Here is a 56,298-nt window from a genome sequence, read left to right on the forward strand (position 1 = left end):
GTGGCCAACTCCACGTGCAGCGCGTCCAGGCGGTGCCCACCCAGCATCCGCAACAGCAGATGTACGGCCATCCGCCCCATCTCCTCCAGCGGCTGCCGGACCGTGGTCAGCATCGGCCGGCACGCCTGCCCCAGCTCGATGTCGTCGAACCCGGCCACCGACAGATCCGCCGGCACCCGCAACCCGCGCTCGGCGGCCGCCCGCAGCGCCCCGATCGCCATCTTGTCGTTGAAGGCGAGCAGCGCCGTCGGGCGTTCCGGCAGGTCCAGCAGCTCGGCGGCGGCGTGGTGGCCCAGCTCGGTGGTGGGCTCGGCGACGAACCGGGTCAGCTCCGGGGTGGGCAGCACACCGGCGTCGGCCAGCGGCGAGAGATAGCCGGCGAACCGGTTCTCGCCGGCCAGCCAGTCGCGGGGCCCGCCGATGATCCCGATCCGCCGGTGGCCGAGCCCGACCAGGTGGGCGGCGAGTTGCCGGGCGCCGGAGAAGTGCGCGGCGGAGACCGCGGCGAGGTTCCGGGGCGGCGGGGTACGCGGATCGAGCACCACGAACGGGAAGCCGCGATCACGGAGCCGGGCCAGTTCGGCACCCGGCTCCGGCGGCAGGATGAGCACGGCGCCGGCCACGTCACGCCGGCCGGTCAGCGCGGTGAGCACGTGGTCGCGCTGGGCCGCCACACCCGCGTTCAGGATCACCTGGAGACCGTGCGGCTCCAGGGCCTCGGCCACCGCGGAGACGATCAGCCCGAAGTAGTCGGTGAGCACGTACGGGCAGCGGACATAGATCCCGGTGGCCCGCTCCCCGCGCCGCCGGGGTGCGCCGCGGCCCAGTTCGGCGATGGTCGCGAGCACCCGTTCCCGGGTGGCCGGGGCGACGTTGGCCCGCCCGTTCAGCACCCGCGAGACGGTGGCGATGGACAGGCCGGTGCGGGCGGCCACATCGCGGACGGTCGCTCTTGTTTCATCGCCCTGTTTCATGGCGGCGAGGATACGACCGCGCCACCGTTCCGTAGAGATACATGCCGGCGAGCACGCCCGCGCCGACGCGCAGGGCGAGCACACCGACCAGGCTCGGCCCACCCCAGTTACCGCTGTAGGTGGCCGGATCGGTCAGGTCGAGGACGAACGGCGTGGCGACCGCCTGCGCGACGAGCAGTGTCGCGGCGATCACGCCGAGCATCTTGAACAGCAACTTCATGCCTTCGACGGTAGGAACGCCGAACTCCGGGCCGCATCGGGATGATCCCCGATACGGCCCGTAAGCCCTACCATCGCGGCCATGTCGATCACGCGCTTCCGGCTGGCCATGCTCGGCGCCGCGCTCGGGTTCCTGGCCGTCGCGCTGGTGATCCGGGCGGTGGCGCCCCTGGGCAGCTGGGTCGAGCAGTCGTCCGGCACCGCCCTCTACGCCTCGATGACGTACGCCGGCGTGCTGTTCCTCGCGCCCCGGCTGTCCCCGTTCACGGTCGGCGGGATCGCTCTGGGCTGGTGCTGGGGCGCCGAACTCTTCCAGCTCACCGGCGTTCCGGCGGCCCTCTCCGAGGACAGCCTGCTGGCCCGGCTGGTCCTCGGTGCGGCTTTCGACCCGATCGACCTGATCTGGTATCCGATCGGCATCGTCCCGCTGGTGGCCGTACATCTGATGATCCGCAAGCGCACGATGAAATAGGAATATGTTGTTAAGGCTTGCGAATTGATCATGCCATTGGCCTCGATCCGCGCCTTGACTCAATTAGAAGCATTCCAAAAAGTCATCGAAGGTTCTTAATGTCCGCCCTATAGTCGCACTGCTGCGCGGGGCATAGACCAAAGACAATCGACCATCGCCGTGCACCCGGCAGCGATGCAGTCCGTCACTGCATCCGGACCGATTCCCGTGAAAGGGGAAAGATGCTACGGCGCCTTCGATCACTATTCGTTGCGATTCCACTCACCGGCGCACTTGCCGCAGCAGCCCTGTCGGCCCCCGCCCAGGCCGACCCGGCGGCGAATGCGGCTGTCGGCGTCGGCGTCGGCGTCCGCACCGCGGCAAGCTACTGGACCACCGAGCGCATGCTCAACGCGAAACCCGTGCCGGTGCCCGAACTGGACGCGGCCACCGACGCGAAGCTGTCCGAGCAGGCAGGGCCGCAAGGCCGCGCCGGCAAAGTCGACGGCGCGACCGGTTCGATGCGCGAGCAGGGACCGATCCGACAGCTCGCCGACCCGGGCGCCAGTGCTGCCACGTGGAGCTCGACGAGTTCGCCGCCCGGGGCGACGTCCGGCAAGGTCTTCTTCGTCGGGGCCGACGGCGGCAACTACGTCTGCTCCGGCAGCACCGTCAACAGCGGCGGCAAGAACCTCGTCTTCACCGCTGGACACTGCGTCTCCAACGGCTCGGGCACCTGGTACAACAGCGCGCCGTGGACCTTCGTGCCCGGCTACAACAACGGCAACGCGCCGTACGGGCGCTGGACGGCCCGCCAGCTCTGGACCCGCCCGGCATGGCACAACGGCGCGAACCGGGCCGAGGACATCGGCGCGGCGGTGATGTCCACCAATGCCAGTGGCTCCAGGATCGTCGACTGGGTCGGCGGGCAGGGGATCGAGTGGAACTACCCCCTGTCGCAGTACCAGTTCCAGTTCGGCTACCCGTCCAGGACACCGTTCAACGGACAGATCCTCAAGTACTGCACGGGACAGTCCTACAACGACGGTGGACACAACGGGATCAATTGCAGCATGACCGAGGGCGCCAGCGGCGGCCCGTGGCTGGATGACTTCGACGGCACTTTCGGCCGGCTCGACTCCGTCAACAGTTGGGTCTTCTGGAATTCCAGTGGTGTCCGATACAAGTGGAACGGACCCTATTTCGGAAACAACGCCCGCGATTTCTACAACGCGATCGCCAACCTGTAAGGACGTCTAAGGGTACCGGGCGAACAGCCCGGCACCCTTCGCGTGGAACCGGGCAATGCGCCACGACGTCCCATCCGTCGACGACGAATCAGGAGGGCCCATGAGCACTGCCCGAATCAATGTCGTGATCGCGATCGGGGCGCTGACCGTCTTGTTCGGTTGCGCGGCGCCGGCTACGGAATCGGATGACAGCCGGGCTTCCGCCATGAGCGGATCATCCGGCCCCGGCGATGTCCTCACCGTGCGGGAAGCGATCGACCTCGGTGCCGGACAGGTGCGGGTGCGGGGCTACGTCCTGATCACGCGGGACAAGGTGACACAGCTCTGCACCGGGCTCGCCGGCTCCTATCCCCCGCAGTGCGGCACCCCCGCGCTGGTCGTCCAAGGGCTGGCCGTCGACCTGATCCCGCACCGCGAATCGGCTCAGGGCATCGTGTGGGGTGGCGAGATCACCGTCCAGGGCAGCCTCTCCGCCGGCGTGCTGAGCGTGACCTGACCGGAGCCCGCGGAACAGCGGGGTTGACCATCGAGCGTCCAACCCCGCTGTGACCGGGCCGTCAGCGGGAGACGGCGAGCTCGCGCCTCGCGGCGGGGGTGGAGACGGTGGCCCGCGCCGACGCGATGACCCTCTCGGCGATCTCGCCACCGCGGACGGCGATGTTCGAGAGCAGTCCCGAGCCCAGCCCGTGCCCGGACTCGGTGGAGCCCAGGACGAAGACCGGCAGCGCCGACCCGTCGGCCCGGTGCAGGCGGTAGTCGCGGGCCAGCCAGACGCCGGAGGTGTCGCCGAAGGAGCCGCCGAGCAGTCTCCGGGGCAGCGGCGAGGTGAACCCGGTGGCGCAGACGACCGCGTCGTACGTCTCCCGCGCGGTCGACCCGGTCATCCGCCGGAGGACGTCCAGCGTGACCCGGCCACCGGACGCTCGGGCGCCGGTGACGCGGGCCGCCCGGTGGAAACGCAGCCGGTCCCCGCCGGCCACCTTCTCCTGGTACTCGAAGTCGTAGAGCCAGGTGAGCAGGTCCGGGTCGACGCAGCTGTAGTTGGTGGCCCGGTGCCGGTCGAGCAACTCGGCACGGACGTTGGCGTCGGCGAAGTAGAAGTCGTCCACCGCGGAGGGATCGAAGACCCGGTTGGCGAACGGGCTGGAGTCGGCGGGCGTCATCCCGTACCCGGACATGAAGCAGTCGACCGAGACGCCCGGGTAGGTGTCGAGGACGTGCCGTACCGACTCGGCGGCGCTCTGCCCCTGCCCGACGACGGCCACCCGCGCCCCTCTGCCGAGGCCCGCGGACCGCAGGCCGCCGATGAGCCCGGTGTTGTGGAGGACGCCCGGCAACGCCGCGGCCCAGTCCGGCATCCGGGGCGTCGAGCCGGCGCCGATCGCGACGTACCGGGTCGTGGTGGTGTGCCGGGTGCCGTCCAGGTCCCAGGACACGACACAGCCGCCGGTGTGTTCGTCCAGGTCGACGGAGACCACCTCGGCGCCCCAGCACACCGGCACCTGGAGCCGCTCCACGGCCCACCGCAGGTAGTCGGTGAACTCCAGCCGGCTGGGGAAGAACGACTTGCGGTTGATGAAGTCGCTCATCCGGCCGCGCTCGTGCAGGTAGTTCACGAAGGTGTAGGCGCTGCGCGGGTCCCGCTGGGTGGCGAGGTCCTTGAGGTAGCTGATCTGCATGACGGAGGAGGGCAGCAGCATCTCCGGATGCCAGTCGAACCCGGGACGGCGGTCGAGGAACTGCGCCCGGGCCGGAATCCCCGCCTCCTCCAGGGCGATGGCCAGACCCAGGTTCGCCGGGCCGAGGCCGACACCGACAAGATCGCGCTCAAACATGGTCCCCACCCTCGACGTCGTTGCTGTACAGGGTCTGCGCGACGTCGTTGTCGCTCGCCGTCATCCGGTCGGCGATCCGCTCGCCCAGCGCGGGCGCGATCTTGAAACCGCCCCCGGAAAGGCCGGTCACGTACCAGAGGCCGTCGGTGGCCGTCGGCGCCGGCACGTCGCCGTGGTGTCCCGGTGCCGCGTACATGTCGGACGCGACGACGCTGCTCAGGTACTCGACCCGGGACAGGGCCGGTATCCGCCGGGCCAGGGCCTCCGCCGCCCGCAGTCCGGTCCGCCGGTCGGCGACGTCCCGGCGGCCGGGCCGGCTCCAGGGCATCGGGTCGGCCCGGCCGACCAGGAGGACGCCGGGACCCTGCTCGGGCGCGGGGCGCATCCAGGTGTCGGGGACGGTGTCCACGAACGTGTGCGGCACCGCGCCGGGGTCGCCGAGGCGGACGAAGGAGTAGACGATCCGCCGTCGCTCCACCTCGGGGGCCGATCCGGGCGGCAGGAGCGCGGCGGTGCCCGGCCCGGCGGCCACGATCACCTGGCGGGCCCGTACCGCCGGGCCCGCGCCGGCCAGCGAGAAGCCGTCGCCGCGGGTGATCACCTGGCGGACCGGGCCGGTCAGCGTGATCCCGGCGTCGTCCCGGCACCGGTCCGCGAGCCAGCGCAGCGCCTCGCCCGCATGGACGAAACCGCCGTACGGCTCGACGACGGCGCAGTCGCCCCGCTCCAGCCGGACCGGATGCCGGGACGGCCCGCCGATCACCCGGTACGGCACTCCGGCGGCCGCCATCTCGGACAGCGCCGTCCGGTCCAGCCCGGCCCGCGGCACGACGTGCACCGAACCGGTCCGCCGGTAGGCCGGGCAGTTCAGCCACACCGAGGTCAGGCTGCGTGCCGCGAGCCGGGTCAGGAACGGATCGGCGGAGTAGGCGCGGACCAGTCCCCCGCTGAGGGCCGAGGCCGACGAGCCGGCGTCCTCCGGCGCCCCACCGCTGAGGACCACCCGCAGGCCACGGGCGGCCAGGGCGAGAGCGGTGAAGCGGCCGACGATGCCGTCCCCGACGACAGCACAGTCCACGATGGTCATGCCGGGGTCTCCCAGATCGGTACGTCGTACCGCTGCGCCCACAGGTCCACCAGTTGCGACCCGGTGAGGTGGCGTTCGACGGCCTCGAGCATGTGCCGGGCGCAGCGGTCGACGAGGACCGCCGGGTCGGGCCGGGAGGTGACGACCCGCGGCCGGTCGCCCGGCGGCAGCTCGTCCCAGTCCGGCGAGCCCACCCAGCTGTCGTCGGTGAGTGCCACGCGTACCTCCCGGCCGTTCTCGGCGACGGCCCGCATCGCCTCCTCGGCATCGGTCAGGGTGCCCAGCACCACCAGCGTGGTGGCGCCGGGCTGCTGGAGGACCTCCCGCACGCTGGGCCGGACCCGGCCGCCCATGAGCTCCCACGCGCCGGCGAGCCCGTCGGCCGAGGGCCCGGCCCACGCCTCCGCCGGCCGGTACGCCCGGAACAGCACGGCGGCCTGCGCCAGGTTGTCCGGCATGGGGGCGATCACCCCCGGGTCCGGGTCCAGGTGTTCGCGGGTGATCTCCGGCGCCGAGGAGAGCGGGAAGGCCACCGGGATGCCGGCCCACCGGTAGGCGGTCAGCGCGCCACCGGCCGCCTCGCTGGAGAAGTGCCCCACCACGGCCGAGTAGCCGGCCGATCCGGCGATGCGCCTGGCGATGGCGACGGAGCGCTCCGGATCCGCGGCGTCGTCGAAGACCTCCACCGCCGGATGCTCCAGCAGCGACGGGGGGAAGAGCCTCCCCCAGCGAGCCCGCGGGCCGGTGCGGGGCGCGACGACCGCGAGACGGCCTGCGGTGCTCATCCCACGCCCAGCCCGAAGTACCTGGCCGGGCGCTCGGTGCCGGAGCACGCCTGCCGGAGGTACGCGCTGCCGTCCGGCACGACCGGGGCGGCGGCCTCGGCGAACTCGGCGGTCCAGGCCCGCAGTGCGGCGGCCGCGGCCGTCCCCTCGGGCCCCATGGCGCGCACCTCGTCGAGCGCCGACCCGATCACCCGGGCGGCGGACATCAGCTGCTCGACCGCGGCCGGCGGGTCGAAGTCGTCGGGCCGGCAGAACCGGCGGGCCAGGTCCAGCTGCGCCCGTACGGCACGTCCGCTGCGCCGCAGGTCGGCCGGGAGAGCGGCCTCGTCCACGGTGGTCGCCGTGCCGTCCAGGGCGAACACCCCGCGGAAGGTGGCGTCCCAGACATCGAGCACCTTCTCGGTACGGCTGAGGTCGTCCAGGGTGAAGTCGGTCCGGCTGGTCGCCGGCCGCCGGAGCAGGCAGTGCAGGCGCAGCAGGTCCGCCCCGACGACCGGGAGCAGCTCGGACGCCCAGATGGCGTGCCGCCGGCTGGTGGAGAACTTGGAGCCGTTCAGCTGGAAGAACTCGTTGACGACGAACTTCTCCGGCAGCAGCTCCTCCCGGCCCAGCGCCAGGTTCACGGCCGGGAAGAGGACCGCGTGGAAGTAGCCGTTGTCGATGCCGAAGAACTGCACGAGCCGGTCGTGTCCGGCGGGCGGCGCCTCGGCGGCGTACCCCTCGGCCATCTCCAGCCACACGTAGGTGCGCAGCGCCGGGTCCGCCTCGGTGGGGATGCCCCAGTCCGACGGGTGCGAGACGAGGATGTCGGGCAGCCGTTCGGCCGCCATCGCCCGGCAGACGGCGCGCAGCCGCTCGGGCATGTCGCAGGACGCCCAGAACTCCACGAGCCGGTCCCGCAGCGGTTCCAGCGGCAGCACGTGCAGTTTGGTCTGCCGTACCTCCGGGGTCGCGCCGCAGCGGATGCAGAACGGGTCGACGACGTCGGCGCAGACGTTGGGGCGGCAGCAGTCCTCACAGGCGTTGCCGTTGGTGCCGGCCCCGCAGTGCGGGCACTTCCCGCCCAGGTAGGCCTCGTACAGCCAGAGGTCGCAGGGCTCGCAGAACGGCAGCGGCCGCTCCTCCGCCACCACGTGACCGCTTTCGATCAACAGCGAGAACAGATTTCGTACGCGGGACTCGTACTCGACGCCGTGCGGTCGCACGATCGCGTCGAACCGCACGCCGGCCGCGGCCCAGGTGTCGACGATCGAGCGGGTGTACCGCTCCGCCGTCTCCTCGGGCGTGCCGCCCTCCCCCCAGGAACGGCGCGGCACGTACGTCTGGTTGTCGTCGAGGCCGGTGGAGTACCAGGTCTCCTGCCCGTCCGCGGCCAGCGCCCGGGCCATCACGTCGCCGGCCAGGTAGGGCCCGGAGATGTGCCCCACGTGCAGGTGCCCGTTCGGCGTCGGGGGCGTCGCCGTGATCCAGGTGCTCATCGGGTCTCCTTCAGGGGCCAGTACACGGAGAACCAGGTGAGCTGCTCGCCGGTGCAGTGCACGACGTGCTCGTGGTTCTTCTCGATGAAGACGACGTCGCCGGCGCGCAGCGGGGTGGACTCGGCGCCCGAGACGAGGGTCCCGCGGCCGCCGGTGACGAACACCATCTCGCGCTGGTCGTGCTGGTCCGGCTCGGTCTGCCGGCCGGGCTCCAGCCAGCAGCCCATCGCGCCGAGCGTCTCGTCGTCGATGAGGCTCAGGGGGAAGACCCGCTGGCACCGGGTTCCGAACTCGCCGTCCGCCGATTCCTCGGACAGCGTGGCCATATGGCGCAGGGCGGTCATTTCCGTACCTTTCCGGTGGCCAGGACCACCACGACGAGGACACAGACGAAGAGCAGTCCCGCGACGCCCCGCGATCCGAGGATCACCAGGCTGCTGAGCAGGACGACGACGGCCTGGACGCTCCACCTCCGCTGCAACCGCGCGAGGGCGGCGCTGCACAGCGCGTAGACGGACATGAACAGCGCCGATGTCCAGGCGAGGAGGTCGGAGTGGGTGACGATCCCGGCCCCGAAGAGGGCCAGCGTGCCGGCGTACGCCAGGGCCAGCACGACCTTGGCGCGCGACTCGGAGGTCCGGCCCCGGACGGCGTGCACGTAGAGCCGGGTGGCGCCGAGCACCCACGCGTTGGTCGCCGCGATGATGGCGACGGCGGACGCGGCCAGCAGGACCAGGCGCAGGGGCGCCGGCAGGCCGGCGGTCAGGGCGGACACCAGGGCGGTGGGCCCGCCGGGCGGCAGCGCCGCGTAGGCGACGGTGGCGGCCAGGTAGGTCAGGGCGACCAGCGGTACGGCGCGCCGGATCGCCCTGGGGAAGGTCTGCCGCGGGTCCCGCACCGAGCCGCCCAGCAGGGAGACGTTCTCCCAGCCCAGGTAGGCGTAGAAGGCGACGCCCGCGGCGGTCAGCACACCGGCCACCGACGTGGAGCCCTGCCGGCCGAGGTTGGCCAGGTCCATGCTGGGCACCGCGAGGACGATGCCGACCCCCAGTGCGACCAGCGCGATCTTGATGCTGACGTCCTGGATCCGGGCGATGGCGCGGTCGCTGAGCCCGGCCAGCGCCAGGGACAGCAGCATCAGCGCCATGGCCGTGACCGGCACCGGGGGCAGCCGGTCCGTCAGCGCCTCCAGGTAGTGGGCGGTGGCGATGGCCATGGCCGGGTTCCCGACCGCGTAGACCACCAGCAGCAGACCCTGCGCGATGGTGGCGTTCGCGGAGCCCATGCCGGCGCCGATGACGTCGGTGATGCCGGAGACCCGGGGGAACTCCATCGAGATGCGGGCGAACATCTGGGCGATACAGACGCAGATCCCGGCGAGCACCACCCACACCAGCGGGGCGGCCCAGCCGGCCTCCTGGACGGAGATTCCCGGCACCACCAGGATTCCCGCGCCGAGGACGCTGGAGACGTACATCTGTGTCAGTTGATTGACCGACCACTGCCGTTCGGCCAGAGCGTTCTGAGCCATTCCGGTCAGCCCCAGATCAGGCCGGTGTCGGCCGCCGAAGCGGTGGTGAGCTGCTCATACCCGACTCCGGTCACCAACAGGACAATGGCTGCGGCGAGAGCGAAAACGGAGACGGCAAGCGCAGAGCGAGCGACCGAAAAAGACATGGCGATACCCCCGGCTGAATACCTGGATTGAATGTCCGCGTCATTTCTGGCCGTTCTCGGCCTGACATGAACAACTATCCCGGGCGCCGGGGTGGGCGGGAAGGTCTCCGGACTGTCCCGAACCGGCCTGGCCGGTTCCGGCCGCCTAGATCCAGCCCTCGCGGGCGGCCAGCAGGCCGGCCTCGAAGCGGCTGCGCGCGCCGAGCCGCTCCATCAGCTCCGCCATGGCCCGGCGGCAGGTGCGCTCGGACAGGCCGAGACGGGTGGCCGCGGAACTGTCGGTGTGCCCCTGGGCGAGCAGTTGCAGCAGCTCACGCTGGATCGGCGTGATGCCGTCGCTGTCGCGCGCGACGGCGCCGAGCGGGACGGCGGTCCGCCACACCTGCTCGTACAGGGTGACCAGCGAGGCCACCACGCCCAGGCCGGAGAGCTGCAGGACGCCCTGTGCGGTGTGGCCAGGGTCGATGGGGACGATCGCGATCGCCCGGTCGAAGATCAGCATGCGCGGCGGGAGCAGCGGCGCGGTGCGCACCTCGGCGCCCACGTCGGTCAGGGACTTCGCGTACTCGGCGGCGACCGGATCCCGGCGGGCCGAGTCCCGCAGCGACGTCCGGATGGTGATCCCCCGGGCCACCAGCTCGGCGTTGTGCCGCCGGGCCGTCTCGGCGGCCGCCACCGACGGCACCGACGGCACGATGCTGAGCAGTTCCTCCCGCAGCGTCAGGGCCAGTTCCTCCAGCCGGCTCTGGATCGCGTCCGGCCCGACCACGCGCTCCGCCTCGGGCGCCTCCTCGGCGGCCTGGTCGCTGTACTCGGCGAGGATCGCGGCCACCGCGGCCTGCCCGGCGGCGATCCGCCGGAGGCGGTGCTCGACGTCGGCCTGCTGGCGGGCCAGCAGCGACTGGAGGCCGAGGGTGGGGCTGACCGCCCGCAGCTCCCCCTCGCGTTCCGCGGAGGGGCGCAGCAGCGCCAGATCGAAGAGCTGGTCGAGTGCCCCGCGGACGGTGTCCTCGTCGGCGGCCAGATGCTCGACGAGGTCACGGACCCCCCATCGCGGGTGGGTCAGCAGGAGGCGGTAGACCGACTCGGCTTCGCTACCCAGGCCCAGCACATCAAGCATGCTTCGAATCTAGGCAGTGCCGCACGTATGTCCATGACCTGGAAGAAGACCCAGGGCTCCGGCTCGGCGGGTAGGGGTGGACCGGGGAACCGGATCAATGTCGCAGACTGTCGAACGGGATGTCGGAGCCGGCCACGATCCGCCACTGCCGCAGCAGCGGCGAATTGGCGAGCACCCGCAGCATCAGCGCGTCCGCGGTGGCACGCCCGGCCGGGCCGTCGGCCGCCTGGAGGAACACCCCGACCTCGAAGCCGCCAGGAACCGCCCGGGCCACCACGTGCTCGACCTCGTCCCCGGCCCGTGCGGCCGCCCAGGTGGCGTCCACCAGCACCACCGCGTCGACGGCGGCCGGCACACCGGGGCGCGGCGCGAGGGAGATCCGGGCAAGTCGCATTGGCCTTAACCTCTTCTTCACTCTTGCCGTACATCATCGAGGTCCCACTTCGGACAGCGGAAGGCGGTCGGCCCGGCCGGAACCGGCCTGGCCGAAAGCGGCCATTGATCACCCGGATTCCGCGGCGGTGGACTCGGGGCTGGTCTCCGGGGTGGCCCAGCCCGGACATGCGAACGAACAGCGCGATGCCTGGCCGTCCAGCCTGTCGATTACCGACAAGCCTGCCATAATGGTCACGACCTGGCATGGTGGTAAAAATCGATCCCGGTGCGAGGTGCGGCATGGCACTGGTTCTGGTGGCGGACGACGACGCGGACATCCGCGACCTGGTCATCTTCAAGCTCGAAGGGCTCGGCCTGGAGACGATCGCCGTCGAGGACGGCGAGACGGCTCTGGCGGCGATCCGCGAGCAACGCCCCGCCATCGCGATCCTCGACATCGCCATGCCCGGCCTGTCCGGCATCGACGTGTGCCGGATGATCCGCGCGGATCCCGCGATCGCGGACACCCTGGTGCTGTTACTGACCGCCCGGGTGCAGGAACAGGACGTCGAACGCGGCTTCGCGGTCGGCGCCGACGACTACGTCACCAAGCCGTTCAGCCCACGCGAGCTGGTGTCACGCGTGCAGACCCTGTTGAGCAGGACACGGGCGTGAACCCGCGGCCACCGCCGCCGAACGCTGGGTCGACCAGCATCGGACAGCTGTTGCGCCGCGCCTTCGGCGGGGTGGTGGCACTGGTGTTTCTCATGGGCGTGGCCGGGCTGGTGACCACGGTCCCGCCGTTCGTGGCGATCAATGCGCCGTTGAACGACCTGCTCCGCACCCGGAGTTCCAGCGCCATCGTGCGCACGCTGCTCTTCGACGGGCAACAGGGCCTCAACGGCTACCTGCTCACCGGCCAGGACACGGAACGGACCTCGTACCTGATGGCCCGGCGGGATTATCCGGCCGCGGAGGCCAGGCTACGTGATGTCACGATCGACGACACATACGCACTGGTCGAGACGCTGACAACGGAGGCCACCAGGTGGTGGGCCCTGGCCGACCAGCAGATCGACAGCATGCCGAGCACTCGGCCGTCCACCGCGGAGATCGCACGCGAGCGAGAGCAGTTCGCCCGGGTGGAGTCCGCCTACCGGGCGCTGGACCTACGCCTGTTACAGAAGATCAGCGAGATCAACCGCATCAACAACGTCCTGACCGCGGTCGTGCTGGCCGTGCTGGCGATCACGACGGCGCTGGCCGGCTGGTTCGCGATCCGGATCGGGAACTCGGCCACCCGGCGTATCACGAGACCGCTCGGTCAGGTACTCGAAGCCGTCGCCCGGCTCGGTCGCGGCGAGCGCGAGGTCCGGGTGACCCTCGGCGGAGCTCCGACGGAGATCGAGGAGGTCGCGGCGGCGGTCAACACGGCCGCCGTCGAAGGAGACCGGGAACGCCGTACCTTCGACGCGTTCCAGGAGCACAGTGCGGCGGTACGGCACCACCTTTCGCGCGGCGAGGCGGTGGCGGCGGCAGCGCAGGTCCTCGGTGACCTGCTCGGCGCCGACCACGTGGTGATCCGCCTGCCCCCGGATCCCGACGGGGAACCCGAACCGGAGATCTGGAGTGGGGCGGGCGCCACGGGCGACCCCACCCCGTTGGCCTGCGCACCCGTGGACTGGGACGCGTCACAACCGGGCAAGGCCGTCGTCCGCGACGTCCGGCAGGCGCCGCCCGGGCCGATGACCGACGCGCTGCACGCGGCCGCGGCCCGGCGGGTGATCGAAGTGACGTTCGGGGAGGGTGGGACGGCGACGGGACAGCTCACCGTCGTACGGCAGCGCGGGCGGGGAGCCTGGCGGCCGTACGAGGTGCATCTGGCCGGCGTGTTCGCGGCCGACCTCGCGCGGATCCTGACCCACGCGAAGCTCTTCGAGCGGGCACACGAACTCCTGGCCCGGATGCGGGAGGTCGACGCCACCAAGATGGAACTCCTGCGGACCGTCTCGCACGAGCTGCGGACCCCGTTGACAAGTGTCGCCGGCTACCTGGAAGTCCTGATCGACAGGGAGGCCGGGCCGCTGAACGCCGCGCAGGAACGGATGCTCGGCGTGATCGACCAGAACGTCGTACGGCTCCGGCGGCTCATCGAGGACCTGCTGATGGTGTCCCGCATCGAGGCGGGGCGGCTCGCGCTGTCCCACGACCTCCTCGACCTCAGCGCCCTGGTGCGCACGGCGTGCACGGAGATCCAGCCCGCGGCGCACAAGGCCGGCGTCGCCGTGACCTGCGACGTCGACGAGCCGATGACGATACGGGGAGATCGGGAGCACCTGGATCGCGTGCTCCTCCAGGTGCTGGCCAACGCGGTGAAGTTCACCGGGTCCGGCGGGACGGTGACCCTGGCCGCCCGCATCAGTGGACCGAACGCCGTACTCGTCGTCCGGGACACCGGCATCGGCATCCCGGCCGCGGATCTGCCGCACCTGTTCACCCGGTTCTTCCGGGCCACCAACGCCGTCCGGCAGGCGATCCCCGGCACCGGCCTGGGCCTGACCATCGTGTCGACGGTCGTGGAACAACATGGCGGAACGGTCACCATCGACTCCGAGGAGGGTGTCGGCACCACGGCCACGATCGTGCTCCCGATCGCCGGGCCCGCGGACGACGACGCGACCCCAGCACACCGGACGGACATGCATGAATACTCATCCGCTTGATACCGTGCCGCCGGCCTTCGTCGCCGAGGGCGGGGAGGTCTGACGGGTCCGCCGGGCGTTCCGGGTCATCGGGGCAGGCGTGCCGCCAGCAACGGGGTCACCATGGTGGCGTATTTGGTGCTGATGTGGTTGTCGTCGCGCCAGGACAGGAGGTTGCCGACGACCGCCGGGCAGACATCGGTGCAGAACCAGGGCACGGGATCGATGACCGTGACACGGCCGGCCTTGGCGGCCCGGTCGACCAGCGCCTGCCGTTCCGGGTAGGCCACCGCCTTGCCGACGGGCTGGACGCAGGCGGTGATGTTCTTCGAGTTGGCCGCCAGGCATTCGGGTGCGTTGCGACCCGGCGACGGGGTGTCCTTGATCATTACCAGCCTGGTCCTCCGATGCTTGATGGCGCCGAAGACCTCCGCCCAGCCGTCCGCGACGGTCTGATGCCGGCGGCTGTCGTCGCTGCTGAACTGACTCCCGTTCCGGTCGATCAGGCCACCGGCGTCGAACCCGCTCGAAGACATGATGACCATGTCCGGGCGGACCTGCTTGATCTCGTCGATGACCTTGGAGCGCCACTCCGGGCACTCGGTGTACTCGCGCTTGAGTTCCTTACGGTAGGTGCGGACCGCCGGGGTGAGGCAGGCGGCCTTGATGCGAATCAGCAGCTTCCAGCCGCGCTCCTCGGCGATCGCGTCGAGCGCCGGGAACCACTGCCCGGCATGCGAGTCACCGAACAGGTACACGGTCTTCTTGCCGGCCGGATCGCCGAACACGCACTCACCCGGCGCGGTGACGGTCCAGAGATCGAGGTGACAACCGGACTTCACGTAGGCCGGCACGATGTACTTGGCCCGCTCCACCTTGGGCGTGTAGTTGGACGGCAGGACCTCGATCCGGGCCGACTCGGTGATGATGCGGCGCAGCTCGGCCGCCGGATCAGCGGCCGCGGCGACGGCTTTGGCGGTGTTGACGGCCGCCGGGCCGGAGGCGAGCCGCGGTGGATTCATGATGCCGGCCTGTGCGACCAGGGCTGCCAGGACGGACAGGGCCAGGCCGACGGCCAGGCCGCGGGTGAACCGGGCCTTCACCCAGGCCTGGGTACGGGCGGGGTTCTCCACGAGGTGGTAGGAGCCGATGGCCAGCACCAGCGCCACGGCGGACAGACCCAGGTTGAGCCCGATGCCCGGCTCCACGCGCAGAGCGTGCGGGGCGATCATCAGGACCGGCCAGTGCCACAGATACCAGCTGTATGAGTACTTGCCGATCTGCCGGAACGGCCAGGTGCCGATCAGGAGCACCGCGCCGGCCCGCGGCGACGCACAGCCACCCGCGATCAACGCCACCGCGCCGAGGACCGGCAGGACCGCCGCGTAGCCGGGGAACGGGGTCGCCTCGTCGTACAGCAGCGCGGAACCCACCACCGCGACCAGGCCGATCCAGGTCAGTGCGGCGGCAGCCGGCTGGGGAAGGCGGGTGAGCCGCGTCGAGGCGACCGCCAGAAGGGCTCCGGCCGCCAGCTCCCATGCCCGTGTGTGCGCACCGAAGTAGGCCCACGGCGCGGCCGTCGAGGTCTGCGTGACGCTCACCGCGAGGGACGCCACGAACACGAGCAGAAGGACCACGACCGCCGGGGTACGGCGTTCGGCGCCGCCGCGTCGCCCGGTCGTCCACGCGAGGATCAGCAGCAGTAGCGGCCAGACCAGGTAGAACTGCTCCTCCACCGCGAGCGACCAGAAGTGCTGCAGCGGGGACGGCTCGGCGCCGGCATTGAGGTACTGGACCCCTTCGCTCGCGAGTCGCCAGTTGATCCCGTAGAACGTCGCGTAGATCGCGTCCAGGGCGATCGACCCGAACCGGGTGGCCGGCATCCACAGCCAGGTCGCCGCCACGGTCAGCAGCAGGACGACGGTCGAAGCCGGCAGCAGGCGAGTGGCTCGCCGGGCGTAGAAGTTGCCCAGCGAGATCGTGCCGGTCCGGCTCAGCTCCTTGAACAGCAGAGTGGTGATCAGAAACCCGGAGATCACGAAGAAGACGTCGACGCCGACATAGCCACCGGCCACCCAGGAGATGCCCGCGTGCGACAGCACCACCAGCGTGACCGCGATCGCCCGCATGCCCTCGATATCGGGCCGGAATCCGGGGTGCGACCCGGAAGCGGTTCGCTCGACGCTGGTCTTGTCCGGCTGGGCTTTCTGCGGTTCTGTGCCGAGGGAAACCGACATGTCCTACCTAGCAATGAGGGGAAGCGACGCGTTGATCAAGCCGAGAGCTGGCTGATGCTACACGTGACGCATAGACAGCGCACAGCGCCTTCATCACAGTCCGGCAGAACGTGGCCGGGCGCATGCGCCCGGCCACGTGGCCTCTGAACAGTGGAAACAGCCGTTCTCAGCCCTTCAGGAGCTGCCTCGCCATCACGATGCGCTGGACCTGGTTGGTGCCCTCGTAGATCTGGGTGATCTTGGCGTCGCGCATCATGCGCTCGACCGGGTAGTCGCGGGTGTAGCCGTAGCCGCCGAGGATCTGGACCGCGTCGGTGGTGATCTCCATGGCGGCGTCCGAGGCGAAGCACTTCGCGGCCGCGCCGAAGTAGGTCAGGTCGGCGTCGCCGCGCTCGCTCTTGCCGGCCGCGGCGTAGGTGAGCTGGCGGGCCGCCTCGAGCTTCATGCCCATGTCGGCGAGCATGAACTGGAGGCCTTGGAAGTCGGCGATCGACTTGCCGAACTGCTTGCGCTCCTTGGCGTACCCCAGAGCGAAGTCGAGCGCGCCCTGCGCGATGCCGATGGCCTGCGCCGCGATGGTGACCCGGGTGTGGTCGAGGGTCTTCATCGCGGTGGCGAAGCCGGTGCCCTCGTCGCCGATCATCCGGTCGGCCGGGATGCGTACGTTGTCGAAGTAGACCTCGCGGGTGGGCGACCCCTTGATGCCGAGCTTCTTCTCCGGCGCGCCGAAGCTGACGCCCTCGTCGGACTTCTCGACCACGAAGGCGGAGATGCCGCGGGACCGGGCGGACGGGTCGGTGACCGCGAAGACCGTGTAGTACTCGGAGACGCCGGCGTTGGTGATCCACCGCTTCACGCCGTTGAGCACCCAGTGGTCGCCGTCGCGGACCGCGCGCGTGGTCATCGAGGCGGCGTCGGAGCCGGCCTCCGGCTCGGAGAGGCAGTACGAGAACATCGCCTCGCCCGAGGCCACCTTCGAGAGGTACTTGTGCTTGAGCTCCTCGGACCCGGCGATCAGCAGCGGCATGGTGCCGAGCTTGTTGACCGCGGGGATCAGCGACGACGAGGCGCAGGCACGGGCCACCTCCTCGATCACGATGGCCGTGGCGAGGGCGTCGGCGCCGGCGCCGCCGTACTCCACCGGGATGTGCGGCGCGTGGAAGTCGGAGGAGCGGAGAGCGTCGTACGACGCCTTGGGGAACTCACCGGTCTCGTCGGCCTCGGCGGCGTGCGGGGCGACCCGCGCGTCGCAGATCTCGCGCACCGCGGCACGGATCGTCTCGTGGTCCTCCGGAAGTCGGTAGACGTCGAAGTCAGCCATGTCCTTAACCTTCCCTAAGCCGGTCCCGAGCCATGTTACCGGCGCGTAGCGTGGCCCTGGCAACACCGCCTCCTGTGCCGAATATCGCCGCCCGATCGGGGGCATGCCGGGAAACCGCCGGGTTCGGGGCCGTTTCCGCAGATCTCCACCCGCTTGAGGCTGTTCTAATGAGGTGTCGGAACGGCATGCTCTAACTACAGAGAGCGGCCGGGTGGTGCGAGGGGGTCCTGTGGCGCAGGCAGACGAGCCCGACTACGGGGACGAACTGGCTCGTATCGACGCGTCGATAGCGGATCTGAAGATCCGGGACATGCAGGCCGCGGCCGAACGCACCAAGATCGCTAGCAAGATCCAGGCCGCCCAGTTCCAGCGGGACATCCTGTCGCACGCCCAGAAGCAGAAGGGCGCCAAGAGCCGGCGCTCCACCCGGCGCCGCCCGCCGGAGGACTTCCCGCCGCCCCCGCCGCCCGGCGCCCAGTCCGCCGCCGAGGAGCCGCCGCCCCGGCCCCGCAGGCGGCAGCCCCCGCCGCCGGACTGGGCCGAGCCGGGCACCGCGCACACCGGCCCGCCCGGGGTCGCCTCCGACGGGGTGACCGTGCTGGTCGACGACCCGCCGCCGACCGAGCGGGTGGCCCCGCCGCCGAGTTCGAGGCGGCCACCGCTGGCCACCATGGAGCATCCACCGGAGGCCTCCACCCAGTCGGTGCAGAACATCCTGCTGGTCCTCGGCGCCCTGCTGCTCGGGGTGGCGGCCGTGGTGTTCGCCGGGGTGGCGGTCTCCAACCCGTTCGCCCGGGCGCTGATCCTCGCCCTGGCCACCGGGATCGCCCTGTCCGCGGCGCCCGGCGTGGCCAAGCGGGGGCTGACCTCGACCGGCGAGACGGTCGCGGCGATCGGCCTGATCCTGCTGCCGATGACGCTGTACGCGCTGCACGACACCCCACTGACCGGCGGCGACGTGCCGACCGCGCTGTACCTGGGGATCACCTTCGCGATCACCGCGGTGGCCGGGTTCCTCTACGCCGGGGTCACCCGGCTGACCGCTCCCCGGTACGCGACGGTCATCGCCACTCAACCGGTGGCACCGCTTCTCGCGTACCCGCTGATCCAGAGCGCGGCCGGCTGGGGCCTCGCGCTGACCGCCGTGGCCGTGCTCGACCTGCTTCTTCTCACCCGGGTGATCCGCACCGGGCGGCTGGTGCCGCGCTGGCCGCTGGGCCGGCCGGTGCCCGCCGACCGCGTGTCGCTCGCGGAGGCGGACGCCGACGCCGAGCGGTTCGCGCGGCGCGAGGACGAGCCCGATCCGGCGGACCCGTCGGCGTACGCGGCGGACGCCCCGCCGCGCCCGGAGTCCCAGCCGGAGGAACCGGATCTCATCATCGCCGGGCTGAACCGTCCCCGCCGCCGCTGGTCGCCGAGCCGGATCTTCCCCGGCCCGCGGCCGCAGGGCGCGCCGCCGGCCGGTTCGGTGCCACTGGCCCCGCCTGCCGTCCCGCCGTCGGCGGACTGGCTGCGCGAGCTGACCTTCGCCCTGCTCTGCCTCGCGTCCGCGGCCGCGCTGCTCTACTCCTCGGTGGCGCTGCTCCAGGCCCAGGTGGTCGGTGACGCGCTGCGGTCCGGCCTGATCCTGGTGGCCGCGGCCGGCACCGCGGTGGCCGCGGCCCGGCTGTTGCGGCACCCGCTGGCGCTGAACGTGGCGGGCGGTGTCCTGACCCTCGCGGTGATCGGCGCGATCGCCCGGATCGCCGGGGTGGCCTCCCCGCCGTGGAACATGGTGGCCGCCGCCGCGACCGTCGCCCTCACCGGCGCCGTGATCGGGATGCTGCCCGAACCGGTGCGCCGTGGCCCGCAGTACGCGTCGACCGCCGCCCTCGCCCTGATCGGCCTGATCGTCGGGGTGGACGCGCTCCGGGCGGCGATCGCCCCGGTCGCCGCGGCCCGGCCGGTCTGGGATGCCGACACCGCGGCGTACGCCCAGAAGCTCGCCGAGGCGGTCGGCCCGTCCGGCTGGCTGCTGGCGTTCAGCGCGCTGCTGATGACGATCGCCGCCGCTCTGGCCCTGCCGTCGAGCATCCGCCACGAGGGCGCGGTCGCCGGGATCGCGCTGACCGCGCTCTCCGTGCCGGCCTCGCTGGGCCTGCCCTGGTCGGAGGCGCCCTGGCCGCTGGTGCTGGCGGCGATCGGCCTGGGTGCCGCCGGCCTGTGGGCGAGCACCTCCCGGATCGCGTACGCGCACGTCGCCGCGGCCGGGGTGGTCGGGCTGTTCGGGGCGTGCGCGGCGCTGAGCGCCTCCTGGCTGACCGCGGCCGTGCTGACCGCGCTGGCGGGCGCCGGGGTGATGGTCACCATCGCGGCCCGGCAGATCCCGGTCCGGCTGTTCGCCTGGGTGGTCGGCGACTGGGCGTCGGGGGCCGCGGCGCTGGCCGTCCCGGGTGCCGCGGTGACCGCCGCGCTGGCCGTCGCCGACCCGGGTGGCGGTCCGCCGCCGAACGCCGGTTCGACCGTCCCGGCACTGGCCGCCGGGTTCCTCGCGGTGGCCGGCACGCTCAGCTACGCGGCCGTCTTCCAGGTGGCCCGCCGCGAGATCAGCCTGCCGCTGACCATCGGCACCGGGCTCGGCGCGGTGACGCTGGCGCTGGCGGCGCTGTTCGCCCCGGGTGCCACGGCCCCCGACGTCTGGGTCGGCGCGCTGCTGCTGGGCGCGGCGGGGCTGCTGTTCTTCGCCAAGTCGATCGACAACCGCGGGCGTACCGACCGGATGCTGGACGGCCCGGACATCGCCGCGGCGGCCGCCACCGTGGCGATCTGCGGCGCGCTCGCCCGGGTGGCCGCGCTCGGCTTCCCGGCCGCGCCGCTGGCCGTCGCCGGCGTGGTGGTTCTGCTGATCGGGATGGGTGTCACGGTCCTGCCGGACGACTGGCGGCCCGGCCCGGCCCGCGGCCTGGGGATCGCCGCGCTGGTGGTCGGCGCGATCGCCGGCTGGCAGGCGCTCGCCGGCGGGCTCAAGGTGCTCTCGCTGCCGGGCGGGTTGTGGGGGGCCCAACTGGAGACCTACCCGGCGACCGCTCCGGCGGGCGCCTGGCAGGCCCCGTTCGCGCTGGTGATGGTCGCGATCACGGCCGGCATCGCGATGCCCCGGCCGTGGTCGTCCTACGCGTCCGGGCTCGCCGCCGCGCTCGCCGCCATCGGCACCCCCTACGCGCTCGGTTTCCCCTGGTGGTCCCCGCTGATCATCGGCACCGCGGTGGCGGTCGGCTACGCGCTGGCCGCCGTCGCCGCGCTCGACCCGAACGCCGCCCGCGCCCGGGCCGGGGTCGCCGCCGTGGCGCTGCTGCACGCCGTCGCGGTGGGTCTGGCCCGCCCCTGGTCGACCGCGCTGGCGCTGCTCGTGGTGGTGCTGCTCGGCGCGCTGGTGGCGGCGATGGCCCGGATCCCGGCGCGGCTGCCCGCGTCGGCGTTCGAGGACACCGCCGAGCTGGAGAGCGCCGATCCGGACCGGCCTCCGGTCCGGGTGCTGCCCCGGCACCGGGCGCAGATCGGCGGGGCGGCGACCGCTTCGGCGCTGCTGGCGCTGCCCGGTTTCCTGGCCGCCGTCGCCGCCGGTCAGGGTCACGACCTCCAGGTGGTGCTGACCGCCGCGCTGGCCGGTTCCACGCTGGGTCTCGCGGTGCTGGCCGCGGCCGGCCGGTTCCTGCCGCAGTACCTTCCCTGGGCGACGATCGGCGTGGTCCTCGGCGCCTCGGTCACCGCGATCGCCTGCATCCCCACCGACTACCCGACCGCCCTGTACGCCGCGGCCGCCGCCCTGGTCGGGGTGCTGGCCGAGATGCTGCGCGGTTCGGTTCCGCCGGCGCCGACGGACCCGGTGCCGCGGGTGGCCCCGTTCAACGACCCGGCGGTCGGCCGGTATTCGCGGCTCCGCCGGCCCGGCTGGGGTGAGCGGTGGCTCGCCGACCCGGCCACCGGCGCCGTCATGCTCGCCCTGCTGCCCACCGTGCTGGCGCTGTTCTCGCTGGCCCCGGCCCTGCGGGCGGCCCTCCTCGACCCGCTGGAGCAGCTCGCCGCGATCTGGCAGGGCCCGGTCCCGGCGCTCACCGACCCGGCCGCCGGCAACGTGGACGCCACCAGCGCCCTGGCCGCCGTGCTGCTCACCGGCGCGGCCGCGCTGGCCGCGATCGGGTTCGGTGGCAAGGCGTCCGAGGCGGTGCCGGTCATCCTGCCGGGGCTCGCGCTGACCCTGCTGATCACCCCGATCGCCCTGCACGCCGGCTACCCGGCGGCCACCGGGGCGGCACTCGTGGTGTTCACCATCTCGATGCTGGGCCTGGCGCTCACCCCGCCGCCGCTCGCGACTCGGGCGCCGGTGCTGCGGACCACCCGGACCGCGGTGTTCGTGATCGGTCTGCTGGCCGGTGGCGCCGGTCTAGCCGGGAGCCTGGCCGAGGTGCCGCTGACCCTGTTCACGCTGGGCAGCGCGGTCGGTGTCGGGCTGGTCGCGGCGATCAACGGGCGCACCCAGATGGCCCGGCTGCTGGGCTGGCTGTTCGCCGCACTGATGGGCCAGATGTTCGTCCTCGCCGTGTCGATCGCGGCCGGGCTGGAGCGGCAGTGGGCGGCGTTCGGCGTACTGGCCGTCGGCGCGGTGCTGCTCACCCTGGAGGCGGCGCTGCCCCGGCTGGGGCTGCCGCAGTACCGGGCCGAGGCGGTCACGATCGAGTGGAGCGGCTACACGTCGGCGGCGATCGCCGGGGCGCTGGCGTTCGACTCCCCCACCCATCTGGCGGCGCTGCTCGCGGCCTGGGGTGCGGTGCTGGGCCTGGCGGCGTCCCGGCCGGACCGCAATGCGAGCCAGCGGCGCACGCTGTTCTGGGTGGCGGTCGGGTTCGAGATCGCCGGCTGGTGGCTGTTCATCTCGCTGGCGTCGGTGGGGCTGCCGGAGGCGTACACGCTGCCGTTCGCGGCGCTGGCCCTCGCCGTCGGTGTGGTCGAGGCCCATCACCGGCCGGATCTGAGCAGCTGGGCGGCGTACGGGCCGGCCCTTCTCGCGGCGTTCGTGCCGACCATCGGGATCGTGCTGACCGGCGACGGCGGCGACCTGCGGGCGGTGCTGCTGCTGCTCGGGGCGGTGCTCACGCTGATCGTCGGGTCGCGGACCCGCCAGCAGGCGCCGGTCGTGGTCGGCACCGCGGCCACGGTGATCGCGGCGCTGGCGTTCGCGTTCACCGTCGGCGGTCCGTGGCTGATGCTGGTGCCGGTCGGTGTGGTGCTGCTCTTCCTGGGCGCGTCGAGCGAGAACCGGCGGCGCACCCAGGAGTTCCGCGAGGTCCTTTCCAAGATGCGGTGAACCGGATCTTGAAACGCTGCGTCCATACTCTGCATGGAAGACGACGCGGCGCTACGCCGGATCGCGGCCGGTGACCGGGCCGCGTTCCAGGCGTTCTATCGCGCGCACGCGCCCTGGCTGGCGGCCCGTCTGCGCCGCCGCTGCGCCGATCCGGAGCTGGCCGCCGAGCTGCTCCAGGAGACGTTCCTGGCGGTGTGGCGGGTGGCGGCCGGCTATCGGGGCGGCGCCCAGTCGGCCGGCTGGCTCTGGTCGATCGCGCTCAGCCGGCTGATCGACTCGCAGCGGCGGGCCGCGGTCCGGCCGCACACGGTGGTGGCGCTCGGCGACGAGGAGCACGGCCGCCATCCGTCGGCCGAGGACGAGGCGCTCACCCGGGTCTGGGACACCACGGTGATCGACGCCCTGCGACGGCTCTCCCCCGAACTGCGCGCGGTGTTGCAGGCGACGGTCCTGGACGGGCTGAGCGTCCGGGAGGCGGCCGTCCTGCTCGGCGTACCCGAGGGAACGGTGAAGACCCGCGCCATGCGGGCCCGGCGGCAGCTGCGGGAGGCACTCTCATGACCGATTTCCACGTCGCCGACGCCGACCTGCTGGCCTGGGCCGAGAACCGGCTGGCCGAGCCGGCCGCCTGGTCGGTGGAGGCGCACCTGGACGACTGCGCGGCCTGCCGGTCCCGGGTGCCGGCCACGCCGGCCGTCCCACCGGCGCCGATGGACCTGCCGCCGCAGGGCCGGGTCCGCCGGGCCACCCGGGCACGCCGGATCCGGCTGCTCATCGGGGCCGGGCCGCAGGCGCGGGTCGCCTGGTTCTCGGCGGTGACCGTGACGGTCCTGCTCACCCTCACGGTGGGCGACCGTGTTCCGCACTGGCTGCTGCTCCTGAACGGCCCGGTCCTGCCGGTGCTGGGCACGGCCGTGTCCTACGGGCGGCACACCGATCCGCTGGACGAGCTGGTCGCGTCCACGGCGTACGGCGGGCTGCGCATCGTCCTGTGGCGCACGCTGTCGGTGCTCGCCGTCTCCCTGCCGGTGGCCGCGGCCGGCGGTCTGGTCTCCGGCCTGGGTGAGCCGGCCGTCTGGCTGCTGCCGTCCTGTGCCCTGACCGCGCTGACCCTGGCTCTGGCCGCGCTGACCGGCCCGGCGGTGGCCGCGGCGGTCGTCGGCGGCGGCTGGGCCCTGCTGGTGACCGGCACCCTGTGGAGCCCGGAGGCCGGCGCCCAACTGGTCACCGGGGGAACCACCCCGGCCTGGCTGGCGGTCACCGCCGCCGCGGCCCTGATCATCACCTATCGAAGGGAGGCGCACCGGTGACGGTCGCCGTCGAGGAGCTGACGGTCCGGTACGGCCGCCGGGTCGTGCTGAACGGGCTGGATCTGGCGCTGGACACCGGTGTGCACGGGCTGCTGGGCCCGAACGGCGCCGGCAAGACCACGCTGATGCGGGTGCTGGCCACGGTGGCCCGCCCGAACGGCGGTGGCGTACGGCTGCTGGGCTCGGCGATCGCCGACGAGAAGGCGCTGCGGGAGGTCCGCCGGCAGCTCGGCTACCTGCCGCAGACGTTCGGCTTCTATCCGCGGTTCACGGTGCGCGAGTTCGTCGAGTACTTCGCCTGGCTCAAGGAGATGCCGGCCGCCCGGATCCCGGTCGCGGTGGACCGGGCGCTGGAGCGGGTCGGACTGCTGGACCGGGCCGACGACCGGATGAAGACGCTCTCCGGCGGCATGCAGCGCCGGGCCGGGATCGCCCAGGCGATCGTCAACGACCCGCGGCTGCTGCTGCTCGACGAGCCGACCGCGGGGCTGGACCCGGAGCAGCGGGTGGATTTCCGGGCCCTGCTGCGGGAGCTGGGGGTGGACGCGTGCGTGCTGGTCAGCACGCATCTGGTGGAGGACGTCGCGGTGGCGTGCGAACGGGTCAGCCTGGTCGACGGGGGCAGGCTGGTCTTCACCGGCACGCCGGAGCAGCTGGCCGCGGCCGGCAGCGACGGCGATGCCGGTGACTCCGCCATCGAACGCGGCTACACGGCCGTCCTGCGGGCGGCCCGCGCATGATCCGGCGGATTCTGCGCATCGAACTGCGCCACGGCTCCGCGCCACTGGCGGCGCTGGCCACGGCCGTCGCGCTGGCCTGGCTGCTGGTGGTGAACCCGGCGGCGTGGCTGGGCCAGTGGGGCGGCCTGGCCGTCCATCTGCGGGCGTGCCTCCTGGTGCTGTGCCCGCTGTTCCTGGCCGCCGGCGCGTGGCAGGCCGGCCGGGACCGCCGTGCCCGGACGGTGGAGCTGCTCGGGACCGTTCCGCGCCCGGCGTGGCATCCGATGCTCGCCGGCTGGGCGGCGGTGACGCTGGGCGGTCTGGCCGGTCTGCTGCCGCCGCTGCTGGTGGCCGCGGCCATGACCGCACGGCTCGCCACCTACGCCGGTCCGGGCTGGTGGGGGCCGCTGCCGGTGGTCTCGATCGGGCTGGCCGCCGCGTCGGCTCTCGGCGTCCTGATCGGCCGGTGGCTCCCGGGGCGGGTCATCCCGCCGGTCGCCGGGCTGGCGCTCTACGTCGGGCTCGCGGTGCCCGTCTACTTCCCGGACAGCCGGTGGGCGGTCCTGTCCCCGGTGACCGACGAGTTCCGGTCGTACGTGTTCTGGCCGGCGTCCTTCCACGTCTGGCAGGCGGCCTGGCTCGGGCTGCTCGCCGTGACGTTCCTGCTGCTGGCGACCCGCCGCTGGTGGGCGGCCGTCGCCCCGGCGGCGCTCGCCGGGACGCTGCTCGTGGCCCTTCCGGCGGGTGAGCCGGCCGAGGATCCCGGCGCGCTCGCGCTGGTGTGCACCGAGCGGGCCCCGCGGGTCTGCGTCACCCTGATCAACGAGTTCCTGCTGTCCGACGTCGACGCGGTGCTGCGGCCCGGCCTGGAGCGGCTGGCCGGCATTCCGGGGACACCGGTCGAGGCCGTCGAGGAGAACGTCCGCCGGCCGGGCGAGCACCGCCCCGGCACCGCCTGGTTCTCCCTCCTCGATCAGGCCACCCTCACCGGTGGGGTGGCTCGCCGGGACTGGCTGGAGACGACGTTCCGGAGCAGCCTGGGCGACAACGGCTGCCCGCCGCCGCCGGATGCCACCGGTGACCCGGCCGAGGACGCTCCATGGCGGACCGAGCTGGCGGCCTTCCTCTGGATGGAGGGCGACCCGCCGCCCGAGCTGACGGCCCTGACCGAGGAGCGGCAACGGGACTGGATCGGACGGGTGTTCGCCGCGAGCCGCGCCTGTGACCGCGCCGAGCTGGGCCGGCTGGCACTGTCATGACCACCCGCGCGTTACGGCTGCACCTGCGGGCCCGTGGTGGCCCCCGGTTCGGCGCCGGGCTGATCCTGGTCACCGTGTTCGCCTGGGTGGCCGCGCAGTGGCTGGCCACCCGGCCGTTCTTCGACGGCCCGGCCGCCCGGGTGCCGATCGTGGCGCTCGCGCCGCTGCTGGCCGCGCTGCTGCTGGCCCGCACCCTGGCCGGCGCCGACGAGTCGCTGGAGCGTGTCGCGCCGGTCCGCTGGCGGCTGATCCGGGCCGCCCATGTGGGTGCCGCGACCGTGCTGGTGGCGCTGCTGCTGGCGGCGACCGGCCTGCACGACCCGGCCGTCTACGGCTCGTACGCCCTGGTCCGCAACACGCTCGGCTGCACCGGCCTGGTCGCCGGGGCGGCGGTGCTGATCGGCGCCCGTCTGGCGTGGCTGCCCGCGTTCGCCTACGTCGTCACCGTCTACGGCGCGTCCCCGGCCCGCGACGGCGGCTGGGAGAACCTGTGGGCGTGGCCGTTGCAGCCGTCGACGGCCGGGTGGTCGTGGGCGCCGGCGCTGGCCGCCTGCGCGGCCGGCGCCGTCCTCTACGTGCTCCGAGGGGCGAGAGGTTAGCCCATCAGCTTCTCGCGCAGCGCCGCGTCCTTCTCGGCGACCATCTCCTCCAGGCCCTTCTGGAACTCCGCCATCCGCTGCCGCAGCACCGGATCGGACGCCCCGAGGACCCGGACCGCGAGCAGGCCGGCGTTGCGCGCCCCACCGATCGACACGGTCGCCACCGGCACACCGGCCGGCATCTGCACGATCGACAGCAGCGAGTCCATCCCGTCCAGGTGCTTGAGCGGCACCGGGACGCCGATCACCGGCAGCGGGGTGAGCGAGGCCACCATGCCCGGCAGGTGGGCGGCCCCGCCGGCCCCGGCGATGATCGCCTGGATGCCCCGGCCGGCCGCGGACTCGGCGTAGTCCACCATCTTGCGCACGGTCCGGTGCGCGGAGACCACGCCGACCTCGAACGGCACCTCGAACTCGGCGAGCGCGACGGCGGCCGCCTCCATGGTGGGCCAGTCCGAGTCGCTGCCCATGATGATGCCGACACGCGGGGTCATCTACACGCCTTCCTGGAGCCATTGGGCGGCGCGCGCGGCCCGCGCCCGCACCTCGGTCAGATCGTCGCCGAGCACGGTCACGTGGCCGATCTTGCGGCCGGGCCGGACCTGCTTGCCGTACAGGTGCACCCGCGCGCCCGGATCGGTCGCGAACAGGTGGTGCAGCCGCTCGTCGATCGAGATGCCGCCGGGCTCGCCACCCAGCACGTTCGCCATCACGACGACCGGGGCGGCCAGCGCCGTGGAGCCCATCGGATAGTCCAGCACGGCCCGCAGGTGCTGCTCGAACTGCGAGGTCCGGGCGCCCTCGATGGTCCAGTGGCCGGAGTTGTGCGGGCGCATGGCCAGCTCGTTGACCACGATGCCGGCGTCGGTCTCGAACAGCTCGACGGCCAGCAGGCCGACCACACCCAGCTCAGTGGCCAGGTCGATGGCGAGCTGCTGGGCCTCCAGCGCGCGCTCGTCGGACAGGCCGGGCGCGGGCGCGATCACCTCGACGCAGATCCCGTCGCGCTGCACGGTCTCCACCACCGGGTACGCCGCCACCTGCCCGAACGGCGACCGCGCCACGAGGGCGGCGAGCTCCCGCTTGAGGGCCACCTTCTCCTCGACGATCAGCGGGATGCCGGTGGACACCAGGTCCGCGGCCGCCTCCGGGGAGCCGACCATCCAGACGCCGCGTCCGTCGTACCCCCCTCTTGTCGCCTTGGCCACCACCGGCCAGGAGCCGCCCGCGAAGGTCTCCACGTCGGAGGCCGTGGCGATCCGCGCCCAGCGCGGCACCGGCGCGCCCAGCTCGGCGAGACGCTCCCGCATGAGCCCCTTGTCCTGGGCGAAGACCAGCGCCTTCGAGCCCGGGAAGATCTTCACGCCCTCGGCCTCGAGCGCCTCGATGTGCTCGGTCGGCACGTGCTCGTGGTCGAAGGTGACGGCGTCGCACCCCTTGGCGAACTCGCGCAGCGCCGCGAGATCGGTGTGCGTGCCGATCGGCACGTCGGCCGCGACGAGCGCGGCGCTGTCATCGGGCTTCTCACTGAGCACACGCAGTGACTGGCCGAGGGAAATGGCGGCCTGGTGGGTCATCCGGGCCAGCTGCCCGCCTCCCACCATGCCGACTACAGGCAGTCCGGTTCGGGTATCCATCGCCCAGTCAGCCTAGCGACGCCGCAGATCAACCCCAAAATCAACCCCATTCCGTGGTACGGCTACCGCGCCCCCGACCGCACCACCACCGTCGACGCCCTCCGGGCGCGACCGGCCGACCTCTCGCCGTTCCCGGCTACCTGGCGAGCCGGGTGAGCAGATCGGCGGGGGTCGTGACCGGGCGGTCGCAGACGAATCCTCGGCACACATAGGCGGTGGCGCGGCCGTCGAGCAGCGGACGGTCGGCCAGCAGCGGCACGCCGGGCCGGTCCGGCTCGCCAACGACGACGACCGAACCGCCGGGGGCGTGCCGGAAAGCGGCCTCGGCCAGTGGATCCGACGGGTCGGTGGTGGCCACGGCGATCTCGTACGGCCCGGCGAGCGCCGCCTCGGCGACGGCGGCCGCGTAGCCGGCGAAGCGCGGATGGCCCTCGATCAGCGGCCCCAGGGTGGCCAGCGCCGTGTCGGCCGCCTCCCGATAGGACGTCTCGCCGGTGAGGGCCGCGCAGGCGACCAGGGCCGCGCAGACCGACGACGCGCCGGACGGGGTGGCGTTGTCGGTCGGGTCGGCGGGGCGGGTGAGCAGCTTCTCGGCGTCGTCGGCGGTGTCGTAGAAACCGCCCTGCCCGGTGCCGAAGTGGTCCAGCACCACGTCCAGCAGCTGTTTCGCCAGGGCGGGCCAGCGCGGGTCGGCGGTGATCTGGTGGACGGCCAGGAACGCCTCGGCCACGCAGCCGTAGTCCTCCAGCACCCCGGCCGGTTCGCCGGCCACGCCGTCGCGGGAGATCCGGCGCAGACGGCCGTCGACCAGGTGCCGGACGGCCAGCACCCCGGCCAGGCTGACCGCCGCCGCGCGGGAGGCCTCCGAGCCGGTGAGCACGCCGTGCTCGGCCAGGGCGGTGATCGCCAGACCGTTCCAGGCGGCGACCACCTTGTCGTCGCGGGCCGGCTGCGGGCGGGCGGCCCGAACGGTGAGCAGGCGCTGCCGGACGTCCTGCCAGCGGGCGATCAGCGTGGGGTCGGCCTCGTCGATGTCGCGGGCCAGGACCAGCACGCTCTTCCCGTTTTCGAAGGTGCCCGTCGGCGTTACCCGGAACAGGTCGGCGGCCCAGCGGCCGTCCTCCTCGCCGAGCGCCTCGACCAGCTCGGCGGACGTCCACGCGTACGTCGAGCCCTCCACCCCGGCGGCGTCGGCGTCCAGTGCGGAGGCCAGACCGCCGGGCCCGGTGCCGAGGTCACGCAGCAGGAAGGCGGCGGTCTCGTCGGCGACCCGGCGGGCGATCACGTCCCCGGTGAGCCGCCACAGCTGGGTGTAGACCCGGAGCAGCAGCGCGTTGTCGTACAGCATCTTCTCGAAGTGCGGAACCGTCCACGTGGCGTCCACCGAGTACCGCGCGAAGCCACCGGCCAGCTGGTCGTAGAGGCCGCCGCGGGCCATCTGCTCACACGTGTGGCGGACCGTCTCGAGCGCCTCCGCCGATCCGGTGCGCTCGTGGTGGCGGAGCAGGAAGAGCAGGTTCATGTGCGGCGGGAACTTGGGGGCGCCGCCGAATCCCCCGTACGTCTGATCGTGGTCCTTGCGGAGGGCGATCATCGCGGCGCCGAGCAGATCCGCGGAGATCGGCGTCGTCGGGCCACCGACCAGCTGGGCCCCGCCGACGGCCTGGACCACCGCAGCGCCCTGGGCCAGCACGTCGTCGCGCTGCTCCCGCCAGGCGGTGGTGACCGAGTCGAGCAGGTGGGCGAAGCTCTGTTTCGGAAAGTAGGTGCCGCAGAAGAACGGCTCGCCGCCGGGTGTGGCGAAGACCGTCATCGGCCAGCCGCCCTGGCCGGTCATCGCCTGCGTGGCGGTCATGTAGACGGCGTCGACGTCGGGCCGCTCCTCGCGGTCCACCTTGATCGCGACGAACCCGTCGTTGAGCAGCGCGGCGATCGACTCGTCCTCGAAGGATTCGTGCGCCATCACGTGACACCAGTGGCAGGCCGCGTATCCCACCGAGATCAGGACGGGCACGTCCCGGCGGCGCGCCTCATCGAAGGCGGCCTCTCCCCAGGGCCACCAGTCGACCGGGTTCTCCTTGTGCTGCAACAGATAAGGCGACGTTGCGCCGGCGAGCCGGTTAGCCATCCCTGCAACTCCTGATCTTGACGCTCCCGGGACGCCTCGATCCACCGGCCGCCGCATCAGGGCCCGGTCTCCCGGCAGTGACAACCGCCAGAGGGCGGATGCCCCAGCATTTCCGCCACCACACTACTCGGTGCGCTTCTCGTCCGCGTCGATTGACTCGCCGAGGATCACATCCATCTACAGATGTCAATGCCTTAAGGATCATCCGCAGCGGATGAGGCCGCCGCCACCAGCCAATGCCTAGTGTTTCGGGGCGGTCTTGATCCACGCCGACTCGAGGTTTGAGTGAGTTGCGATGCCGAGCACGCCAGAGACAGAGGGTGCAATATATCGCATTTGACCGTTATCGAGTGCGGCGGCTCCTCGCAGCGGACGACCGTGACCGTCAGTCACCCCTGACCGGAGGAGATACGTCATGCCCACCAACAGCTTCGGGGTCCATTCGGAGGTCGGCCGACTGCGCAAGGTCCTGGTCTGCGCACCGGGGCTGGCACATCGTCGGCTCACCCCCACCAACGCCGACGACCTGCTGTTCGACGACGTGATGTGGGTGGAGAACGCACAGCGCGATCATCTGGATTTCGTGAACAAGCTGCGCAACCGCGGGGTCGAGGTGGTCGAGCTGCACGACCTGCTGGCCGACACCATGGCGATCCCGGACGCCAGGGCATGGCTGCTGGATCGCAAGATCATCGCCAACGAGGTGGGACTCGGCCTGCTCACCGAGACCCGGGCGTTCCTTGATGAGCTCAAACCCCGGGAACTCAGCGAGTTCCTGATCGGCGGGCTGGCCACCTCGGACCTGCCGGACGACTTCCGCTCCGGGTACCTGTCCCTCGCGAGGGAGCAGACCGGCGTCCGGGAGTACCTGATGCCGCCGCTGCCGAACACGCTCTACACCCGGGACACCACCTGCTGGCTGTACGGCGGGGTCACCCTCAACCCGCTGTACTGGCCGGCCCGGCACGACGAGACCCTGCTGATGAAGGCCGTCTACCGGTTCCACCCCGACTTCGCCGGCGCGACCGTCTGGTGGGGCGACCCCGAGCAGGACTGGGGTCTGTCGACGTTCGAGGGCGGCGACGTCATGCCGGTCGGTAACGGCGTGGTGCTCGCGGGGATGAGTGAGCGCACGTCGCGGCACGCCATCACCCAGGTGGCGGCGGCGCTGTTCGCGGCGGGCGCGGCCGAGCGCGTCATCGTGGCCGGGATGCCGAAACTGCGGGCCGCGATGCACCTGGACACCGTCTTCACCTTCGCCGACCGGGACATCGTCACGGTCTACCCGGCCATCGTGGACGGCATTCACGCGTTCTCCCTGCTGCCCAGCGACAAGGACCCCGGCGTCGAGGTGGTCGACGAGGGCGACCGCAAGTTCCTCGACGTGGTCGCCGAATCCCTGAACCTGAAGGAACTACGGGTCATCGAGACCGGCGGCGACGTGTACGCGTCCGAGCGGCAGCAGTGGGACAGCGGCAACAACGCGGTCGCGGTCGAGCCCGGCGTGGTGTTCACCTACGACCGCAACACCCAGACGAACGCGCTGCTGCGCCGAGCCGGTGTCGAGGTCATCACGATCGTCGGCGCCGAACTCGGCCGGGGCCGGGGCGGCGGGCACTGCATGACCTGCCCACTGATCCGCGACGCCGTGGACTTCTGACAACGCGTCCGGTGTTCGGAGAGATGCGCCATGGCAGAACCCGAAGGACCGCCGGTCAGACGACCGTCGCTGCTCGATGCCGTCCTCCCGCTGATCGCGCTGGCCACGCTGATCGCGGGTTCCCTGGCCCTGTTCGGTCTGGACTCGCTGGACGGGCCGCTACAGGTGGCTCTGGTGATGTGCGCCGCGATCGCGGCGTTGATCGCGCTGAAGAACGGGCACACCTGGCAGCAGGTGCAGAGCGCCGGCCAGGAGGCGATGGGCTCGGTGACCAGCGCCGTGTTCATCCTGCTGGCCGTCGGCGCGCTGATCGGCACCTGGAACCTGTCCGGCACCATCCCCACGCTGGTCTACTACGGCATCCAGGTGCTCTCGCCGTCGTGGTTCTACGCGGCCACGGCGATCATCTGCGGGATCGTCGCGTTGAGCATCGGCAGTTCCTGGACCACCGCGGCGACGATCGGCGTGGGCCTGGTCGGGATCGCCACCCTGCTCGACGTCTCGGCCGCGATCACAGCGGGGGCGGTGATCTCGGGGGCCTACCTCGGCGACAAGACCTCACCGCTGTCGGAGACCACCATCCTGACCGCGCAGATGGCCGGGGTCGACCCACGCGAGCACATCAAACGCCAGGTGTGGACCTCCGGCCCGGCCTTCCTGATCGCGCTGGCCGTCTTCTTCGTCCTGGGCCTGGTCAGGGCCCCGGACGTGCAGGACGCCGTGGCGACGTCCACCGAACTGGCCGACCTCGACCAGCTGTTCTGGATCAGCCCGGTCAACCTGTTGCCGCTGGTGCTGCTGATCGTGCTGTCGGTGCGCAAGGCGCCGGCGTCACTGGCCCTGCTCGTCTCGTCGCTGTTCGCCGGCGTGCTCGCCGCGTTCACCCAGCAGCAGGTCATCGCCGACTTCATCGCCGGGCAGGGCAACATGCTGGTGGAATCGATCAAGGCGACCTGGCTGGCGATGGCGACCGGGTTCCACGCCGACACCGGCCTCGCCGACGTCGACCGGCTCGTCTCCCGCGGCGGCATGTCGAGCATGCTGTTCACCCTGTGGCTGATCTTCGGAGCCGTGACCTTCGGCGTCCTGCTGGAAAGGTTCGGGCTGATCACGCGACTGGTCGACCCGATGATCACCTCCGCGAAGAGCACCGGCCGGCTGTTCCTCACCGTGTTCGGGTGCGCCTTCGGCCTGAACATCGTCGCCGGCGACCAGTACATCGCCCTGATCCTGCCCGCCCGCATCTTCCGGGCCGAGTTCGCCCGCCGCGGTCTCGCCGCGACGAACCTGTCCCGGCTGACCGCCGACAGCGGCACGGTCACCTCACCGCTGGTGCCGTGGAACTCGTGCGGGGCGTTCATGGGCGCCACCCTCGGCGTATCCACCCTGCTCTACCTGCCGTACGCCATCTTCTGCTACGCCAGTCCCGCACTGAGCGTGCTGTACGGCGTCACCGGCTTCAAGATCGAAAGGGTCGAGCCCGCCACGGTCGACCCGTCACCAGAACGGAGTGACTGACCATGGCCGACACCGCCGCTCACACCCCGGTTGCCGACTCCCCGGTCGTGACACCGGGCAAGATGAGCCTGCCCACGCTCACCGCGATGGTGGTCGGCAGCATGGTCGGCGCGGGCGTCTTCTCGTTGCCGGCACGCTTCGGTGTGGCCACCGGCATCCTCGGGTCGCTGATCGCCTGGGCGATCGCCGGAACCGGGATGCTGATGCTCGCCTTCGTCTTCCAGAACCTCGCCATCCGCAAACCCGACCTGGACTCCGGAGTCTTCATCTACGCCAAGGCCGGCTTCGGCGACTACGCCGGCTTCAACTCCGCGATCGGTTTCTGGGCCAGCTCGGTCGCCGGCAACGCCTTCTACTGGGTCTTCATCTCCGCGACGCTCGGCGCGTTCTTCCCCGCCTTCGGCGACGGCGACACCGTCCTGGCACTGGCGCTGTCCACCGTCGGCGTCTGGCTGTTCCACTTCGTCATCGCGCGTGGCGTCCGCGACGCGGCCGTCATCAACCGGATCGTGACCGTCCTCAAGATCGTTCCGATCCTGGTCTTCATCGTCGTGCTGTTCGTGTCGTTCGACGCCGGCATCTTCGCCGACAACTGGACCGCCACCGATTACGGCGACCTCGGATCGCTCAACGAGCAGGTCCGCAACACCATGATCATCACGACGTTCGTGTTCCTCGGCATCGAGGGCGCCAGCGTCTACTCCCGCTACGCCAAACGACGCGAGGACGTCGGCAAGGCGACCGTGCTGGGCTTCCTGACCGTACTGTCGATCTTTTCCCTGGTGACGTTGTCGAGCTATGCGGTGATGACCCAGCCGGAGATCGCCGGAACCCGCCAGCCCTCGATGATCGGCGTGTTCGAACACGTCGTCGGCGACTGGGGCCGCTGGTTCATCAGCGCCGGCGTCATCATCTCCGTCCTCGGCGCCTACCTGGCCTGGACCCTGATGGCCGCCGAGGTGATGTACATCCCGGCCCACAACGAGGACTTCCCCGCCTTCCTCGGCAAGGAGAACGACAAGGCGACCCCGATCACCGCGCTCGTCGTCACCTCACTGTCCGTCCAACTGCTGCTCGCGGTCACCCTCGTGCTGACCGACGCGCTCAACTTCATGCTCGACCTGTGCACCAGCCTCGCGCTGATCCCCTACTTCCTCGCCGCCGCATACGCACTGAAACTCGGCCTCACCGGCGACTCCTACCAGGGAGTGTCCGCCCGGACCCGCCGCAAAGAGACGATCATCGCCGGCATCGCGACCGCCTACACACTGTTCCTGTTCGAAGCCGCCGGTCTGAAGTTCCTGCTGCTGTGCTCGGTACTCCTCGCCCCCGCCACCCTGCTCTACGTCAAGGCCCGCAGCGAACGAGGCCGCCGGCTGTTCACACCCACCGAAATCGTCCTCTGCATCCTGATCGTGGCCGCCGGAGTCTTCGGCGTCGTCGGCCTCTGGACCGGCTTCATCGCCATCTGAGGCGGGGGGACCGTCGGCGCCGGGCGAGGTGGCGCCGGCCTCTCACGCGGTCGAGGCGTCGTCCGCGCGCAACGGGGTCACATTGCCACCGGAGGCCGACCGGGCCAGCTGCGACAACGCTTGAACGATCGTGTCGGCGGGCATCGGCTTGCAGAAGTGGTAGCCCTGCGCGGACGGGCAGCCGAGCGCGATGAGGGCGGCCCGCTGCTCGATCGTCTCGATGCCCTCGGCGACCACCCGCACGCCCAGCCGGGCGCCGAGCTCGACCGCGCCGCGCACCACCGCGCCGGCCGCCGCCGAGTCGATCATCTCGTCCACGAACGACCGGTCGATCTTGATCTCGTCGACCGGCATCCGGGTGACCGACGCCAGCGAGGAGAAACCGGTGCCGAAGTCGTCGAGCGACACCTGGACGCCGGAGGACCGCAGCCGGGCCAGCACCTCGTCGACGATCTCCTGCTCGCTGACCGCCACCGACTCGGTGATCTCCAGGACCAGCCGCGACGCGGGGGTACGGTGCCGGCGCAGCGCCTCGGTCACCTGCGCCGGGAAGGTCGGGTCGGTGAGGCTGCGGGCCGAGACGTTCACCGAGACCGGTACGTCGATGCCGTTCGCCGTCCAGTCCGCCGCCGAGGCGAGGGCCAGGTCGAGCACCCGCCGGGTGAACGGGATGAGCAGCTCGCTGCGCTCCACGGCGGGCAGGAACTCGGCCGGCGACAGGTAGCCACGCCGAGGGTGCCGCCAGCGGACCAGCGCCTCGACCCCGGTCGGCTCGGAGGTGACCAGGTCCACGGCGGGTTGCAGGTGCAGCATGATCTGGTCGTCGGCGGCGAACGCGTCCTGGAGGTCGGCGAGCAGCGCCAGCCGGTCGGTGCTGCTCGCGTCCTGCCCGCTGTCGTACGTCCCGACGGTGACGCCCAGCTCCCTGGCCCGCGTGGTCGCCAGCGACGCGCGGCGCAGCAGCTCGCCCACCTCGCACTGGCCGGCCCGCTCCACCGCCACGCCGACGGTCACCTCGATCGACAGCCGAACCCCGGCCACCTCCATCGGCACCCGCAGCTGTTCGACCAGCTCCCGGGCCCGGCGCAGGGCAGTCGGCAGCGGGCTGGGCTCGCCGTGTGCCGGGGCGGCCGAGTCGGCCAGCGTCGCGACCGGCGCCAGCAGGGCGAACTCGTCGTCCCCGGTCCGCCCGATCAGTTCCCCGTCCCGGATCAGGCCGCTGAGCCGGTCCGCGATCAGGCGCAGCACCTCGTCACCGCCGCCGTGGCCGAGCGTGCTGTTCACCTCGCCGAACCCGACCACGTCGAGCAGCAGCAGCGCGACCGGACGGTCCCGGTCGAGCGCGCGCACCAGCGGGTCGCCCTCGGCGCTGAGCGAGGCCCGGTTGATCAGGCCGGTGAGCGGGTCGTGCACCCGCTCGTGGGCGGCGCGCGCCTCGACCTCGACGATCCGCTGGTGGGCGGCCGCGTCGTGCAGGGCCCCGGCCAGCGCCTCCCCGTACGCCGCGATCGCCGCCTCGTCGCGCGGCACCGGCAGCCCGGGCTCGGCGAGCCAGACGGTGAGCTCGCCGACCGGGCGGCCGGACACCGCCATGGTGCGGGTGATCGCCGGGCCGGAGCGGCCACAGGTCGAGTCCAGCAGTCCGGGAAGGTCCTGGGCGTAACGCCGGCAGCCGTGCCCGGTGCGGACCTCCAGCTCGGCCCGGCGGGCGCCGAAGACGTCGAGCGCGCCGAGCAGTCCGGCCCGGGCCACCTCGGCCTCGCTGGCGCCGGGCAGCCGGGCGGTGGCGGCCGCGAAGGCCTCCCACATCCGGCGCTCCTCGGCGGCGCGCAGGTGGAACCGGTAGGTGCGGTGCAGCAGCCACAGCACCGGCCCGAAGGCGAGCAGCCAGAACGGCTCCCGGATCAGGGCGTAGACCGCGCACAGGCCGACGATCAGGTTCCCCACGGTCATCGGCAGCTTGGCGTAGAGCACCCGGGTGGCGATCTGCCCGGGGTGGGTGTCCCGGTGCAGCATCAGGGTGAGCACCACCAGGCCGAACGTGATGAGCAGGTAGGTGCCGGCGCCGGCCATCAGGGCGAGCGGCAGCCGGGCGCTGTGCACCGGCACGTCACCGGCCAGCATCGAGGTGACCAGGGCGGCCCCGGCCACGCCGAGGGTCATCGAGGCGATCAGGTGCACGATCTCGGTGACGTTGCGCAGGCCGGTGAACCAGGCGAGCACCAGCCACGCGGCGCCGGTGCCGGCCAGGGTGGCGGCGGGCAGCCAGCCGGCCGGGGCCAGCACGAAGCCGACCACCACGGCGGCCTCCGCCCAGCTGACCGACACGGCGTCCGGGCCGAGCCGGAACCGCAGGCCGGCGAGCTGGGCGATGGCGGCGAGCACGGCGGCCACGCAGACGCCGTAGAACGGGGCGAGCGGGCGGCCGTCGGCCGGCCGCACGGGCTGGAACGCCCCGAGGACGACGGCCGCGGCGGCGGCGATCACGACGACGGCGGTGAGGATCCGCACCGGGCGGGGGCGGCCGGACAACCCGGCGGGACCGAGCCGGGAACGCGATGGGGACGTCATGGCGACGCCCGCCTGCGCACGGCCGGATGCACGTGCAGCGCGGTTACCGATAGTCGGCGCCGAACCGTGGTCATGTCGGCGCCCCCCTTCCGCGCAGGGTCCGAGGGCCGTACGGCCCCCGGGCGGAAGGCTAAATCAATCGCGATGAACGCAACAGGGCTTGACGTCGCCGGAAGGGACACACTCGGCGCGCGAGGGCCGAAACCACGCGGGCCGGCCGGCGGGCGTCTCGATCAGGAGCGCTCGCGCCCGTCGCCGGGCGCGGATCCACTTTGCTCCTCGGACACGCCCGCGACCTCGGCTTCTGCTGGTCCAGCGGCCGGCCCCGATCGATCGGGCTCGACCTCGGCGGCCGCCGCGGCGCCGGAACTCCCGGCGCCGGCGGCGTCCTGGGCGATCTGCGCCACACGATCCCGCTCACCGGCCACCGGGAAACTGTCGGGAAGCCGACGAATGCGCTTGTTCATGTTGCGGATCAGCAGCACGGTCGCTACGCACATCAGGACGATCAGGAACAGGCCCATCGGGCCGGCCAGACCGCCCGATCGGGTGTCACCGAAGTTGTTGACCGCGAAAACTACGTCCACCCCGCCAGCCTACTGCTCAGTGGGCGCCGACCTTCTCCCGGATGCCCGCGAACAGGTCGGACTCCGGAATCGGGCTGTCGACGACCGAGCGGGCCAGCTCGAAGTCCTCGGTGGGCCACACCTTCTGCTGCATCTCGAGCGGGATGTGGAACCAGAACCCGTCCGGGTCGACCTGGGTGGCATGGGCGCGCAGCGCGTCGTCGCGAACGCCGAAATACTCTCCGCACTCGACCCGGGTGGTGATCTTGTCGCCCCGGTCGTGCCGGTCCGACCACTTCTCCAGCCACTCCGTGTAGGGCGACTCGAGCCCGGCCGCGAGCATGCCCTCGTGCAGCGCGAGCATCCGCGCGCGGGTCCAGCCGGAGTTGTAGTACAGCTTCGAGGGCTGCCACGGCTCGCCGAGCTCCGGGTACTTCTCCGGGTCGCCGGCCGCGTCGAAGGCCACCACCGAGATCTTGTGGCACATGATGTGGTCCGGGTGCGGGTAGCCGCCGTTCTCGTCATAGGTCGTCATGACGTGCGGCCGGAACTCGCGGATCAGCTTGATCAGCGGTTTCGCCGCCTCCTCCGGGTCCTGGAGGCCGAAGCAGCCCTCCGGCAGCGGCGGCAGCGGGTCGCCCTCGGGCAGGCCGGAGTCGACGAAACCGAGCCAGGCCTGGTCGACGCCGAGGATCTCGCGCGCCCGGTCCATCTCGGCGCGGCGGATGTTGGCGATGTCGGCGAGCACCTCGGGCCGGTCCATCTTGGGGTTGAGGACGCTGCCCCGCTCCCCACCGGTACAGGTCGCGACCAGCACCTGGACACCCTCGGCGATGTATTTCGCCATGGTGGCGGCACCCTTGCTCGACTCGTCGTCGGGGTGCGCGTGCACGGTCATCAGACGCAATTGCTCGGCCACGGTGTTGAAATCCTCTCGACCAGGCCTGCCGCGGGCAGACCGGGATCGGCTGCGAAGATGGACTCTGCCATTCTGGCCGATCCCACCGACAACGAACGCACGAGAGGTCGACAGGTGAGCGAGACGCACACCACAGCGCCGGTCTTCCCGCCCGGCCGGTACGGCCGCCGCCGTGAGGGCGGCCGGAGCCGTTGGCCGTTCGCGCTCGCCGTGGCGGTGTTCGCGCTGCTCCTGGGCGGGCTCACGGTCGCCTACTACGACAAGTACGGGCAGACCGACTACAGTCCGGAGATCGTCGGCTGGAGCATCCCGTCGGACACCCGGATGGTGATCGAGTTCCGGGTGCGGGTGCCCGAGGGCGGTCAGGCGTACTGCATGTTGCGGGCCCGCGACTACGACGGCTTCGAGGTGGGCCGCCGGCCGGTGACCATCCCGGCGCCGGCCGACGGCGGCTCGGTCACGCTCCGGGAGCCGGTGACCACCACGGCCCGGGCGGCGGTCGGTGACGTGATGGGCTGCCGCGCGGCCGGCTAGACGCGCGAAACTTTCGACTTCCGGCCGGAGTGTGTACCGCTGGTAAGCTTGGTGATTCGCTGCGTTCAGGATCCGAGCAGTGACCCCCTAGCAGTGACTCCCTGGCAGTGACATTGCCCAGTTCCAGCAAGGAGATCGACCGTGTCCAGTTCCGAGACGCCGAAGACCTGGCTCTCCCAGGACGCTCACGACCGGCTGCAGGCCGAGCTCGACGAGTTGATCGCCAACCGGCCGGCGATAGCTGCGGAGATCAACGCCCGGCGCGAGGAAGGCGACCTGCGGGAGAACGGCGGCTACCACGCCGCACGCGAGGAGCAGAGCCGCCAAGAGGGCCGGATCCTGTACTTGAAGGAGTTCCTGCGCAACTCGGAGATCGGCGAGGTCCAGAAGAGCGACACGGTCACCCCGGGCTCGGTCGTGACGATCTACTTCGACGACGACCAGACCGACACCGAGACGTTCCTGCTCGGTTCCCGGGAGATCTCGTCCACCACCGCGCACACGGTCTACAGCCCCGAGTCGGCCCTGGGCCAGGCCATTCTCGGTGCCCGCCCCGGACAGACGGTGACCTACACGGCCCCCAGCGGCGCCGACATCAAGGTCACCGTGGTCGAGTTCGGCCCGTTCGAGGGCTGATCACTTCACGACGGCCCGCGGCGCATCCGCCGCGGGCCGTTTCGCGTTCTCAGGGCGTGGAGTCGGCCAGCAGCGCCACCCGGTAGCCGGCGTCGCGCAACGCCTTGATCAGCGCCGACGAGTGCGCCGGCCCCCGCGTCTCCACCGACAGCGCCACCTCGACCTCGCCGAAGCTGAGCCGCGGGCTCTGCCGCGAGTGGTTCACGTCGACCACGTTCGCCCGCTGCCCGGCGATCTCGCGCAGCAGCCGCGCCAGCTGCCCGGGCCGGTCGGTGCAGCGCACCGCGAGCCGCAGGAACCGGCCCGCCGAGGCCAGCCCGTGCTCGATCACCCGCATCAGCAGCATCGGGTCGATGTTGCCGCCGGACAGGATCGCCACGACCGGGCCGTCGAGGGGGACGTACGCCCCGGTCAGCAGCGCCGCGACGGCCGCCGCCCCGGCCGGCTCGACCACCGTCTTGTGCCGTTCCAGCAGCACCAGCAGAGCCGCCGACAGGTCCTCGTCCTGCACCGTGACGATCTCGTCGACCAGCTTCGCGACATGCGCGAAGGGCAGATCGCCGGGCCGCCGGACGGCGATGCCGTCGGCGATGGTGGCGCACGCGTCCAGCTTCCGGGGCGCTCCGGCTTCGAGCGAGACGGGGTACGCCGCAGCGCCGGCCGCCTGCACCCCGACGATCCGGATGTCCGGCCGCAACGCCTTGGCCGCGACCGCCACACCGGAGATCAGCCCGCCGCCGCCGACCGCGGTCACGATCGTGGTCACCTCCGGCCGCTGCTCCAGGATCTCCAGCGCCACGGTGCCCTGGCCGGCGATGACGTCCGCGTGGTCGAACGGGTGGATCAGCACCGCCCCGGTGGTGGCCGCGAAGTCGTAGGCCGCCTCCAGCGCGTCGTCGACACTGGTCCCGGCGTACTCGACGGCGGCGCCGTACCCCTTGGTGGCGGAGACCTTGGGCAGCGGCGCGCCCTCCGGCATGAAGACGGTCGCCCGCGTGCCGAGCAGACCCGCCGCGAGAGCCACCCCCTGGGCGTGGTTGCCGGCGCTGGCGGCGACCACACCGCGCGAGCGCTCCGCGCCGGACAGCCGGGCGATCCGGGTGTAGGCGCCCCGCACCTTGTACGACCCGGCGCGCTGCTGGTTCTCGCACTTGAGCCAGACCGGCACCCCGGTGATCTCGCCGAGCGGCCGGGACGGGATCAGCGGCGTCTTCTTGACCACCGGGGCGAGCAGATCTCGGGCGGCCTCTACGTCGGCGAGAGTGAGCAGGTCCATGGGCACCAATCGTGCCACCAGCTCACACGAGGGCGTGACGCTGCCAGGGGTTGAGCACCTCGAACTGGCCGGCCACCGCGAGCATCAGCAGCTCCGAGTCGGGCGGGCCGACCAACTGCACGGCCAGCGGCAGCCCGTCCGGCCGGAACCCGACCGGCACCACGATCGCGGGCAGTCCGGCGTAGTTCCACGGGGCGGCGTACGGCGCGTACGACGCGTTGGCCCACATGTTCTTACGCCAGGCCGAGGCCGAGTACCGCTCGGCGGGCGGCGGAGCGGTCGCCAGCGCCGGGGTGAGCAGCAGATCGATCGAACGGTCGGCGAAGAACTGGATGGACCGCTCCCGCCACGCGTCGCGCTGCCGTTGCCGGACCAGCCCGGCCTTCGTGACCGCCCTACCGAGCTGGATGTGCCGCCGGGTGCGCGGCTGAAGCCGCTCCAGCGGGAGGCCCTCGGAGTTCTTGTACGCCCCGGCGAACCAGGTGGCGAGCACCCCCAGCGCCACCCCTGTCGGGTAGGTGGGGTCCGCGGTCACCGTGTCGTGCCCGGCGTCGACGAGCAGCTTCGACGCCTTCGTGACGGCCGAGACGTTCGGCTCGTCCGGTTTCACGCCGGCCGCCGGCGAGCGCAGCGAGACACCGATCCGCAGCTTCGACGGCTCCACCAGCTTGCCCGGCACCTGCCCGGCGAGGACCGCGAAGCCGAGCGCGGCGTCGGCCACCGTGGTGGCCAGCATGCCGTTCTCCACCAGGCCGAACCAGTCCTTGTCACCGAAGTCGACCGGGACCGCGCCGCGGCCCGGCTTCAGCCCGACCAGGCCGCAGCAGGCCGCTGGGATCCGGATCGAGCCGAGACCGTCGTTGCCCTGCGCGAGCGGCACCAGCCCGGCCGCCACCGCCGCCGCCGACCCGCCGGACGATCCGCCCGGGGTCCGCTCCAGGTCCCACGGGTTGCGGGTCGGCCCGTCCTCGTCGTCGGTGACCGCCCAAAGGCCCATCTCCGGCATCCGGGTCACCCCGACCACGACGGCGCCGGCCCCGCGCAGCCGGCGGACCACCTCGTGGTCCTCCTCGGCGACCTCGGGGGTACGCGCGGCGGCCGAGCCGTGCCAGGTGGGCAGCCCGGCGACCGGGGTGTTCTCCTTGACCGCGACCGGCACCCCGGCGAGCGGCAGGTTGGCCAGGTCCTCCTGGTCGTCGACCTTCTCCGCCTCGGTGATCGCCTCACCGCCGCGGACCACCCGGAACGCGCCGAGCGCCGGATCGGAGATGCCGATCTGCTCCAGATGGTCGGCCACGACCTGGGTGGCGCTCGCGTCGCCGCGGCGCACCGCGCGGGCGATCTGTTTGGCGGTTGCTCCCACCCAGGTCGTCGAGTCCATCGCGCAGATTCTCCAGCGTCGGTCAGTTATCCGAGAGCCTGCTCCAGGTCCGCGAGCAGATCGTCAACGGTTTCGATGCCGACAGACAGTCTCACGAGATCGGCGGGAACCTCAAGCGCTGAGCCCGCAGCCGACAGATGTGTCATCTGGCCCGGGTGCTCGATCAGCGACTCCACACCGCCCAGAGACTCGGCGAGCACGAAGAGTTTCGCCCGGTTGCAGACGGCCACCGCCTGCTCCGGGCCGCCGACGGTACGGAACGAGACCATGCCACCGAACCTGCTCATCTGCTTGGCCGCGACCTCGTGACCGGGGTGCGTCTCCAGGCCCGGGTAGAGGACCTCGGCCACGGCCGGGTGCTCGCTCAGGTAGGCGACGATCCGCTCGGCGTTGTCACAGTGCCGGTCCATCCGTACGCCGAGGGTCTTGATCCCGCGCAGGGTGAGCCACGCGTCGAAGGGGCCGTTCACCGCGCCCATCGCGTTCTGGTGGAAGGCCAGCTCCTCGCCGAGCCCGTCGTCCGCGGTGACCAGGGCCCCGCCGACCACGTCCGAGTGGCCGCCCAGGTACTTGGTGGTCGAGTGGATCACCACGTCGGCGCCGAACGCGAGCGGCTGCTGGAGGTACGGCGACGCGAACGTGTTGTCCACCGCGAGCATCGCGTCGTACTCGTGGGCGAGACCGGCCAGCAGCGCGATGTCGTTCACGTTCAGCAACGGGTTGGTCGGCGTCTCGGACCAGATCAGCCGGGTGTGCCCGGGACGGAAGGCTGCCCGCACCGCGTCGATGTCGTCCAGCGGCACCGCCGTCCAGTCCAGGCCCCACCGCTCGGCCACCTTGCTGAACAGCCGGAACGTGCCGCCGTACGCGTCGTTCGGGATGACCACGTGATCCCCCGGGCGGCACACCGTACGCAGCAGGGTGTCCTCGGCCGCGAGGCCGCTCGCGAAGGCCAGCCCGCGCCGCCCGTTCTCGATCGCCGCGAGGCACTCCTGCAGCGAGTCCCGGGTCGGGTTGCCGGACCGGCTGTACTCGTAACCCAGACGTGGAGCACCGACCGCGTCCTGCGCGTAGGTGCTCGTCTGATAGATGGGCGGCACCACCGCGCCGGTCCGTGGGTCCGGCTCCTGGCCGGCGTGGATGGCGAGGGTGTCGAACCCATAGCTGTCAACGGTCATGTTGCGCAAGGCTAGTCTCACCTGATGGCAGACTGTGTGTTCTGCGGCATCGTGGCGGGGTCGGTCCCGGCGTTCCTGGTGGCCTCCGACCCGGCCGGGCTGGCGTTCCTCGACGTCCGCCCGGTGTTCAAGGGCCACGTCCTGGTGATCCCACGCCCCCACATCGTCACACTTCCCGACCTGCCACCCTCGGACTTGCCGGAATATTTCGGGTTCGTGCGCCGGATCGCGACGGCCGTCCCCGCCGCGCTCGGTGCGCAGGGCACCTTCGTGGCGATGAACAACGTCGTCTCCCAGTCGGTGCCGCACCTGCACACGCACGTCGTACCCCGTACCAGAGGCGATGGTTTGAAGGGCTTCTTCTGGCCGCGCCGGAAATACGCCGACGACGACGAGGCGACCGGGATCGCCGCCGCCGTCGGTAAGGAATACACCCGCCTCAGCGTTGCAGAGACCGGACGAAGGGAGTGACCGTGTTCCTGCGGTACAAGAAGCTCGACCTGCCCACCGCCGAGACCGCCCTGCCCGGCCGCGACACCGAGATGCCGGTCGCGGAGAGGCACACCGTGCTGGGCACCCCGCTGAAGGGCCCGTGGCCCGAGGGGCTGGAGGTCGCGGTCTTCGGGATGGGCTGTTTCTGGGGTGCGGAGCGGATCTTCTGGCAGCTGCCCGGCGTGTACTCCACGTCGGCCGGCTACGCGGGTGGCTTCACCGCCAACCCGACGTACGAGGAGACCTGCTTCGGGACGACCGGCCACACCGAGGTGGTCCAGGTGGTCCACGACCCCTCCAAGATCAGCTATGCCGACCTGCTGAAGGCCTTCTGGGAGAACCACGACCCGACCCAGGGCATGCGCCAGGGCAACGACGTGGGCACCCAGTACCGGTCCGCGATCTACACGACCACGGACGCCCAGGCGGAGACCGCGGCGGCCTCGCGGGACGCCTTCCAGCCGGTGGTCACGGCCGCCGGCCACGGGACCATCACCACCGAGATCAGACCGCTGACCGCGTACTACTACGCCGAGGACTACCACCAGCAGTACCTCGACAAGAACCCGGGCGGCTACTGCAACCACGGCCCGAACGGCATGACCTGCCCGATCGGCGTCGCCCGAACCGCCTGAAGGCAACGGCCGGACCGGCGCACGCCGGTCCGGCCGCCTCGCGCCGGTCCGACTGGTGAAGGTCAAGACGGGAACGCGGAATTCACGCGCGCGATCGAAAAAAATCGACATGTCCGGACATCCCGCTCACACTCGAAATCGAGTAACACGGGAGGTAAGGGCATGACGACGAGGTACCACAACGACGAGGAACGGGCCAGCTGGGATCTCGCCGAGTTCCTCCTGCAACAGGCGCGGGACATGATGCGCGAGGCCGAGGACGCCCTGGAGACCTGGAAGACCGGCAAGGAGATGAACCGCCTGCGCTGCGCGCGCCGCGGCATCAGCACCACCGACGCCGAGATCCGCTGGTCCGCCACCGCCAACGCGAAGAACGCGCTGACAGCGAACGGCTTCTACACCGGCCTGGCCACGATGTACTTCAACGCGGCGACGGCGAACTACGCCCGTGCCGTCTACCTGCACGCTCGCGACGACGCCCGGCTGCTCTAGCTCTCCGGGGCGCCGTCAGCTCTCCGGGGCGTCGTCGGCGGACGAGTCCTGGGTGGCGGCCGGCGGGCGGGGCGGGTCGGCCTGGGCCGACGACGCGGGCACCGCGAGGGCCAGGCCGAGAACCGCACCGGCGCCGATGAGGCGCAGACCGGCGAGTGAGGCGGCGAGTGGGACGGGACGACGTTCGGGCTTCTCCATACAGCACTCCTTACGAGCCGGGTCACCACGGTGCCAGGCGAACCTGAGACACCGCTGTGCATCAGCCGCCGCGGCAGGCACCATGGACGGGTGGAGATCGCCACCGAGACCGAGCGCAAGTACGACGTCCCCGAGACCTTCGAACTCCCTGATCTGGTCGGCGCCGGAGATATCGCCGGAGTCGACGGTGCCGAGATCCACGATCTCGACGCCACCTACTTCGACACCGAAGACCTGATCTTGATGAGAAATCGCCGGACTCTCCGCCGGCGCTCCGGCGGCAACGACGCCGGGTGGCATCTCAAGACCCCTGGGGACGGCGCCGGCCGGACCGAGCACCGGCTGCCCGGCGACTCCGACGAGGTGCCCGCCGAGCTGGTCGGCGTGGTCCGGTCGATCGTCCGGCGGCGGCCGCTCGCCCCGGTGGCCCGGCTGCGCACGCACCGGGTGGAGACGCCGTTGCGGGATTCCGGCGGCCGCACTCTCGCGCTGATCGCCCAGGATCAGGTGCGCGCCGAGTCGGACGGCACCGAGCAGGCCTGGCAGGAGATCGAGGTCGAGCTGGTCTCCGGCGACGCGGCGGTGCTCGACGCGGTCGAGGAGGCGCTGTTGGCCGCCGGCGCGCGCCCGGCCGAGGGGCCCTCCAAGGTGGCGCGGGCGCTGGCCGGCCGGCTCGCCGCACACCAGCCGGCCCAAAAGTCCAAGATCAAGGTCAACCCCGTTTCGGCGTACGCCCGTGAGCAGCGCGACGCCATCATCGGCTACGACCCGGCGGCCCGTCGTGGCGAGCCCAGGGCCGTGCACCAGATGCGGGTGGCCACCCGGCGGCTGCGCAGCACGCTGAAGACGTACAAGAGGTCGATCCCGGACAACGGCATCCGCGACGAGTTGCGCTGGCTGGCCGGGGTGCTGGGCGCGGTCCGCGACCCACAGGTGCTGGAGGATAAGCTGCTCGCCCTGGTCCAGGAGGCGGGGCCGGAGTTCGCCCCGGCCGCCGACCGGGTGCGCGCCCACCTGGAGGACCAGATCGAGACCGGCCGCACCGAGCTGGCCGGGGCTCTGGAGTCGGACCGCTACCTGGAACTGCTGGACCGGATCGACGAGCTGGTCGACGGCGACCCCTTCCACACCCCCGACCCGGTCAACCGTGCCCGGAAGGTGCTGGCCAAAGCGGACGATCGGCTGGACGCGGCGCTGGCGAGCGGGGTGGAGGAGGAGATCCACGAGTCCCGCAAGGGCTTCAAGCAGGCACGGTATTCCGTGGAGCTGCTCGTCCCGGAGCACGGTAAGGACGCGAAACGCCTGGTGAAGCGGCTCACCGCGCTGCAGGACGGCCTAGGGTCGTACCAGGATTCGAACGTCGCCCGGTCGGTGCTGCGTGAACTGGGCGAGGGCAGTTTCCACTTCGGCGTGCTTTACGGGCGTCAGGAGCAGGTCGGCCGGGAAGAATTGGCCAAGGTGCCCGGCCTGGCGAAGGCGGCGCGCCGGCGCAAGGTTCGGCAACTGTTCTGATCAAGGACGTTGCGCACGTGGCGGGCGGGGGTATCAAGTCGGGTCATGCAATCGGAGTACGAGCTGGCGAGCACCCATCCCTATGACGGGCCGATCGCCGAACTGGCCGGCTACCGCGTCGTCGACGACGCGGACGATGATCCCCGCCTGCTCGACGCCGACGGCCAGCCGGTGGTCACGTGGCGGGAGGACTACCCGTACGAGGAGCGCCTGTCCCGCACCGACTACGACCACGACAAGCGGCTGCTCCAGATCGAGCTGCTGAAGCTCCAGAACTGGTGCAAGGAGACCGGCAAGCGTCTCCTGATCCTGTTCGAGGGGCGGGACGCGGCCGGCAAGGGCGGCACGATCAAGCGGTTCATGGAGCACCTGAACCCGCGCGGCGCCCGGGTGGTGGCCCTGGAGAAGCCGAACCAGCGGGAGATCACCCAGTGGTATTACCAGCGATACATCAAGCATCTGCCGGCGGCCGGTGAGATCGTGCTCTTCGACCGGTCCTGGTACAACCGGGCCGGCGTCGAGCGGGTGATGGGCTTCTGCGACCGCAAGGAGTATCTGGAGTTCCTCCGCCAGACCCCGGAGCTGGAGCGGATGCTGGTCCGCTCCGGGATCCACCTGGTGAAGTTCTGGTTCTCGGTGACCAGCAGCGAGCAGCGGACCCGGTTCGCGATCCGGCAGGTGGACCCGGTCCGGCAGTGGAAACTCTCCCCCATGGACCTGGCCTCGCTGGACAGGTGGGACGACTACACCGAGGCCAAGGAGGCGATGTTCTTCTACACCGACACCGCGGACGCCCCGTGGACGGTGGTGAAGAGCAACGACAAGAAGCGGGCCCGGCTGGAGGCGATGCGGTACGTTCTGCACCGCTTCGCTTACGAGGGCAAGGACACCGGGATCGTCGGCACACCGGACCCGTTGATCGTCGGCTCCGCCAATCTCGTGGTGGAGAATCCCAATGCGTCTCCGCAGGTATTCCCGCGGCTCTGAGTGATTCAAAACCGTTGGCGCTCCCGGCCCCTCGTGGATAACGTGGCCGTACACGTGAAGGGAGGTGGTCCAAAGTTGAGTAGCAACGGGACTCGTGAGGTGGCTGTCCGCTAGCCGCTGTCCTTGACAGCTTCAAGATCCTTGTCAAACGATCTTCTTGATAAGGATCGGAATTTGATCTTAAAAAAGATCAAAGCGTCAGGACCGTGTGGCAGCGGTTCGGCGAGTAACAGACAGCCACCCGACCCCTGGGGATCCGGCCTTGTCCGACCGGACCACACTCGTTCACGAGTGTGGAAGTCCCCAGGGGTCGCTTCATATGCAGCGGGCGGAGGAACGATGCGGGAGCTTGTCGCGCTCGGCACGGCGAGCCAGGTGCCCACCCGGCACCGCAACCACAACGGCTACCTGCTGCGCTGGGACGACGAGGTGATCCTCTTCGACCCGGGTGAGGGCACCCAGCGCCAGCTGCTGATGGCCGGCCTCCCGGTCACCCCGCTGCGGCGCATCTGCATCACCCACTTCCACGGCGACCACAGTCTCGGCCTGCCCGGCGTCCTCCAGCGGATCTCGCTGGACCGGGTGCCGCACCCGGTCCACGTCCACTACCCGGCCGGCGGCCAGGAGTTCTACGACCGCCTACGGCACGCCACCAGCTACTGGGACAACGCCGACATCGTGCCCGGTCCGGTGGGCGCGGGCTTCGCGGTGGAGACCCCGGCGGGGCGCCTCACCGCACTGCCGCTCCGGCATTCCATCGAGACGTACGGGTACCGCCTGGCCGAACCCGACTCCCGCCGGATGGTGCCTACGCTGCTGGCCGAGCGCGGCATCAGCGGCCCGGCGGTCGGTGAGCTGCTGCGGGCCGGCCGGCTGGGTGACGTCGCGCTCGAGGAGGTGAGCGTGGTCCGCCCCGGCCAGAGTTTCGCCTTCGTGATGGACACGGGCCTGTGCGACAACGTGTTCGCGCTGGCCGACGGCGTGGACCTGCTGGTGATCGAGTCGACCTTCCTGGCCGAGGACGCGGCGCTGGCCGCCCAGGTGGGGCATCTGACCGCGGGGCAGGCCGCCGCTGTCGCGCGCGAGTGCGGCGTACAGAAACTGGTCCTGACGCATTTCTCCCAGCGCTACCCGGAGCCGGACCCCTTCCTGGAGGAGGCGCGCAAGGAGTTCGACGGCCCGATCGTGATCGCCGAGGATCTGCTGCGGGTGCCCGTGCCGCCGCGACGGCTGCCGCCGGAGCCGGGCTAACGTCGGTCCATGACCGTTTCGCTTCGCCCCGCGGCGGACGATGATCTGGCCGCGATCGGCGCGCTGCATCACCGTTCCCGGGCGGCCGCCTACGCCCATCTGATTCCGGCCGAGACGTTCGCGGCCCGCGGGCCGGAAGCGATGAGCGCCTGGTGGGTCGAGCGCTGGCGGTGGGAGCGGGAGACGCACCGGATGACCGTCGCCGAGGTGGACGGCGAGCTGGCCGGTTTCACCTACCTGGGCCCGAGCGAGACCGAGGGCGCCGCCGAGCTGTACGCGATCCATCTGGCCCCGGAGCGGGTCGGCGCCGGCGTCGGCCGACGACTGATGATCGACGCGCTGGAGCGGCTGGGCGGGTTCGGGGCCGAGCGGGCGGTGCTGTGGGTGCTGGAGGACAACGCGGTGGCCCGGCGCTTCTACGAGAAGGGCGGCTGGCTCCCGGACGGGGCGGTCCGGGTCGCCCCGGTCAACGACCGGGACCTGCCACAGCTGCGCTACTCACATCCGCTGTAGACGTGGGGCGCTGGTCGGGCGGGAGCACGGGACCGAGTGAATGCGGGGGAACCTGTTGGTCTCGTGCTCCCGCCCACCGCCCCGCCCGAACCGGATGCGCCTGGCCGGAGGCGCTCGATCAGCGGAGGCGTGCCGATCTGGGATCCAGTTCAAGAGCGGGTCTGGGCGCGGGACACCGGAGCGCTGGCGGGGCGCGCCGGTGTCACCGCCGGGGGACGTCTGCCGGGCCGGGAAGCCGCACTTGCCGGGGGACGGTCAAGCATGTCGGCGACGTCAGGGTCCAAGGATCAGGCCAGATACCTCCGGTTGTCGTCGTTACGGTGGTAGGGACCGGCGCCGTAGCGGCCGATCTCGTCCACACCGGCCCGTTTGCCGGGCAGGGAACGCATGCTGTTCAGGTCGTGGCGCAGGGTCCAGGCCTCACGCCACGGCCGCCGGGCGACCGCGGCGGCACGTTCGGCCAGACGGCGGGCCGAGCACGGCCACCGCCATCCGCACCAGTCGCAGGTGCCCTCCAGGCCGTCCACGCCGGCCGCCACGTGGCGCCCGAGCATCCGTTGCGCGTCCCGCCACAACAGGCGGTCCACGATGTCGGCGGGCGCCGCCTCGTCGACGTCGACCATCCCCTACCCCTCCGTCCGGGAGTGGCTCATAGCTCCGTCACGACACATACAACCGCAGCGGCCCATCGGCCGGTCGGACTGTCTGTGCGATTGCGGCGACTATCAGTAACAATCCATGAACCGGAAAGCGGCCCTCGATGTCTGACATCGAGGGCCGCTGGTCGAAAGGAACGGCTAGCTGAGGTGGGCCAGCAGATCCTGACGGGTGAGGACACCGGCCGGCTTGCCGTCGACCAGGACCATCGCGGCGTCGCCCTTCTCCAGGAGTGCGACCGCCTCGGCCACCGGCTCGCCACCGCCGATCATCGGCAGCGGGTGGCTCATGTGCCGCTCGATCGTGTCGTGCAGATGGGCCTGGCCGGTGAAGAGCGCGTCCAGCAGCACCTTCTCCGAGACGGAGCCGGTCACCTCCCCGGTGACCACCGGCGGCTCGGCCTTGAGCACCGGGAGCTGGCTGACGCCGTACTCCCGCATGTAGTCGATGGCGTCGCGGACCGTCTCGGTGGGGTGCACGTGGATCAGCGGCGGGATCTCGGAACCCTTGCCGGCCAGGGCGTCGGCCACCGTGGGGGTGCCCTCCTGGGTGCGCAGGAATCCGTACCGGGCCATCCACCGGTCGTTGAAGATCTTGGACAGGTAACCGCGGCCACCGTCCGGCAGCAGGACCACGATCACGTCGTCCGGCCCGGCCTTGCGGGCGACCTCGAGCGCGGCCACCACGGCCATCCCGCACGAGCCGCCGACCAGCAGGCCCTCCTCGCGGGCCAGGCGGCGGGTCATCTCGAAGGAGTCCGAGTCGCTCACCTCGATCACCTCGTCGGTGACCTCCCGGTCGTACGCGGACGGCCAGAAGTCCTCACCGACGCCCTCGACCAGGTACGGCCGCCCGGTCCCGCCCGAGTAGACGGAGCCCTCCGGGTCGGCGCCGATCACGCGGACCGGCCCCTGCTCCTTGAGGTAGCGCCCGACGCCGCTGATCGTGCCGCCGGTGCCGACGCCCGCCACGAAGTGGGTGATCTTCCCGCCGGTCTGCTCCCAGAGCTCCGGCCCGGTCTGCTCGTAGTGCGAGCGCGGGTTCGCCGGGTTGCTGTACTGATCCGGTTTCCAGGCGCCCGGGATGTCCCGGGTCAACTGGGCGGACACGTTGTAGTAGGAACGCGGGTCCTCCGGCGCGACGGCGGTGGGGCAGACCACCACCTCGGCGCCGTACGCCCGCAGGACGTTCTGCTTGTCCTCGCTGACCTTGTCGGGGCAGACGAAGACACACTTGTAGCCCCGCTGCTGCGCCACCAGGGCCAGGCCGACCCCGGTGTTGCCGCTGGTCGGCTCGACGATCGTGCCGCCGGCTTTGAGGAGGCCCGCCTTCTCGGCGTCCTCCACCATCCGCAGCGCGATCCGGTCCTTGACCGAACCGCCGGGGTTCATGTACTCGACCTTGGCCAGCACGGTGGCGCTGATGCCCTCGGTCACGCTGTTCAGGCGGACCAGCGGGGTGTTACCGATGATCTCGACCACGTTGTCGTAATAGCGCACGCTTCACTCTACGACCAGGGCGGACCGGGTCCGCTCCCACTCCAGGAACCGTTCAGTCTCACTGAGGATCGTGCCGGCCAGCCAGGTGACGGCGACGGCGTCGTCGACCAGCCCGAAGAGGAACACGAACGCCTCCGGGACGGCGTCGACCGGGGACACCACGTACGCCGTGGCGGCCGCCATCAACGCCAGCCGCAGGCCGCCGTCGTACCGCCCCCGGGCCGTGGCGGCGATCATGCGCGGCAGCGCGCCGAGCCTCTGGGCGAGTGTGGGACCGCCCCGGTTGCCCGCGGTGAGCGCACGGGCGAGTGCGGTGAACGCCGCGGCACGTTTCAACGTTTTGGCCATCTGTGTTCCCCTTTCGGCAACTCAAGCATGACGTGGGCGCGCCATGATTGCCTCTCGCCATCGCGAGTTAGCCTCGAATTCCGACACTGAACGCCGATCATGGGCGAGCCGGATGGTTCCCTTCGGGCGACAGCGGGGGAGACTATGAGCACCATCGACGCAACCAGCAGTGCCCACTGGCGATGGATCCGGGTGGCCGCCCGGGCCGCCGGCGCGGTCGCCGGCCTGACGGCCATCTCCGCCGGCCTGCTGATGCGCCAGGCCGCCGACGCCCGCCGGATCATCCCGATGGCCGAGGCGCCCCCGCCCCGCGGTGACGGCGTCTATGGCGCGAAATTCGGCGGCCGGCCCGTCAACCTGGTGATTCTGGGCGACTCCTCGGCCGCGGGGTACGGCGTCCACCGTCCCCGTGAGACACCCGGCGCGCTTTTCGCCACCGGGGTGTCCCGCCGTCTGCGCCGCCCGGTCCGGTTGCACCGGCTGGCCGTGGTCGGGTCGGTCTCGGCCGGCCTGCCGTACCAGGTGGACGCCGCGTCTGAGTACGAACCGGATCTCGCGATCATCCTGATCGGGGGGAACGACGTCACGCACTTCTCGGCGCGTGACGCGGCCGTCCGCCATCTGGGTGACGCGGTGCGCCGGCTGCGTGCGGCCGGGTGCCGCGTGGTGGTCGGCACCTGTCCCGACCTCGGCGCGATCCAGCCGATCAAGCCGCCGCTGCGCTGGCTGGCCCGGCGCTGGAGCCGGCAGCTGGCGGCCGCGCAGACGATCGCCGTGGTCGAGGCCGGCGGCCGGACGGTGTCGCTGGGCAACCTGCTGGGCCCGATGTTCGAGGCGGAGCCGGTGCGGATGTACAGCTCGGATCGTTTCCACCCGTCCGCCGAGGGGTACGCCAGGGCGGTCTCCGTGATGATGCCGACCGTGATGGCCGTGCTCGGCACGGAGGACCGGGTGGCCATCCCGGTCGCCGAGGACGTCCGGGCTCTTCCCGAGGCGGCCGACGTGGCGGTCCGGGCTCCCGGCACCGAGGTCGCCCCGGCCGGGCCGTGGGCCCGGATGCGCCGCTACCGCTGGTTCAGTGCGCGCCCTGCGGCCTCGGCCCCCGTTCCCAGCGGTGACTCCGCGGCCGGGGCCGTAGGGTATACCCCAGAGGATCATCAGGTCGGCTGATGCAGGGAGGCGGGACATGGCGGGGTTGCCGGAACGACTCACCAGGGCCGCTGCCACGAGTCTGCTGGCCGGCGTGGTGGGCGGTGTCGCCCTGATCGCCGGGGAGATGCTGGCCGCCAAGGCCCGGCGCTACGCGAAGCCCACCATGGGCCTGGCCCTGCGCACGTCGATGGGCCCGCAGAGCGCGCCGCCGCTGCGCCTGGTGCTGCTCGGCGACTCGGCCGCGGTGGGTGTCGGCGTGGAGTGGCTGTCCGACACGGTCGGTGGCCAGCTCGCCCGCCTGCTCGCCGACGGCTCGGCCGAGATGGGCCAGCGGCACGTGCTGCTGTCCAGCGTCGGCGTGGCCGGGTCCCGGTCCAGCGACCTGGCGACCCAGGTGGCCCGCTCCCTGCTCGGCGACCGGCCGGACGTGGCCGTGGTGCTGATCGGGGCCTTCGACGCGGCGTCCGGGCGCGGCCCCGAGGACGCGGCCGATCAACTGGGCCAGGCGGTGCGGCGGCTGCGCTCGGCCGGCGTGCAGGTGGTGGTCGGCACCTGCCCGGATCTGGGCGCCGCCCGCTCGATGGCCCCGCCGTTGCGGCAGATCGCCGGGCTGGTCGGCCGCCGGATGGCCCGGGCCCAGGCCCGCGCGGTGACCGAGGCCGGCGGTGTGGTCGTCGACCTGGCCGCGGAAACGGGTGCGGTGTTCCGTGCCGACGCCGGGACGCTCTGCTACGACGGCTTCCACCCGTCCGCCGACGGCTACCGGGTCTGGGCGCACGCGCTCTATCCGGCGGTGTCGAAAGCGGCGATGAGCAGCGTCTGAATTTTTTGCACCTCGTGTGACAAATTCGCGCTTCCGACCATGTTACCGATGAGTAAACTGAGCCCATGCCGGAAGCTGTCATCGTCGCCACTGCCCGCTCGCCGATCGGCCGCGCCCACAAGGGCTCGCTGAAGGATCTGCGCCCCGACGATCTCGCCACCACGATCGTCGACGCCGCCCTGAACAAGGTGCCGCAGCTCGACCGCACCCTCATCGAGGACCTCTACCTCGGCTGCGGTCTGCCCGGCGGCGAACAGGGCTTCAACATGGCCCGTGTGGTCGCCACCAAGCTGGGCCTGGACGGCCTGCCCGGCGCCACCATCACGCGATACTGCTCGTCCTCGCTCCAGACCACCCGGATGGCCTTCCACGCCATCAAGGCCGGTGAGGGCGACATCTTCGTCTCGGCCGGTGTCGAGACCGTGTCCCGGTTCGCCCGCGGCAGCTCCGACGGCCTGCCGTCGGCCGCTCAGGAGGCGCTGGGCCGCTGGACCAACCCGTACTTCGACGAGGCCCAGGCCCGCACGCAGGCCAGCGCCCAGAACGGCAGCGTCTGGCACGACCCCCGCGAGGACGGTCTGGCCCCCGACATCTACATCGGGATGGGCTACACCGCGGAGAACCTGGCACAGATCAAGAACGTCTCCCGCGAGGAGATGGACGAATTCGGCGTCCGCAGCCAGAACCTCGCCGAGAAGGCCATCGCCAACGGCTTCTGGGAGCGCGAGATCACCCCGATCACGCTGCCCGACGGCACCGTCGTGTCGAAGGACGACGGCCCCCGCGCCGGCGTCACCGTCGACGCGGTCTCGCAGCTCAAGCCGGTCTTCCGCCCCGACGGCCGGGTCACCGCCGGCAACTGCTGCCCGCTCAACGACGGCGCCGCCGCAGTCGTGATCATGAGCGACACGAAGGCCCGCGAGCTCGGCATCACCCCGCTCGCCCGGATCGTCTCCACCGGCGTCACCGCCCTCTCCCCGGAGATCATGGGCCTCGGCCCGGTCGAGGCGTCGAAGCAGGCCCTCAAGCGCGCCGGCATGACCATCGGCGACGTCGACCTCGTCGAGATCAACGAGGCTTTCGCGGCCCAGGTCATCCCGTCGTACAAGGACCTCGGCATCCCGCTGGAGAAGCTCAACGTGAACGGCGGCGCCATCGCCGTCGGCCACCCGTTCGGCATGACCGGCGCCCGCATCACCGGCACCCTGCTGAACTCGCTCGACTGGCACGACAAGTCCATCGGCCTCGAGACCATGTGCGTCGGCGGCGGCCAGGGCATGGCGCTCATCGTCGAACGCCTCAGCTGACCTCCCGCACCCCGGCCCGGCACGCCCACCCCGCGTGCCGGGCCTTTTCACGATCCATCGAAGCGCGGCTGGGCCTTTTTCACGATCTTTCGCAGCCGGTGCCGGGCCGTTTCACGATCTATCGAAGCGGGGCCGGGTCAAGATCTTGATGTCGCAGCGGGGCGGTGGGTACAGACCGTCGCTCCCGCCGAGGGCCGGGCGCGGGCGGCCAGTC

Annotated in this window: 51 protein-coding genes (1 of these 51 cut by a window edge); 26 read left to right on the top strand and 25 right to left on the bottom strand. The window is 71.6% G+C overall.

Annotation, left to right across the window (positions count from 1 at the left end; genetic code table 11):
* On the bottom strand, positions 1 to 974 hold the 5' portion of the coding sequence (locus KZ829_RS01730) for a LacI family DNA-binding transcriptional regulator (RefSeq protein ID WP_220142094.1). 94 nt of this gene lie to the left of the window's left edge; 974 of the gene's 1,068 nt are visible here — the first part of the coding sequence; the start codon lies at positions 972 to 974; its stop codon lies beyond the left edge, outside the window.
* Positions 958 to 1,194, bottom strand: coding sequence for a hypothetical protein (locus tag KZ829_RS01735; protein ID WP_220142095.1), 237 nt, complete (start codon positions 1,192 to 1,194; stop codon positions 958 to 960). Before KZ829_RS01735 ends, KZ829_RS01730 begins: the two co-directional genes overlap by 17 nt.
* Before the next feature lie 81 nt (positions 1,195 to 1,275).
* Here KZ829_RS01735 and KZ829_RS01740 point away from each other — a divergent pair, with 81 nt between their 5' ends.
* From KZ829_RS01740 to KZ829_RS01750, 3 genes are all read left to right on the top strand, one after another.
* Positions 1,276 to 1,665, top strand: a complete 390-nt coding sequence (locus KZ829_RS01740) for a ribosomal maturation YjgA family protein (protein WP_220142096.1) — start codon at positions 1,276 to 1,278, stop codon at positions 1,663 to 1,665.
* Between the two features lie 221 nt (positions 1,666 to 1,886).
* Complete coding sequence (locus KZ829_RS01745; RefSeq protein WP_220142097.1) at positions 1,887 to 2,894, top strand: trypsin-like serine peptidase; 1,008 nt, start codon at positions 1,887 to 1,889, stop codon at positions 2,892 to 2,894.
* A 100-nt stretch (positions 2,895 to 2,994) separates the two neighbouring features.
* Entirely contained in the window at positions 2,995 to 3,390 is a 396-nt protein-coding gene (locus tag KZ829_RS01750; protein WP_220142098.1) for a hypothetical protein, read from the top strand.
* 61 nt (positions 3,391 to 3,451) lie between these two features.
* Here KZ829_RS01750 and KZ829_RS01755 read toward each other — a convergent pair whose 3' ends face one another.
* From KZ829_RS01755 to KZ829_RS01790, 8 genes are all read right to left on the bottom strand, one after another.
* Positions 3,452 to 4,729, bottom strand: coding sequence for a lysine N(6)-hydroxylase/L-ornithine N(5)-oxygenase family protein (locus KZ829_RS01755; protein ID WP_220142099.1), 1,278 nt, complete (start codon positions 4,727 to 4,729; stop codon positions 3,452 to 3,454).
* A complete protein-coding gene (locus tag KZ829_RS01760; RefSeq protein WP_220142100.1) occupies positions 4,722 to 5,816 on the bottom strand; it encodes an NAD(P)/FAD-dependent oxidoreductase in 1,095 nt (364 codons plus the stop codon). Before KZ829_RS01760 ends, KZ829_RS01755 begins: the two co-directional genes overlap by 8 nt.
* Positions 5,813 to 6,601, bottom strand: coding sequence for a type 1 periplasmic-binding domain-containing protein (locus KZ829_RS01765; RefSeq protein ID WP_220142101.1), 789 nt, complete (start codon positions 6,599 to 6,601; stop codon positions 5,813 to 5,815). The genes KZ829_RS01760 and KZ829_RS01765 overlap by 4 nt, the downstream gene beginning before the upstream one ends.
* A complete protein-coding gene (locus KZ829_RS01770) occupies positions 6,598 to 8,079 on the bottom strand; it encodes a class I tRNA ligase family protein (protein WP_220142102.1) in 1,482 nt (493 codons plus the stop codon). Before KZ829_RS01770 ends, KZ829_RS01765 begins: the two co-directional genes overlap by 4 nt.
* Positions 8,076 to 8,423, bottom strand: coding sequence for a cupin domain-containing protein (locus KZ829_RS01775; protein WP_220142103.1), 348 nt, complete (start codon positions 8,421 to 8,423; stop codon positions 8,076 to 8,078). Before KZ829_RS01775 ends, KZ829_RS01770 begins: the two co-directional genes overlap by 4 nt.
* Positions 8,420 to 9,610, bottom strand: coding sequence for an APC family permease (locus KZ829_RS01780; protein ID WP_220142104.1), 1,191 nt, complete (start codon positions 9,608 to 9,610; stop codon positions 8,420 to 8,422). The genes KZ829_RS01775 and KZ829_RS01780 overlap by 4 nt, the downstream gene beginning before the upstream one ends.
* Before the next feature lie 291 nt (positions 9,611 to 9,901).
* Complete coding sequence (locus KZ829_RS01785; protein WP_220142105.1) at positions 9,902 to 10,876, bottom strand: helix-turn-helix domain-containing protein; 975 nt, start codon at positions 10,874 to 10,876, stop codon at positions 9,902 to 9,904.
* 94 nt (positions 10,877 to 10,970) lie between these two features.
* On the bottom strand, positions 10,971 to 11,270 hold the full coding sequence (locus tag KZ829_RS01790; protein ID WP_220142106.1) for a hypothetical protein: 300 nt from the start codon (positions 11,268 to 11,270) through the stop codon (positions 10,971 to 10,973).
* Between the two features lie 281 nt (positions 11,271 to 11,551).
* On the opposite strand from KZ829_RS01790, the gene KZ829_RS01795 reads away from it, so the two are divergent.
* Positions 11,552 to 11,926, top strand: coding sequence for a response regulator transcription factor (locus KZ829_RS01795; protein ID WP_220142107.1), 375 nt, complete (start codon positions 11,552 to 11,554; stop codon positions 11,924 to 11,926).
* A complete protein-coding gene (locus KZ829_RS01800; RefSeq protein WP_220142108.1) occupies positions 11,923 to 13,974 on the top strand; it encodes an ATP-binding protein in 2,052 nt (683 codons plus the stop codon). The genes KZ829_RS01795 and KZ829_RS01800 overlap by 4 nt, the downstream gene beginning before the upstream one ends.
* Positions 13,975 to 14,039: 65 nt before the next feature.
* Here KZ829_RS01800 and KZ829_RS01805 read toward each other — a convergent pair whose 3' ends face one another.
* Positions 14,040 to 16,190 (bottom strand): acyltransferase family protein, encoded by a 2,151-nt coding sequence (locus KZ829_RS01805; protein WP_220142109.1) that lies wholly within the window; start codon positions 16,188 to 16,190, stop codon positions 14,040 to 14,042.
* A gap of 166 nt (positions 16,191 to 16,356) precedes the next feature.
* The gene (locus KZ829_RS01810) at positions 16,357 to 17,511 is read right to left on the bottom strand and encodes an acyl-CoA dehydrogenase family protein (protein WP_188121118.1); all 1,155 of its coding nucleotides are present in this window, start codon (positions 17,509 to 17,511) and stop codon (positions 16,357 to 16,359) included.
* Positions 17,512 to 17,740: 229 nt separating this feature from the next.
* Here KZ829_RS01810 and KZ829_RS01815 point away from each other — a divergent pair, with 229 nt between their 5' ends.
* From KZ829_RS01815 to KZ829_RS01840, 6 genes are read left to right on the top strand one after another with little or no spacing between them, the layout of a single operon-like run.
* On the top strand, positions 17,741 to 22,855 hold the full coding sequence (locus KZ829_RS01815; RefSeq protein ID WP_220142110.1) for an SCO7613 C-terminal domain-containing membrane protein: 5,115 nt from the start codon (positions 17,741 to 17,743) through the stop codon (positions 22,853 to 22,855).
* A 24-nt stretch (positions 22,856 to 22,879) separates the two neighbouring features.
* On the top strand, positions 22,880 to 23,416 hold the full coding sequence (locus KZ829_RS01820) for an RNA polymerase sigma factor (protein WP_372453832.1): 537 nt from the start codon (positions 22,880 to 22,882) through the stop codon (positions 23,414 to 23,416).
* The gene (locus tag KZ829_RS01825; protein ID WP_220142112.1) at positions 23,413 to 24,165 is read left to right on the top strand and encodes a zf-HC2 domain-containing protein; all 753 of its coding nucleotides are present in this window, start codon (positions 23,413 to 23,415) and stop codon (positions 24,163 to 24,165) included. The genes KZ829_RS01820 and KZ829_RS01825 overlap by 4 nt, the downstream gene beginning before the upstream one ends.
* On the top strand, positions 24,162 to 24,905 hold the full coding sequence (locus tag KZ829_RS01830) for an ABC transporter ATP-binding protein (RefSeq protein ID WP_220142113.1): 744 nt from the start codon (positions 24,162 to 24,164) through the stop codon (positions 24,903 to 24,905). Before KZ829_RS01825 ends, KZ829_RS01830 begins: the two co-directional genes overlap by 4 nt.
* Positions 24,902 to 26,143: a hypothetical protein gene (locus tag KZ829_RS01835; RefSeq protein WP_220142114.1), complete on the top strand. Its 1,242-nt coding sequence runs from the start codon at positions 24,902 to 24,904 to the stop codon at positions 26,141 to 26,143. Before KZ829_RS01830 ends, KZ829_RS01835 begins: the two co-directional genes overlap by 4 nt.
* Positions 26,140 to 26,742, top strand: coding sequence for a hypothetical protein (locus tag KZ829_RS01840; protein WP_220142115.1), 603 nt, complete (start codon positions 26,140 to 26,142; stop codon positions 26,740 to 26,742). Before KZ829_RS01835 ends, KZ829_RS01840 begins: the two co-directional genes overlap by 4 nt.
* On the opposite strand, the gene purE is transcribed toward KZ829_RS01840, so the two are convergent.
* From purE to KZ829_RS01855, 3 genes are all read right to left on the bottom strand, one after another.
* Positions 26,739 to 27,236, bottom strand: coding sequence for a 5-(carboxyamino)imidazole ribonucleotide mutase (gene purE / locus KZ829_RS01845; protein WP_220142116.1), 498 nt, complete (start codon positions 27,234 to 27,236; stop codon positions 26,739 to 26,741). The two genes, KZ829_RS01840 and purE, sit on opposite strands and share 4 nt — an antisense overlap.
* On the bottom strand, positions 27,237 to 28,379 hold the full coding sequence (locus KZ829_RS01850; protein ID WP_220142117.1) for a 5-(carboxyamino)imidazole ribonucleotide synthase: 1,143 nt from the start codon (positions 28,377 to 28,379) through the stop codon (positions 27,237 to 27,239).
* Between the two features lie 136 nt (positions 28,380 to 28,515).
* Positions 28,516 to 30,507 (bottom strand): thioredoxin domain-containing protein, encoded by a 1,992-nt coding sequence (locus KZ829_RS01855; protein ID WP_220142118.1) that lies wholly within the window; start codon positions 30,505 to 30,507, stop codon positions 28,516 to 28,518.
* A 415-nt stretch (positions 30,508 to 30,922) separates the two neighbouring features.
* On the opposite strand from KZ829_RS01855, the gene KZ829_RS01860 reads away from it, so the two are divergent.
* From KZ829_RS01860 to KZ829_RS01870, 3 genes are read left to right on the top strand one after another with little or no spacing between them, the layout of a single operon-like run.
* Positions 30,923 to 32,167, top strand: a complete 1,245-nt coding sequence (locus tag KZ829_RS01860) for an arginine deiminase (protein WP_220142119.1) — start codon at positions 30,923 to 30,925, stop codon at positions 32,165 to 32,167.
* Positions 32,168 to 32,197: 30 nt separating this feature from the next.
* Positions 32,198 to 33,685 carry a Na+/H+ antiporter NhaC gene (gene nhaC, locus KZ829_RS01865; RefSeq protein ID WP_246634897.1) on the top strand — a complete coding sequence of 496 codons (1,488 nt, stop codon included), beginning with the start codon at positions 32,198 to 32,200 and terminating at the stop codon, positions 33,683 to 33,685.
* Between the two features lie 2 nt (positions 33,686 to 33,687).
* Positions 33,688 to 35,157, top strand: a complete 1,470-nt coding sequence (locus tag KZ829_RS01870) for a basic amino acid/polyamine antiporter (RefSeq protein WP_220142120.1) — start codon at positions 33,688 to 33,690, stop codon at positions 35,155 to 35,157.
* Between the two features lie 42 nt (positions 35,158 to 35,199).
* Here KZ829_RS01870 and KZ829_RS01875 read toward each other — a convergent pair whose 3' ends face one another.
* The 3 genes from KZ829_RS01875 to mca form a co-directional block, all read right to left on the bottom strand.
* Entirely contained in the window at positions 35,200 to 37,728 is a 2,529-nt protein-coding gene (locus tag KZ829_RS01875) for a putative bifunctional diguanylate cyclase/phosphodiesterase (protein ID WP_220142121.1), read from the bottom strand.
* Positions 37,729 to 37,961: 233 nt separating this feature from the next.
* The gene (locus KZ829_RS01880) at positions 37,962 to 38,252 is read right to left on the bottom strand and encodes a hypothetical protein (RefSeq protein ID WP_246634993.1); all 291 of its coding nucleotides are present in this window, start codon (positions 38,250 to 38,252) and stop codon (positions 37,962 to 37,964) included.
* A 79-nt stretch (positions 38,253 to 38,331) separates the two neighbouring features.
* Complete coding sequence (gene mca, locus KZ829_RS01885) at positions 38,332 to 39,213, bottom strand: mycothiol conjugate amidase Mca (RefSeq protein WP_220142123.1); 882 nt, start codon at positions 39,211 to 39,213, stop codon at positions 38,332 to 38,334.
* Positions 39,214 to 39,327: 114 nt separating this feature from the next.
* Between mca and KZ829_RS01890 the strand changes: the two genes are divergently transcribed.
* Both KZ829_RS01890 and greA read left to right on the top strand, forming a co-directional pair.
* Positions 39,328 to 39,747: a DUF4307 domain-containing protein gene (locus KZ829_RS01890; protein WP_308285302.1), complete on the top strand. Its 420-nt coding sequence runs from the start codon at positions 39,328 to 39,330 to the stop codon at positions 39,745 to 39,747.
* A gap of 141 nt (positions 39,748 to 39,888) precedes the next feature.
* Entirely contained in the window at positions 39,889 to 40,383 is a 495-nt protein-coding gene (gene greA, locus KZ829_RS01895) for a transcription elongation factor GreA (RefSeq protein ID WP_183222988.1), read from the top strand.
* 49 nt (positions 40,384 to 40,432) lie between these two features.
* Here greA and ilvA read toward each other — a convergent pair whose 3' ends face one another.
* From ilvA to KZ829_RS01910, 3 genes are read right to left on the bottom strand one after another with little or no spacing between them, the layout of a single operon-like run.
* Positions 40,433 to 41,659 (bottom strand): threonine ammonia-lyase, encoded by a 1,227-nt coding sequence (ilvA, locus tag KZ829_RS01900; protein ID WP_220142125.1) that lies wholly within the window; start codon positions 41,657 to 41,659, stop codon positions 40,433 to 40,435.
* Positions 41,660 to 41,681: 22 nt separating this feature from the next.
* On the bottom strand, positions 41,682 to 43,040 hold the full coding sequence (locus tag KZ829_RS01905; RefSeq protein ID WP_220142126.1) for an amidase: 1,359 nt from the start codon (positions 43,038 to 43,040) through the stop codon (positions 41,682 to 41,684).
* A 26-nt stretch (positions 43,041 to 43,066) separates the two neighbouring features.
* Positions 43,067 to 44,218: a cystathionine gamma-synthase gene (locus KZ829_RS01910; protein WP_220142127.1), complete on the bottom strand. Its 1,152-nt coding sequence runs from the start codon at positions 44,216 to 44,218 to the stop codon at positions 43,067 to 43,069.
* Between the two features lie 24 nt (positions 44,219 to 44,242).
* Here KZ829_RS01910 and KZ829_RS01915 point away from each other — a divergent pair, with 24 nt between their 5' ends.
* The 3 genes from KZ829_RS01915 (at position 44,243) to KZ829_RS01925 (ending at position 45,837) form a co-directional block, all read left to right on the top strand.
* On the top strand, positions 44,243 to 44,689 hold the full coding sequence (locus tag KZ829_RS01915; RefSeq protein WP_220142128.1) for an HIT family protein: 447 nt from the start codon (positions 44,243 to 44,245) through the stop codon (positions 44,687 to 44,689).
* Positions 44,690 to 44,691: 2 nt separating this feature from the next.
* Positions 44,692 to 45,345, top strand: a complete 654-nt coding sequence (msrA, locus tag KZ829_RS01920; RefSeq protein ID WP_220142129.1) for a peptide-methionine (S)-S-oxide reductase MsrA — start codon at positions 44,692 to 44,694, stop codon at positions 45,343 to 45,345.
* Between the two features lie 162 nt (positions 45,346 to 45,507).
* Entirely contained in the window at positions 45,508 to 45,837 is a 330-nt protein-coding gene (locus KZ829_RS01925; RefSeq protein WP_183222981.1) for a hypothetical protein, read from the top strand.
* Positions 45,838 to 45,852: 15 nt separating this feature from the next.
* Here KZ829_RS01925 and KZ829_RS01930 read toward each other — a convergent pair whose 3' ends face one another.
* Positions 45,853 to 46,035, bottom strand: a complete 183-nt coding sequence (locus KZ829_RS01930) for a hypothetical protein (protein ID WP_220142130.1) — start codon at positions 46,033 to 46,035, stop codon at positions 45,853 to 45,855.
* 90 nt (positions 46,036 to 46,125) lie between these two features.
* On the opposite strand from KZ829_RS01930, the gene KZ829_RS01935 reads away from it, so the two are divergent.
* The 4 genes from KZ829_RS01935 to KZ829_RS01950 all read left to right on the top strand — a co-directional run bounded on the left by KZ829_RS01935 (position 46,126) and on the right by KZ829_RS01950 (position 50,298).
* A complete protein-coding gene (locus KZ829_RS01935; protein ID WP_220142131.1) occupies positions 46,126 to 47,547 on the top strand; it encodes a CYTH and CHAD domain-containing protein in 1,422 nt (473 codons plus the stop codon).
* Between the two features lie 45 nt (positions 47,548 to 47,592).
* The gene (ppk2, locus tag KZ829_RS01940; RefSeq protein ID WP_220142132.1) at positions 47,593 to 48,534 is read left to right on the top strand and encodes a polyphosphate kinase 2; all 942 of its coding nucleotides are present in this window, start codon (positions 47,593 to 47,595) and stop codon (positions 48,532 to 48,534) included.
* 339 nt (positions 48,535 to 48,873) lie between these two features.
* The gene (locus KZ829_RS01945; RefSeq protein ID WP_220142133.1) at positions 48,874 to 49,785 is read left to right on the top strand and encodes a ribonuclease Z; all 912 of its coding nucleotides are present in this window, start codon (positions 48,874 to 48,876) and stop codon (positions 49,783 to 49,785) included.
* Between the two features lie 9 nt (positions 49,786 to 49,794).
* Positions 49,795 to 50,298 (top strand): GNAT family N-acetyltransferase, encoded by a 504-nt coding sequence (locus KZ829_RS01950; protein WP_220142134.1) that lies wholly within the window; start codon positions 49,795 to 49,797, stop codon positions 50,296 to 50,298.
* Positions 50,299 to 50,585: 287 nt separating this feature from the next.
* On the opposite strand, the gene KZ829_RS01955 is transcribed toward KZ829_RS01950, so the two are convergent.
* The 3 genes from KZ829_RS01955 to KZ829_RS01965 form a co-directional block, all read right to left on the bottom strand.
* Positions 50,586 to 50,921, bottom strand: coding sequence for a hypothetical protein (locus KZ829_RS01955; RefSeq protein WP_229794897.1), 336 nt, complete (start codon positions 50,919 to 50,921; stop codon positions 50,586 to 50,588).
* A 174-nt stretch (positions 50,922 to 51,095) separates the two neighbouring features.
* Positions 51,096 to 52,454: a cystathionine beta-synthase gene (locus tag KZ829_RS01960; protein WP_220142135.1), complete on the bottom strand. Its 1,359-nt coding sequence runs from the start codon at positions 52,452 to 52,454 to the stop codon at positions 51,096 to 51,098.
* A gap of 3 nt (positions 52,455 to 52,457) precedes the next feature.
* Positions 52,458 to 52,802, bottom strand: coding sequence for a YkvA family protein (locus tag KZ829_RS01965; protein WP_220142136.1), 345 nt, complete (start codon positions 52,800 to 52,802; stop codon positions 52,458 to 52,460).
* A gap of 144 nt (positions 52,803 to 52,946) precedes the next feature.
* Here KZ829_RS01965 and KZ829_RS01970 point away from each other — a divergent pair, with 144 nt between their 5' ends.
* The 3 genes from KZ829_RS01970 to KZ829_RS01980 all read left to right on the top strand — a co-directional run bounded on the left by KZ829_RS01970 (position 52,947) and on the right by KZ829_RS01980 (position 56,084).
* The gene (locus tag KZ829_RS01970) at positions 52,947 to 53,972 is read left to right on the top strand and encodes an SGNH/GDSL hydrolase family protein (RefSeq protein ID WP_220142137.1); all 1,026 of its coding nucleotides are present in this window, start codon (positions 52,947 to 52,949) and stop codon (positions 53,970 to 53,972) included.
* A 16-nt stretch (positions 53,973 to 53,988) separates the two neighbouring features.
* Complete coding sequence (locus KZ829_RS01975) at positions 53,989 to 54,777, top strand: SGNH/GDSL hydrolase family protein (RefSeq protein WP_220142138.1); 789 nt, start codon at positions 53,989 to 53,991, stop codon at positions 54,775 to 54,777.
* A gap of 65 nt (positions 54,778 to 54,842) precedes the next feature.
* Positions 54,843 to 56,084: an acetyl-CoA C-acetyltransferase gene (locus KZ829_RS01980; RefSeq protein WP_220142139.1), complete on the top strand. Its 1,242-nt coding sequence runs from the start codon at positions 54,843 to 54,845 to the stop codon at positions 56,082 to 56,084.
* Positions 56,085 to 56,298 lie beyond the last annotated feature (214 nt).

This window comes from Actinoplanes hulinensis (assembly GCF_019429605.1).
Taxonomy (GTDB): Bacteria; Actinomycetota; Actinomycetes; order Mycobacteriales; family Micromonosporaceae; genus Actinoplanes; species Actinoplanes campanulatus.

Excerpts from the sequence above, each read along its gene's own strand:
- KZ829_RS01735 (WP_220142095.1), bottom strand. The coding sequence starts at position 1,194 with ATGAAGTTGCTGTTCAAGATGCTCGGCGTGATCGCCGCGACACTGCTC.
- KZ829_RS01740 (WP_220142096.1), top strand. The coding sequence starts at position 1,276 with ATGTCGATCACGCGCTTCCGGCTGGCCATGCTCGGCGCCGCGCTCGGG.
- KZ829_RS01745 (WP_220142097.1), top strand. The coding sequence starts at position 1,887 with ATGCTACGGCGCCTTCGATCACTATTCGTTGCGATTCCACTCACCGGC.
- KZ829_RS01750 (WP_220142098.1), top strand. The coding sequence starts at position 2,995 with ATGAGCACTGCCCGAATCAATGTCGTGATCGCGATCGGGGCGCTGACC.
- KZ829_RS01755 (WP_220142099.1), bottom strand. The coding sequence starts at position 4,729 with ATGTTTGAGCGCGATCTTGTCGGTGTCGGCCTCGGCCCGGCGAACCTG.
- KZ829_RS01760 (WP_220142100.1), bottom strand. The coding sequence starts at position 5,816 with ATGACCATCGTGGACTGTGCTGTCGTCGGGGACGGCATCGTCGGCCGC.
- KZ829_RS01765 (WP_220142101.1), bottom strand. The coding sequence starts at position 6,601 with ATGAGCACCGCAGGCCGTCTCGCGGTCGTCGCGCCCCGCACCGGCCCG.
- KZ829_RS01770 (WP_220142102.1), bottom strand. The coding sequence starts at position 8,079 with ATGAGCACCTGGATCACGGCGACGCCCCCGACGCCGAACGGGCACCTG.
- KZ829_RS01775 (WP_220142103.1), bottom strand. The coding sequence starts at position 8,423 with ATGACCGCCCTGCGCCATATGGCCACGCTGTCCGAGGAATCGGCGGAC.
- KZ829_RS01780 (WP_220142104.1), bottom strand. The coding sequence starts at position 9,610 with ATGGCTCAGAACGCTCTGGCCGAACGGCAGTGGTCGGTCAATCAACTG.
- KZ829_RS01785 (WP_220142105.1), bottom strand. The coding sequence starts at position 10,876 with ATGCTTGATGTGCTGGGCCTGGGTAGCGAAGCCGAGTCGGTCTACCGC.
- KZ829_RS01790 (WP_220142106.1), bottom strand. The coding sequence starts at position 11,270 with ATGCGACTTGCCCGGATCTCCCTCGCGCCGCGCCCCGGTGTGCCGGCC.
- KZ829_RS01795 (WP_220142107.1), top strand. The coding sequence starts at position 11,552 with ATGGCACTGGTTCTGGTGGCGGACGACGACGCGGACATCCGCGACCTG.
- KZ829_RS01805 (WP_220142109.1), bottom strand. The coding sequence starts at position 16,190 with ATGTCGGTTTCCCTCGGCACAGAACCGCAGAAAGCCCAGCCGGACAAG.
- KZ829_RS01810 (WP_188121118.1), bottom strand. The coding sequence starts at position 17,511 with ATGGCTGACTTCGACGTCTACCGACTTCCGGAGGACCACGAGACGATC.
- KZ829_RS01825 (WP_220142112.1), top strand. The coding sequence starts at position 23,413 with ATGACCGATTTCCACGTCGCCGACGCCGACCTGCTGGCCTGGGCCGAG.
- KZ829_RS01835 (WP_220142114.1), top strand. The coding sequence starts at position 24,902 with ATGATCCGGCGGATTCTGCGCATCGAACTGCGCCACGGCTCCGCGCCA.
- KZ829_RS01840 (WP_220142115.1), top strand. The coding sequence starts at position 26,140 with ATGACCACCCGCGCGTTACGGCTGCACCTGCGGGCCCGTGGTGGCCCC.
- purE (WP_220142116.1), bottom strand. The coding sequence starts at position 27,236 with ATGACCCCGCGTGTCGGCATCATCATGGGCAGCGACTCGGACTGGCCC.
- KZ829_RS01850 (WP_220142117.1), bottom strand. The coding sequence starts at position 28,379 with ATGGATACCCGAACCGGACTGCCTGTAGTCGGCATGGTGGGAGGCGGG.
- KZ829_RS01855 (WP_220142118.1), bottom strand. The coding sequence starts at position 30,507 with ATGGCTAACCGGCTCGCCGGCGCAACGTCGCCTTATCTGTTGCAGCAC.
- KZ829_RS01860 (WP_220142119.1), top strand. The coding sequence starts at position 30,923 with ATGCCCACCAACAGCTTCGGGGTCCATTCGGAGGTCGGCCGACTGCGC.
- nhaC (WP_246634897.1), top strand. The coding sequence starts at position 32,198 with ATGGCAGAACCCGAAGGACCGCCGGTCAGACGACCGTCGCTGCTCGAT.
- KZ829_RS01870 (WP_220142120.1), top strand. The coding sequence starts at position 33,688 with ATGGCCGACACCGCCGCTCACACCCCGGTTGCCGACTCCCCGGTCGTG.
- KZ829_RS01875 (WP_220142121.1), bottom strand. The coding sequence starts at position 37,728 with ATGACGTCCCCATCGCGTTCCCGGCTCGGTCCCGCCGGGTTGTCCGGC.
- KZ829_RS01880 (WP_246634993.1), bottom strand. The coding sequence starts at position 38,252 with ATGGGCCTGTTCCTGATCGTCCTGATGTGCGTAGCGACCGTGCTGCTG.
- ilvA (WP_220142125.1), bottom strand. The coding sequence starts at position 41,659 with ATGGACCTGCTCACTCTCGCCGACGTAGAGGCCGCCCGAGATCTGCTC.
- KZ829_RS01905 (WP_220142126.1), bottom strand. The coding sequence starts at position 43,040 with ATGGACTCGACGACCTGGGTGGGAGCAACCGCCAAACAGATCGCCCGC.
- KZ829_RS01910 (WP_220142127.1), bottom strand. The coding sequence starts at position 44,218 with ATGACCGTTGACAGCTATGGGTTCGACACCCTCGCCATCCACGCCGGC.
- KZ829_RS01915 (WP_220142128.1), top strand. The coding sequence starts at position 44,243 with ATGGCAGACTGTGTGTTCTGCGGCATCGTGGCGGGGTCGGTCCCGGCG.
- KZ829_RS01925 (WP_183222981.1), top strand. The coding sequence starts at position 45,508 with ATGACGACGAGGTACCACAACGACGAGGAACGGGCCAGCTGGGATCTC.
- KZ829_RS01930 (WP_220142130.1), bottom strand. The coding sequence starts at position 46,035 with ATGGAGAAGCCCGAACGTCGTCCCGTCCCACTCGCCGCCTCACTCGCC.
- ppk2 (WP_220142132.1), top strand. The coding sequence starts at position 47,593 with ATGCAATCGGAGTACGAGCTGGCGAGCACCCATCCCTATGACGGGCCG.
- KZ829_RS01945 (WP_220142133.1), top strand. The coding sequence starts at position 48,874 with ATGCGGGAGCTTGTCGCGCTCGGCACGGCGAGCCAGGTGCCCACCCGG.
- KZ829_RS01950 (WP_220142134.1), top strand. The coding sequence starts at position 49,795 with ATGACCGTTTCGCTTCGCCCCGCGGCGGACGATGATCTGGCCGCGATC.
- KZ829_RS01955 (WP_229794897.1), bottom strand. The coding sequence starts at position 50,921 with ATGGTCGACGTCGACGAGGCGGCGCCCGCCGACATCGTGGACCGCCTG.
- KZ829_RS01965 (WP_220142136.1), bottom strand. The coding sequence starts at position 52,802 with ATGGCCAAAACGTTGAAACGTGCCGCGGCGTTCACCGCACTCGCCCGT.
- KZ829_RS01970 (WP_220142137.1), top strand. The coding sequence starts at position 52,947 with ATGAGCACCATCGACGCAACCAGCAGTGCCCACTGGCGATGGATCCGG.
- KZ829_RS01975 (WP_220142138.1), top strand. The coding sequence starts at position 53,989 with ATGGCGGGGTTGCCGGAACGACTCACCAGGGCCGCTGCCACGAGTCTG.
- KZ829_RS01980 (WP_220142139.1), top strand. The coding sequence starts at position 54,843 with ATGCCGGAAGCTGTCATCGTCGCCACTGCCCGCTCGCCGATCGGCCGC.